Source organism: Nonomuraea sp. NPDC048826, assembly GCF_043198225.1.
Taxonomy (GTDB): domain Bacteria; phylum Actinomycetota; class Actinomycetes; order Streptosporangiales; family Streptosporangiaceae; genus Nonomuraea.
The window spans coordinates 1-56,398 of sequence record NZ_JBICUQ010000014.1; the positions used below are offsets into that span (position 1 = coordinate 1).

The following is a 56,398-nucleotide window of genomic DNA, read 5'->3' on the forward strand; positions in this document are numbered from 1 at the left end:
GATTCCCAACCAAAAAGGAATCCGTCAAAAATGACGGGGTTTGTGCATCATGCACTGGCTTTTAACACACTGTTGAGTTCTCAAGAAACGGACGCATACACCGTACCGAAGAAGTTCTTTCCTCGGCGCCGGTGGCGCAATCTCGCTCTACGCCATCCTATCAGACGCCCTGATTTCCGGTCAAATCCGTTAACCAGTTCTTCTGATCAGATTTTGGCAGCCCTCGGAACTTACCGTGTCATCTTGCGCCTGTCGAATCAACCGATTATTCGGTGATCAGCTCGGGCGCCCGAGACGACCCGATCCTGAGCGCGTCACAGCGTTCCGATCGAGTGGCTTGTTCTTCAAGGGGCTTGCCCCGGGGCCCGTCCGCCTGCTCGGCGTCCGGCTCACTCCCGGGCGAGTTATGAGATTAGGTCGCGATCCGCCAGACGTCAAATCACGCGCCCGTCCCGCCGTGGCGCGCCCTCCCGAAGACTCCCGAGCCGACCCGGCAGGCCACAGAGGGCCACAGACGGCCACGCCGTCTCCGACCCGCACGCCACCGAAGTGTCGTACGCCTCATTTCTGCATCCTGAAGTCCCGGAATTCGGCGAGGACGTCGAACCCGGCCAGACCGACCCGGCCCAGACCTTCTGGGTCGACTCCGGGCACCTTGCGCTGGGACACCTGCCGGCCGTCCACATGGAAGGTGTAGGTCGAGCCCTTCCTGGTCACCTTGAGCGTGTGGAAGTCATCGGGGTCGAAGCCGAACGGCCATGCGATGCGCTCCGCGCTGAACGCACCCTTCTCCATCACCAGGACGGTGAGCTTGCCCTCTGCGGTGAGCGGTTCGACGTAGTAACCGATGTCGTTGCCCGGCTCCGTGTTGGAGAACAGCAAGCCGTACTTCGGGGTCTTGTCCCGGCGGCCGTACTCGAGCAAGCGCGTGCGGACCGAGAGCGTGAAGCTGGTGCCCATCGGCCGCTTCGTCCACATCAGGAACCCCCAGCCAGGGCCTGCGGATCCTTCGGGGTATTGGATCAGCTTGGCGCTGCGTGGACCGGTGATGTCCCACTCGGACACGTCACCCTTCGTATCCCAGCGTCCAGACACCGCAGGGCGTCGTGTGGGGGTTGGCTTGGTGGCCGGCGAAGGGGCCGGGCTCGTGCTCGGAGTGGCCTTCCGGGCGGAGGCCGGCGTGGTCGTGCCGGTTGGCGTGCCGGTTGGCGTGGCAGATGGGGTGGCAGACGTTGGAGTGGCAGGAGCCGGCGTGGCAGGAACCGACGTGGCAGAAGCCGGCGTGGCTGAGGCCGACTGGCCGAGCGTGGTGGTGACCGCCGGGTCTGCGACTGCGAGCGGGCTGGTCGAGGGCGCGGGCCACAGGATGTAGGCCACACCCACCGTCACCGCCACCCCCGCTGCCGCCACCGCCGCAGGCCGTCCCCACGTGGAGGCACGGCGGGCAGCCCGGTCTCGTCCGGGCGACGCCGGTGTGGTGTCACGGCGAGCCTCAGCAGGTCCGTTGTCCCTGCGTAAGTCGCCGCCGGGCACGCCGTCCCGGGGAGGAGTCACGGGTAAGGCGGCTGGGGAGCCGTCCATCAGCGCGTTCCAGGCCGTCTGGGCGTCAGGGCGCAGCGCGGGATCCTTCTGAAGACACGCCGTCAGCACGTCACGCAGCGGCTCGCCGAGGGCCCGGAGGTCAGGCTCGCTGTTGAGCACCCGATGCATGACCGCGGGGATGGAGTCGAGGCCGAACGCGGGCGAACCGGTGGCGGCATAGACCATCGTCCCGGCCCACGAGAACAGATCCGAGGCGGACCCGATCCGCTCGCCCCGAATCTGCTCGGGCGACATGTAGCCGGGCGAGCCCACCACACTGCTGGCGGTGACGGAGGAGGCGTCCAGCGCCCTGGCGATGCCGAAGTCGATCACCCTGGGCCCGTCGGCGGCCAGTAACACGTTGGAAGGCTTGAAGTCGCGGTGGACGATGCCCGCCCGGTGGATGGAGATCAGAGCGGTCATGGTCCCCACCGCGAGACGTACCAGATCGTCGCCGGTCAAGGGGCCGCGCGTGCGTACGGCCTGCTGGAGGGAGACGCCCTCGACCAGTTCGGAGACGATGTACGGCACGGCGCCTGCGAATCCGACGTCGAGCACGCGTGCCGTGCAGAATTGGGCCACCCGGCGGGTCAGCTCGACCTCACGCTGGAAGCGCTGTACGGCGGCGGTGTCGCCGGCGAAGCGGGCGTGCAGGACCTTGGCCGCGATCGCGGTGCCGTCGGGCGCCCGTCCGGCGAAGACGGCGCCCTGCCCGCCCTCACCGAGGAAACCGAGAAGCACGTAGGGGCCCAGCGCTGTCGGATCCCCAGGGCGCAGTGGCTGCATGAAGGGGATCTTAGGGTTATTCAGCCGCGAACCAGCGCCCAAATCCCTGACGGAACCGACATTTCCAGCAGATCACGCAGACCTGCTGTGCTAGCCGATGACGGCGCGGACCTGCTCCGGCGAGGTGAACAGCTCGGCCGACATCCCCGCCGCCCGCGCGCCCAGCACGTTCGCCTCGTTGTCGTCGAAGAACAGCGCGTCCTGCGGCGCCACCCCGAGCCGCTCCGCGCAGATCCGGTACGCGCGCGGGTCCGGTTTGGCGACCCCGATCCGGCACGAGTACGTCAGCGCGTCAAACCGTCGCAGCCAGTCACCGTGGTGGCGCTCCCACACCGGCACCAGGTCCTCGATGATGTTCGACAGCAGCCCCAGCTTGATCCCGCGATCGGCGAGTTCGTGCACCACCGCCACCATCGCCGGGTCCACCAGCGACCAGCTCTCCAGATCGGCCGCCACCAGCGCCTGCACGTCGTCGAACGTCACGCCCAGGCGCGCGGCGACCGCCGCCCAGTAGTCGGGGGTTTCCTGCCCGGCGTCATAGGCGGGCCTGCACGCCCAGTAGGCATCCCAGAAGGACTCTCCCGCCACCCCGGCCAGGTCGACAAGCTGCTGTTTCGCCTCGTCTGTCTGCGTACGAGCGATCACACCGTACAGATCGAAAATGATCACCTTGGGCATGTCCCGAGCCTATGGCCTCAGGTGACCGGTCCACCCACGACCAACGGACAGGAGGGTGCGTACGAGTGGAAACTCGTACGCACCCGCCGGGCCGAACGGCCACCCCCAGAAAGCAGGTCAGCCGACCTCGACGCCGCCGATCGACTTCTTGCCGCGCCGCAGCACCAGGAACCGGCCGTGCAGCAGGTCGTCGGCGGCCGGGACGTACGCCTCGTCAGTGATCTTGACGTTGTTGAGGTAGGCGCCGCCCTCCTTGACCGCGCGGCGGGCCGCCGACTTGGACTCGACCAGCCCGCTGTCGGCCATCAGGTCGACCAGCGGCGCGCCGAGCGCGGGGACGGACGCCTTGGGCACCTCGGCGAGCGCCGCCGCCAGGGTGGCGGCCGGCAGTTCCTCCAGCGAGCCCTGGCCGAACAGCGCCTTGGACGCCGCGACCGCCGCCGCCAGCTCGTCGCGGCCGTGCACGAGCGTGGTCAGGTCCTCGGCGAGCGCCCGCTGCGCCTCGCGGGCGAAGGGCCGGTCGGCGACGGCCTTCTCCAGCTCCCCGATCTCCTCCCTGGAGCGGAAGGTGAACACCTTGAGGAAGCGGATCACGTCGCGGTCGTCGGCGTTGAGCCAGTACTGGTAGAACGCGTAGGGCGTGGTCAGCGCCGGGTCGAGCCAGACGGCGCCGCCCGCGGTCTTGCCGAACTTGGTGCCGTCGGCCTTGGTGATCAGCTTGCCGGTGAGCGCGTGCACGTGCGCGCCCTCGACCCGCCTGATCAGGTCGACGCCCGCGGTGATGTTGCCCCACTGGTCGCTGCCGCCGAGCTGGAGCGTGCAGCCGTGCCGCCGGTAGAGCTCCAGGTAGTCGTTGGCCTGCAGGATCTGGTAGCTGAACTCGGTGTAGCTGAGCCCTTCGCCGCCGAGCCTGGCCGAGACCGACTCGCGGGCGAGCATCCGGTTGACCGGGAAGTGCTTGCCGATGTCACGCAGGAAGTCGATGGCCGACAGCTGGGCGGTCCAGTCGAGGTTGCTGACGAGCGTGGCCGCGTTCGGGCCCGGGTCGAAGGACAGGAACTTCTCCACCTGGACCCGGATGCGCGCCACCCACTCGGCCACCACCTCGCTGGTGTTGAGCGCCCGCTCGGTGCTGCGGCCGCTGGGGTCGCCGATGAGGCCGGTGGCGCCGCCGACGAGGCCGATCGGCTTGTGGCCCGCGCGCTGGAAACGGGTCAGGATCAGCAGCGTGGCCAGGTTTCCGACGTGCAGCGACGGTGCGGTCGGGTCGAAGCCCGCATAGACCGTGGTCGGACCCTTCGACAGTGCTTCGCGCAGGGCGGTGATGTCGGTGGTCTGCGCGGTCACGTCGCGCCATTCGAGCTCATCGAGGATGTCGGTCACGATGCTGGCTTTCGTGGTAGAGGGTGAGTGGATACAGCGTGCCTGATCGCGACCGGACGCCGCCACTTGGATAGCCTCGGCATCATGTGGAAGGTCCGTCGCGAGCTGGCAGTTTTCAAGATCTTAGGGGCTCTGGCCTGCGCCGGGCTCGGTGTGTACTGGTTCGTCACCGGTGATGTGCGCGGAGTGATCCTCGCGGTGCCGGCGACGGTGCTGGTGGGCGCGATGGGGCTGCGCGACGTGCTGGCCCCGGTGCGGCTGTCGATGGACGAGGACGGCATCACGGTGGTGCACGGGTTCGCGGGCAAGCGCCGGGTGCCGTGGGACGCCATCTGGGACGTCAAGGTGGACGTGCGCAGGCGGTGGGGGTTGCGCAGCGAGATGCTGGAGATCGACACCGGCGACCATCTGCACATCTTCAGCGCTCACGAGCTGGGCGCCTCTCCCACGGAGGTGGCCGCGGCGCTGCGCCGGCGCGGCACGTGAGCGCGGTACGGGGAGACGGTCGGGTCGCCGTCGATCCAGAACCGCCAGGGGGTGTCCTTGGCCGTCGAGATCCCGGTGCGCGGCCCCGATCTGATCGCGGCCGGCTCGGGCGGGCGGCCTTCCAGCACGACCGCCGATCCTGGGGGCATGCCCGACAGCTCGGCGGCGGGGCTGACGAGGCTGGCGACGGCGGGGATCGAGCCGGGCGGCCCCTCCCAGACGGCGTCGGCGCCGTTGTGCTCGCGCAGCAGCCCGAGCGCCACGGCCAGCCTGGCCGGCCCGCGGCCGAGGTCGCGGTCGGCGACCGGCCGGGGGCCGCCGTCGCCGGCGGGCGCTCCCCTGCCTGATCGCCGCGACCGGGCCAGGCCGACGCCGCCGACGACCTCGCCGGCCCGCAGCAGCACCGCCGAGCCCTGGCCCTCGGGCAGGCAGACGAGGTTGGCGCAGAAGTGCATGCCGTAGGTGAAGTACACGTACAGATGTCCGGGCGGGCCGAACATGACGGCGTTGCGTGCCGTCTTGCCGCGGTAGGTGTGGGCCGCGGGGTCCTCCCCCGGCCCTCCGTACGCCTCGACCTCGGTGAGCCGGACGGCCACCCCGTCGTGCACGATCAGGCGCCCGAGCAGGTCGGGCGCCACCTCGTGGGACGGCCGGTCGAAGAAGGCTCGCGGCAGCGGGGCCGTGCTCAGCACCCCGCTCAGGATCCGGCCGCCCAGGCCGCCTGGGCGTCGACCGCCTCGCGCAGCGCCACCAGCTGGTCGCGCACCCGGTCGGGGGCGGTGCCGCCGTGGGCCTTGCGGGCGGCGAGCGCTCCCGGCACGTTGAGCACGTCGCGGACGTCGGGCGTCAGATGCGGCGAGACCTTGGCCAGCTCGTCGTCGGAGAGGTCGCCGAGGTCCTTGTCGTTGACCTGGCACCACACGACCAGGTGGCCGACCGCCTCGTGCGCGTCGCGGAACGGCACGCCGCGCCGGACCAGCAGCTCGGCCAGGTCGGTGGCGAGGGCGAACCCGTCGGGGGCCGACGACTCCAGCCGGGCGGTGTTGACCCGCATGGTCGAGACGAGGCCGGCCATCGCGGGCAGGACCAGCAGCAGGGTGTCGACGGAGTCGAACACCGGCTCCTTGTCCTCCTGCAGGTCGCGGTTGTAGGTGAGCGGCAGGCCCTTGAGCGTGGTCAGCAGCGCCATCAGGTTGCCGATCAGGCGGCCGGACTTGCCGCGGGCCAGCTCGGCCACGTCGGGATTCTTCTTCTGCGGCATGATCGACGAGCCGGTGGAGTAGGCGTCGTCCATCTCGATCCAGCGGAACTCCTGCGAGGCCCACAGGACGATCTCCTCGCCCAGCCGCGACAGGTGGGTGCCGATCAGGGCCGCGGCGAACAGGAACTCGGCCGCGAAGTCGCGGTCGGCGACCGCGTCCATGGAGTTGGGCGCCGCCGAGTCGAACCCGAGCTCCTGCGCGACCGCCTGCGGGTCGAGCGGCAGCGACGAGCCGGCCAGCGCGCCGGAGCCGAGCGGCGAGACGGCCGCCCGCTTGTCCCAGTCGGTGAGCCGGTCGATGTCGCGGGCGAACGCGTGCACGTGCGCCAGCAGCTGGTGGCCGAACGACACCGGCTGCGCGTGCTGCAGGTGGGTCATGCCGGGCGCGGCCGTCTCGGCGTGCTGCTCGGCCTGCTCCATCAGCGCCGTCTCCAGCTCGACCAGCCGCGAGACGATGGTGCGGGCGTGGTCGCGCAGGTAGAGGCGCAGGTCGGTGGCGATCTGGTCGTTGCGGCTGCGGCCGGCGCGGAGCTTGCCGCCGAGCGAGCCGAGCCGCTCCAGCAGGCCGCGCTCCAGCGCGGTGTGCACGTCCTCGTCGGCGACGGTGGGCCGGAACTCGCCCTCCTTGCAGGCCCGCTCCAGGTCGTCGAGCGCGCCGATCATGCGCTGCAGCTCCTCGCCGCTCAGCAGCCCCGCTCTGTGCAGCACGCGGGCGTGCGCCCTGGACGCCGCCAGGTCGTACGGCACCAGCCGCCAGTCGAAGTGCACGCTCACCGACAGCCGGGTCAGCGCGTCGGACGGGCCCCCCTCGAAACGCCCGCCCCACAGCCGCATCGGCTTGCCATCACTCACCGTCTTCTCCTCAACCTTCACCGCACGTCCTCCGCGACCATAGTGCACTTCACCCCTGCTTCGCGTCGCGGGCCGCCGCGATCTTCGAAGGCAGGCTGAACAGCTGGACGAAACCTTTGGCCAGCGACTGGTCGAAGGTGTCGCCGGTGTCGTAGGTGGCCAGCGAGAAGTCGTACAGGGACTGCTCGGAACGCCGGCCGGTGACGGTCGCCCGCCCGCCGTGCAAGGTCATCCGGATGTCGCCGCTGACGTAGCGCTGCGTGTCGGCGATCAGCGCGTCGAGCCCGCGCTTGAGCGGCGAGTACCACAGCCCGTCGTAGACCAGCTCGCTCCACCGCTGGTCGACGCCGCGCTTGAAGCGGGCCAGGTCGCGCTCGACGGTGACGCTCTCCAGCTCTCGGTGGGCGGTGATGAGCGTGATCGCGGCCGGCGCCTCGTACACCTCGCGCGACTTGATGCCGACCAGCCGGTCCTCGACCATGTCGATGCGGCCGACGCCGTGCGCGCCGGCGCGCCGGTTCAGCTCGTCGACGACCTGGTACGGGGTGAGCGGGCGGCCGTCGAGCTTGACCGGGACGCCCTGTTCGAAGGTGATGACCACCTCGTCGGGCTCGCGCGGCGCGGACGGGTCGGCGGTGTAGGCGTAGACGTCCTCGCTGGGGGCGTTCCAGATGTCTTCCAGGAAGCCGGTCTCGATGGCGCGGCCCCACAGGTTCTGGTCGATGGAGAACGGGTTCTTCTTGGTGGTCTCGATCGGCAGGCCCTTGCTCTCGGCGTACTCGATCGCCTTGTCGCGGGTCCAGGCGAAGTCGCGGGCCGGGGCGACGACCTGGAGTTCGGGGGCCAGCGCGGCCAGCCCGGCCTCGAAGCGGACCTGATCGTTGCCCTTGCCGGTGCAGCCGTGGGACACGATCGTGCCGCCGTACCGCTGGGCCGCGGTGACCAGGTGCTTGACGATGAGCGGCCGCGAGAGCGACGACAGCAGCGGGTATCGGTCCATGTAGAGGGCGTTGGCCTGGAGGGCGGGCACGCAGAAGTCGGCCGCGAACTCCTCCTTGGCGTCGACGACCACGGATTCGACGGCGCCGCAGTCCATGGCGCGCTTCTGGATGACGTCCATGTCCTCACCGCCCTGGCCGAGGTCCACCGCGACGGCGATGACCTCGGCGTTCATCTTCTCGGCGAGGAACGGGATGGCCACCGACGTGTCGAGGCCGCCCGAGAATGCGAGGACCACTCTCTCCGTCATTGTTCCATCTCCATAAATAGGGATATTTCGGTCTATGCGCGCCGGTCGGCCGCCTTCAGCAGCGCCTGTGCGAGCACCTGTCCGCCCTGCGGATCGCGGCTGATGACCAGGATCGTGTCGTCGCCCGCGACCGTGCCGAGAATCGACTCCCAGTCGGCGTGGTCGATGGCGGAGGCGAGGAACTGGGCGGCGCCCGGCGGGGTCCTGACGATGACCAGGTTGGCCGACGCCTCGGCGCTGACCAGCAGCTCCTCGGCGATGCGGTGCAGCCGCGCGGCCGGCGACTCGCCGGTGCCCAGGCGGGCACGCGGGATCCGCCCGCCGCCCTCGCCGGGCAGCGCGTACACCAGCGAGCCGTCCTCGGCGCGCAGCTTGAGCGCACCCAGCTCGTCGAGGTCGCGCGAGAGCGTGGCCTGCGTGACCTCGACGCCGCTCTCGGCCAGCAGCTTGGCCAGCTCCGGCTGGGAACGCACCGGCTGGCGCTGGAGCAGGTCGGTGATCTTCGCCTGCCGGGCCGCCTTGGTCATCGGGATCGTCATGGTCTGGTCACCAGCCAGTGCAGCAGCGCCTTCTGGGCGTGCAGCCGGTTCTCCGCCTGGTCCCACACGGCGCTGTGCGGGCCCTCCAGGACATCGGCGGTGATCTCGTTGCCCCGGTAGGCCGGCAGGCAGTGGAGCACGACCGCGTCGCCGTCGGCGTGCGCCAGCAGTTCGGCGTTCACCTGGTAGGGCATGAGGTCGCGGACCCGGTCCTCCTTGCCGTCCTGGCCCATCGACACCCAGGTGTCGGCGGCCACGACGTGCGCCCCCTGAACGGCCGCGACCGGGTCGGAGACCGCCACCACCGAGCCGCCGGTGGTGGCGGCGATGGCCGCGGCCCGGCTCAGCACCACGGCGTCGGGCTGGTAGCCCGCCGGGGCGCCGATCCGCACGTGCATGCCGGCCGTGGCCCCGCCCAGCAGGTAGGAGTTGGCCATGTTGTTGGCGCCGTCGCCCACGTACGCGAGCGTCAGACCGGCGGTTCGGCCCAGCCGCTCGCGGACCGTCTGCAGGTCGGCGAGGATCTGGCAGGGGTGGAACTCGTCGGTGAGCGCGTTGACCACCGGCACCGCGGAGTTGGCGGCCATGGTCTCGATCAGCTCCTGGCCGGTGGTGCGCCACACGATGGCGGCCACCTGCCGGTCGAGCACGCGGGCGATGTCCTCGATCGGCTCGCCGCGGCCCATGAGCGTGGAGACCCCGTCGACGATCAGCGGCAGGCCGCCCAGCTCGCCGATGCCGGCGTGGAAGGAGACCCGGGTCCTGGCCGACGGCTTGTCGAACAGCACCGCCACGGTCTTTGGCCCCTCGAACGGGCGGTGACCGAAGCGGTCCTTCTTCATCTCCGCCGCCAGGACGAGGACCTCTTCCTGCTCGTCCGGCGACAGGTCGTCGTCCTTCAGGAAGTGCCGGACTCGCGCCGGGTCCGCGTGGTGCCTCGTCGTCACTTGCCCGCCTCCTCAAGAATCCCCGGGAACGCGGCGGTGAAGGCGTCGACCTGCGCCGCCGTCACGACCAGCGGCGGGGCGATCCGCAGCGCGTCCGGCTGGACGGCGTTGATCAGGAACCCCGCGTCCTGGGCCGCTTTCTGCACCTGCCCAGAAATGGGCTCTTCGAGCACGGCCGCCAGCCACAGGCCGCGCCCGCGCACCCCCTTCAGCAGCGGGTGCGAGATCGCTTCCAGGCCGCCGCGCAGCCGCTCGGCGACCTTCCGGACGTGGCCGAGGTCCACGTTGTCGAGCACGGCGAGCGCCGCGGCGCAGGACACCGGGTTGCCGCCGAAGGTCGAGCCGTGGTCGCCCTTCTCGAACAGCGTGCCGGCCTCGCCGAAGCCGACGCAGGCGCCGATCGGCAGCCCGCCGCCGAGCCCCTTGGCCAGGGTGAGGATGTCGGGGGTGACGCCGTCGGCCTGGTGGGCGAACCAGTGGCCGGTGCGGCCGATCGCCGACTGGATCTCGTCGGCCACCAGCAGCGCGCCGGTGGCGTCGCAGATCTCGCGGGCCGCCGCCAGGTAGCCGTCGGGCGGCGGCACCACGCCGGCCTCGCCCTGCGTCGGCTCCAGGAACACCGCCGCGCAGTCGCCGGTCACGGCCGCCTTCAGCGCGTCCGCGTCACCGTACGGAACGAACCGGACATCCATCGGGAACGGGCCGAACTGGTCGCGGATGGACTTCTTGCCGCTCAGCGAGAGCGCGCCGATCGTACGGCCGTGGAAGCCGTTCTCGGCCGCCACGAAGTAGGACCTGCCGGTGCGCTTGCCGTACTTGACCGAGAGCTTGTAGGCGGCCTCGTTGGCCTCGGTGCCGGAGTTGGCGAAGAAGACCCGGGCAGGCTCGCCCAGCAGGCCGATCAGCCGCTCGGCCAGCAGCACCTCGGGCTCGTGCAGGTAGAGGTTGCTGGTGTGGGCGATCGTCGCCACCTGCTTGGAGACCGCCTCGACCAGCGCCGGGTGGGCGTGGCCGAGTGAGACGACCGCGATGCCGGCGATGAAGTCGACGTACTCGTTGCCCTCGACGTCCCACACGCGGGCGCCCTCGCCCCTGGCCAGCGCGAGCGGCGGGACGCCGTAGTTGGGCATCAAGACCTGCTCGAAGCGCTCGTACAGGCTACTCATGAGGGCACCACCATGGTTCCGATTCCTTCGTTGGTGAAGATCTCCTGCAGCAGCGCGTGGGGCACCCGGCCGTCGAGCACGTGGGCCTGCGGCACACCGTTGCGCACGGCGGTCAGGCAGGCCTCCATCTTGGGCACCATGCCGCTGGACAGCGTGGGCAGCAGCCGCTCCAGCGCGGCGGCGTCCAGCTCGTCGATGACGTCGGTGTCGTCGGGCCAGTTGGCGTACAGGCCCTCGACGTCGGTGAGGACGACGAGCTTGTGCGCCTTGAGCGCCACGGCCAGCGCGGCGGCCGCGGTGTCGGCATTTACATTGTAGATTTCGCCGTCGTCGCCGCGGGCGACGCTGGACACCACCGGGACGCGCCCGTCGGCCAGCAGCGCCTCCACCGCGCCCGGCTCGACCTTGACGATCTCGCCGACCTGGCCGATGTCGACCGCCTCGCCGTCGACGACGGCGCTCTTGCGCTCGGCGGTGAACAGGTGGGCGTCCTCGCCGGACATGCCGACCGCGAACGGGCCGTGCCGGTTGATCAGGCCGATGATGTCGCGGCCGACCTGGCCGACCAGGACCATCCGGACGACCTGCATGGCCTCCGGCGTGGTCACCCGCAGCCCGGCGGTGAACGTCGACTCGATGCCCAGCTTGTCGAGGTGGGCGTTGATCTGCGGACCGCCGCCGTGCACCACGACCGGCCGCAGCCCGGCGTACCGCAGGAAGACGACGTCCTCGGCGAACGCCTCCTTGAGCGCCTCGTCGGTCATCGCGTTGCCGCCGTACTTGATGACGACGGTCGCGCCGTGGAAGCGCTCCAGCCACGGCAGCGCCTCGATCAGCCCGGCGGCCTTCTCCTGTGCGCTCCTCATGTGGAGTACGCCGAGTTCTCGTGGACGTAGTCGGCCGTCAGGTCCGTGGTGTGGACGGTGGCGGTGTGCGGGCCGGCCGACAGGTCGACGGTGATGGTGACGTCGCGCGGACGCATGTCGACCTTGTCGCGGTCGTCGCCGACGGCGCCGGCGCGGCAGATCCAGATGCCGTTGATCGCGACGTTGAGCCGGTCGGGCTCGAACTCGGCGTCGGTGGTGCCGACCGCTGACAGCACCCGGCCCCAGTTGGGGTCCTCGCCGTGGATGGCGCACTTGAGCAGGTTGGAACGGGCGACCGCACGGCCGACCGTGACCGCGTCGTCCTCCGAGGCGGCGCCGACCACCTCGATGGCGATGGCCTTGCTGGCGCCCTCGGCGTCGACGAGGAGCTGCCTGGCCAGGTCGGCGCAGACCTCCGTCACCTTCTGCCCGAACTCGGCCAGATCGGGCTTGACCCCGGCGGCGCCGCTGGACAGCAGCAGCACGGTGTCGTTGGTGGACATGCAGCCGTCGGCGTCGAGCCGGTCGAAGGTCGTGGCCGTCGCCGCGCGCAGCGCCGCGTCGAGCTCCTCGGCGGTCAGCTCGGCGTCGGTGGTGATCACGCAGAGCATGGTGGCCAGGGCGGGGGCCAGCATGCCGGCCCCTTTGGCCATCCCGCCGACCATGTAGCCGGCGCCGCGCTTGAACGAGATCTTGGACACCGTGTCGGTGGTGCGGATGGCGTCGGCCGCGTTGAGTCCGCCGTCGCGGGACAGCTTGGCGGCGGCCTGCTCCACGCCGGCCAGCAGCGGGTCCATCGGCAGCCGCTCGCCGATCAGCCCGGTCGAGCAGACCGCGATCTCGCCCGCGGAGTCGGCCAGCAGCTCGGCCACCTTCTCGGCGGTGGCGTGCGTGTCCTGGAAGCCCTCGGGGCCGGTGCAGGCGTTGGCGCCGCCGGAGTTGAGCACGACCGCCCGCACCCGCCCGCCGCTCAGGACCTGCTGCGACCAGAGCACCGGCGCCGCCTTCACCCTGTTGGCGGTGAAGACGCCGGCGGCGGCGCGGTTGGGTCCGTCGTTGACGACGAGGGCCAGGTCGCGGGCGCCGCCGGATTTGATGCCGGCGGCCACGCCCGCGGCCCGGAAGCCAAGGGGTGCGGTCACGCTCATGGAGCAACTCCGTTCGTGGGGAGACCGAGCTCTTCGGGCAGGCCGAGGGCGAGGTTGGCGCTCTGGATCGCGCCCCCGGCGGTGCCCTTGGTGAGGTTGTCGATGGCGATGACGGCCAGCACCCGGCCGGCGCGCTCGTCGAGCGCCACCTGCAGGGCGGCGGTGTTGGCGCCGTAGGTCATCGCGGTGGCGGGCCAGACGCCCTCCGGCAGCAGCGTCACGAAAGGCTCGGCGCGCAGGGCTTCCGCGTACGCCTCGCGCAGCGCGGCGCGGGTGAGGCCGGGCGCGGCGGGGGCGCTGCAGGTGGCCAGGATGCCGCGGCTCATCGGGGCCAGCGTGGGGGTGAAGGACACCCGTACCGGCACGCCCGCCGCGGCGCTCAGCCCCTGCTCCATCTCCGGCGTGTGGCGGTGCGCGCCGCCGACGCCGTAGGCGCTGACCGAGCCGATGACCTCGCTGCCGAGCAGGTTGGGCTTGAGTGACTTGCCGGCGCCGCTGGTGCCGCTGGCGGCGACCACCACGACGTCCGGCTCGGCCAGGCCCGCGGCGAACGCGGGCGTCAGCGCGAGCAGCACCGAGGTCGGGTAGCAGCCGGGCACCGCGATGCGGCGGGTGCTCTTGAGCAGCTCGCGCTGGCCGGGCAGCTCCGGCAGGCCGTAGGGCCAGGTGCCGGCGTGCTCGCCGCCGTAGAACTCCGCCCAGGCGGCCGCGTCGGCGAGCCGGTGGTCGGCGCCGCAGTCGACGACCAGCGTGTCGTCGCCGAGCTGGGCGGCGATGGCCGCCGAGTGGCCGTGCGGGAGTGCGAGGAAGACGACGTCGTGGCCGGCGAGCGTCTCGGGCGTGGTGTCCTGGATGACGCGGCCGGCCAGCGAGGGCAGGTGAGGCTGGTGGGCGCCGAGCGCGCTGCCGGCGCTGGAGGCGGCGGTGAGCGTGCCGATCTCCAGCTCGGGGTGACCGAGCAACAGGCGGAGCAACTCGCCGCCCGCGTAGCCGCTGGCTCCGGCGACCGCTGCTCTCATGCCGACCTCCTGCATAATCATGCACCCTACCTCATGGTCTTACTCGTAGAGATGATGCACTGCAGAGGATGAATATGCAACCTGCTCACCGTATATCGAGAGGATGACGGAACGCGCACGGCGTCGGATAACCGCCGGTGAATGCGGTCTGGCGCGACGTACCTACCGGTCGGTACTGTGATGTATCCGACAGCCGTCCAGTGGGAGTCTGCGTAATGACCCTTTCGCACGCCCAGGTGGAAGCCCAGCTCACCGGACCCGGTCAGCTCTTCGAGATGGAAGAGATCGGCGATACCGGCATCCGGACGTGGAAGCACGCGCCCACCCACTTCCGCCAACTGCTGGAGAACAGCCGATGGCACGGCGACAAGGTCTTCCTCGTCTACGAGGACGAATACCTCACGTTCGAGGAGCACTACCGGCGCGCCGCCACCCTCGCCACCCGGCTGGCCGACGACTACGGCGTGCGCAAGGGCGACCGGGTCGCCGTCGCCATGCGCAACTACCCCGAATGGTCCATCGCCTTCTCCGCCGCGCTCGCTGCCGGGGCCATCGCGGTGCCGCTGAACGCCTGGTGGACCGAGCCGGAGCTGGCCTACGGCGTGCACGACTCCGGCGCGAAGGTCATCATCGCCGACGACGAGCGGGCCCCCAGGCTGGCCGGCACGGGCGTGCCGATGATCGTCGCCAGGGGCGCGGCCCCGGAGGGCGCGCGGACGCTCGACGAGGTGCTCGGCGAGATCCGGGCCGACGTGACCCTGCCCGAGGTGGAGGTCTCCCCCGACGACCCGGCCACCATCTTCTACACCTCCGGCACCACCGGGCAGCCGAAGGGCGCGCTCGGCAGCCACCGCAACCTCGGCCAGGCGCCCATGACCGTCGCCTACGGGCTCTACCGCGCGAGCGCGCTGTCCGGAAGGGACCCCGGTGAGGCCGCGGCCGTGCGCCGGGTGACGCTGCTGACCGTGCCGCTGTTCCACGTCACCGGCTGCTTCTCGGCGCTGACCACGACCCTGTTCAGCGGCGGCGGCCTGGTGCTCATGTACAAGTGGGACCCGGGCCAGGCGCTGCGGCTGATCGAACGGGAGAAGGTCAGCGCCATGATCGGCGTGCCGACCAACGCCTGGCAGCTCATGTCCCACCCCGACTTCGCCAAGCACGACCTGTCGTCGCTCAACACCCTCGGCTACGGGGGCGCGCCCGCCCCGCCCAAGCTGCTGGAGCGCATCACCGAGAACCTCCCCGCCCGCGCCGCCTCCAACGGCTACGGCATGACCGAGACGACCGCGCTGGCCGTCGGCAACGGCGGCGCCGACTACCAGGCGCACCCCGACAGCATCGGCCGCCCCTCCCCCGTGGTCGACCTGCGCGTGGTCGACCCGATGAACGAGGAACTGCCCCCGGGCGAGGTCGGTGAGCTCTGCGTGCGCGGCCCCAACGTGATCCTGGGCTACTGGAACAAGCCGCAGGCCACCGCCGAGACGTTCGTCGGCGGCTGGCTGCACACCGGCGACCTGGCCAAGATCGACGAGGACGGGTTCGTCTACATCGTCGACCGGGCCAAGGACATGCTGATCAGAGGCGGCGAGAACGTCTACTGCGCCGAGGTGGAGGCCGCGCTCTTCGAGCACCCGGCGGTGGACGACGTCGCGGTGATCGGCGTCCCGCACGACGAGCTGGGCGAGGAGGTCGGCGCGGTGGTCCGCCTCGCGCCCGGCGCCTCGGCCACCGGCCAGGAGCTGCGGGCGTTCCTGGACGGGCGGATCGCCGCGTTCAAGGTGCCGGTGCACTTCTGGTTCCGCGAGGAGGAGCTGCCGCGCAACCCCGGTGGCAAGATCCTCAAGACCCGCCTGCGCCGGGAGGTCCTCGGCGGCTGACGACGCGCCCAGCGGCCCGCCTCGACCGGCGGGCCGCTTTTTCATGCTCATATGCCCAACTCAGAGTGGTTGTTCCGGCTCGCCTTACCTACCGGGTAATCGCGTGGCCTATGTGCTCGCTGGCACCGTTGCGGGTGTCGGAAACGAACGCCTAAGGAGACGCGGAATGACCACCATCACCAGCACGACCACTGACCGGGCCAAGTTCCTGCGACTCGTGCTCGCCGTGGACGCCGCCGTCACCGGGGTCAACGGCCTGGCCTACCTCGCCGCCGCCGGCCTCCTGAGTGAGCTGCTCGGGCCGGGCGCGGGCCCGCTGCGCGGCATCGGGATCTTCCTGATCGGGTACGCGATCGCCGTCGGGCTCCTCGCGGGCCGCCGCCAGGTCAGCGCGGCGGGCACCCGGGCCGTCGCCGGGCTGAACATCGTCTGGGCCCTGGCCAGCGTGATCGCCGTCGTGACGGGCCTCCTGGCGTTCACCACGATCGGCGCGGTGTGGGCGATCCTGCAGGCCCTCGTGGTCGCCGGGTTCGCCGCCCTGCAGATCTCGGGCCTCCGCAAGCTCTGACCGAGCCCCACACCCCTGAAAGGCTGATTTATCATGACGAACCTCGTCGAGCGCTACGTGGCCGCCTGGAACGAGACCGACCCCGCCGCCCGCGCCAAGGCCGTGGCCGAGGTGTGGACCGAGGACGCGACGTACGTCGACCCGCTCGCGGAGGTCACCGGCCACGACGGCATCGCCGCCGTCATCGAGGGCGCCCAGGGCATGTTCCCCGGCCTGGTCTTCACCCCCGGCGAGCTGCACGACGCCCACCACGGCATCGCCCGCTTCACCTGGCACCTGGGCCCCGAGGGCGGGGCGCCGGTGGTGATCGGGTTCGACGTGGTCGAGCTGGCCGAGGACGGGCGCATCCGCAAGGTCCTCGGTTTTCTGGACCAGGTGCCGGCCGCCTGACCTGCCCCTTTCCGAAGCCCCCGGCCCCGGCCGGGGGCTTCTCGCGTGCCCGGCAAACCGTTTGCGGCGGTCCCCGGGCCGGCGCGACAATCGGACCTCGTGCCCGTACCGAAGAAGTCCTTTCTCGCCCAGGTCCTCCCGGACATCACCCCGTTGCGTGACTCCCGCGACTTCCGGCTGCTGATGGCGTCCGGTGTCGTCACCATGTTCGGCACCTTCATCACCATGGTGGCGCTGCCGTTCCAGATGTGGCAGCTGACCGGCTCCTACATCGCGGTCGGCATGATGAGCCTGGCCGAGTTCGTGCCCATGGTGGTGTGCGGGCTGTGGGGCGGGGCCATCGCCGACTCGCTCGACCGGCGCAAGATCATCCTGCGGAGCGAGGTGGGGCTGGCGCTCACGTCGGGCGCGCTCATGGTCAACGCGCTGCTGCCGCAGCCCCAGGTGTGGGTGCTGTACGTGGTGGGCGTGCTCAGCGTGGGCATCGCCTGCCTGCAGCGGCCCAGCATGGAGTCGCTGATCCCGCAGGTCGTCCGGCACGACCAGCTGGGCGCCGCCGCCGTGCTGACCAGCCTGCGATGGAACTTCGGCGCGATCGTCGCACCCGCCCTGGGCGGCTGGCTGGTGGCCGTGCTCGGCCCGGCGACCGCGTACGGCCTGGACGCCGCCAGCTTCCTGATCTCGCTGGCGCTGCTGTGGCGGATCGGCTCGCGCCCGCCCGCCGAGGACGCCGCACCCGCCTCGATCCGATCCCTGATCGACGGCGTCCGCTACGCCACCGGGCGCAAGGACCTCATGGGCACCTACCTCGTGGACATCGCCGCGATGGTGTTCGCCATGTCCACCGCCCTCTACCCGGCGCTGGCCGAACAGTACGGCGCCGAGTCCGCGACCGGCCTGCTGTACTCGGCGGGCGCGGTCGGCTCACTGCTGGCCTCGCTCACCGGCCGCTGGACGGCCCGGGTGCACCGGCAGGGCATGGGCGTCATCGTCGCGGCGGCGGTGTGGGGCGCGGCGGTGGCTCTGGCCGCGGCGGTCCCGGCCTTCTGGGCGCTGTTCGCCTGCCTGGCGCTGGCGGGCGCCGCCGACATGATCAGCGGCATCTTCCGCTCGACGATCTGGAACCAGACCATCCCGCACGAGATGCGCGGCCGGCTGGCCGGGATCGAGCTGCTCTCGTACTCGACCGGCCCGATGCTGGGCAACACCCGCGCCTCGCTGATGAGCCAGCTCGGCGGGACCAGGTTCGCCCTCGGCGCCGGCGGCCTGCTCTGCGTCGCCGCGGTGACCGCGCTCGCCGCCGCCCTGCCGTCGTTCCGCCGCTACGACCCCCGTACGGACGAGCACGCGCTGGCCGAGCGGGCCCGCCGCGCCGAGCAGGCGCCCGCCTGACCCCGGGTCACCCCTGCTCGCGCCAGCCCTCGTAGCGCTCGGCCAGCTCGTCCACCTTGGCCAGGCTCTCCTCGGCGACCCCTTCCAGGACGACGAGCCACTGCGCGTCCTCGGCGTCGTCCTCCCCCGCCAGCGCCTCCCGCACCACCTGCGGCACGCCCAGCGCGGGGAACCACTCCCCGAGGGTCTCGGCGACCTCCTCGGCGTCCTCGCGCTCATGGAAGACGAGTAGCTGCCTCATGCACGGCATTCTGACAGCACCTCGGCCGTGGCATCGCCCCGGCGGGGCCCGGGCATCAGGACGGCCCAGGGCCGGCAGGGGATCCGTGCCGGCCCTGGTCGTGTCGGGTCAGGCGGTGCGGAGCTGGGCGCCCACGCGGTCGGCGGCCAGCGCCACCGCGGCGTCGCGGGCGGCGCCGATCTCCTCCGCCGTCAGCGTGCGGTCGGGGGCGCGGAAGCGCAGCGTGTACGCCAGCGACTTGTTGCCCTCGCCCACCTGGGCGCCGGTGTAGACGTCGAACAGCCGGACCGACTCCAGCAGCTCGCCCGCGCCGTCGCGGAGCGCCGCCTCGACGTCCGCCACAGGCGTGAAGTCGGGCACCACGAGCGCCACGTCCTGGGTCGCGACCGGGTAGGCGGAGATGGCCGGCGCCTGGGCGGGCCCGGGCAGGGCCGTCTCCAGCCGGGTCAGCTCCAGCTCCAGCGCGGCCGTGCGCGGCGGCAGCCCGTAGGCCTCGATGACGCGCGGGTGAAGCTCGCCCGCGTGGCCGACGAGCAGGTCGCCGAGATAGAGCGCGGCGCACCGGCCGGGATGCCACGGCTCGTGCTGGTCGGCCACGATCGACAGCTCAAGGCCGGCCTCGGCGGCGATGGTCCGACCGGCCTGCACCGCGTCGGCCCAGGAGGCCTGGCGGCCCGCACCCCACCAGCCCGAGCGCTCGAACTCGCCGGCGAGCACCACCGCGACCCGCCACGGCTGGTCGGGCAGCGCCGCCTCGATCGAGGCCAGCTCCTCGGCGGTGGGCCGCCGCTCGACGCCGAGCACCGGGGCGGTCTCGGGGGCGCCTTCGCGCGGACGGTAGACGGCCCCCGTCTCGAACAGGGCCACGTCGGCGAAGCCGCGCCCGGCGTTGCGTACCAGGGTCTTGAGCAGCCCCGGCAGCAGCGTGGTGCGCATCAGCGGCTCGTCCTCGCCGAGCGGGTTGGCCAGCCGCACCGCGCGGCGGCGGGCGTCGTCGGCGGGCAACTGCAGCCGGTCGAAGTCGTCGGCGCTGATGAACGGGTAGGCCAGCACCTCGGCGTAACCCGCCTCGGCCAGCGCCCGGCCGACCCTCCTGCGCAACCGCTGGCCCTCGGTGAGCCCGGCCCCGGCGGGCGCGCTGGGCAGCACGGACGGCAGCCGCTCGTAGCCCTCCAGCCGGATGACCTCCTCGGCGAGGTCGTTGGGGTCGGTGAGGTCGGGCCGCCACGACGGCGGGGTGACCGTGATCATGTCGTCGCCCTTGACGGCCAGCTTCGCCGCCAGCTCACCGCCGGTGACCACGCCGGTCGGGTCGACGCCGCCTTCGCGCACCGCGGGGTCGTCGCCGTCGACGACGGTGCAGCCGATCTGCTCCAGCCGGCGCACGACGGTCTCTTTCGCGTACGGCATGCCGGCGATGTCGCCGGGATGACTGGCGGGGATCGACACGCGGGCGGGCCGGACGTCGACCTGGGCGTGGGTGACCCCGGGCAGGACGGTGGCGCCGCCCAGCTCGGCCAGCATGGTGACGGCCCGCCACGAGGCGGCGAGCGGCAGCTCGCGGTCGACGCCGCGCTCGAACCGCTTGGACGCCTCGGAGACGAGGTTGTGGCGGCGCGACTCGCGGGAGATGCCGGTGGCCGAGAAGTGGGCCGCCTCGATGACGATCTCGGTGGAGCCGTCGGAGATCTCGGTCTCCAGGCCGCCCATGGTGCCGGCCATGGAGATCGGCCCTGACTGGTCGGTGATGAGGATGTCGTCGGGGTCGAGGTCGCGCACGACGTGGTCGAGCGTCTCGAGCCGCTCGCCGGGGAACGCCCGCCGCACCACGATCTCACCGGTGAGCTTGGCCGTGTCGAAGGCGTGCAGCGGCTGGCCGAGCTCCAGCATGAGGTAGTTGGTGATGTCGACGGCGAGCGACACCGGCCGCATGCCGGCCCGGATGAGCCGGGTGCGCATCCACAGCGGGCTCTTGGCCTCCGGGTCGAACCCGGTGACCTGGCGCAGCACGAACCGGTCGCACGCGGTCGGGTCCTCGATGTAGGCCGGCCACGCCCGGGTGGTCTCCTGCGGCAGCTCGACGTCGGCCGGGTCGCGGAAGTCCACCTCGAACGCGATCGCGACCTCGCGGGCCACGCCGCGGATCGACAGCGCGTAGCCGATGTCGGGGGTGATCTCCAGCTCGATCACGTCGTCGCGCAGGCCGAGCAGCTCGACCACGTCGGTGCCGATCGGGGTGCCGGCCGGCAGCACCATGATGCCGTCGTGGTCGTCGCCCAGGCCCAGCTCGCGCTCGGAGCAGATCATGCCCTCGGACATGCGGCCGTAGGTCTTGCGGGCGCCGACCTCGAACCCGCCGGGCAGCACGCCGCCCGGCAGCACCACCGGGACGCGGTCGCCGACGGCGAAGTTGGTGGCGCCGCAGACGATCTCGCGCGGCGTCGGCTCGCCCACCTCGACCTTGCAGTGGCGGATCGGCTTCTTGAAGCCGGTCAGTTCCTCGATCTCCAGCACCTCGCCGACCACGACGTTCTTGACGTCGTGGCCATGGGAGGCGATGGACTCCAGCTTGAGCCCGGCGGCCGTGAGCTTGTCGGCCACCTCTTGGGCGGTGACCGCCGGGAGATCGACATACTCCCGCAGCCAGGAAAGCGGGACCCTCATCAGATCTCCATTCCGAAGGGGAGCGTGAAGCGCACGTCTCCCTCGATCATGTCGCGCATGTCCTCGGCGTTGTGGCGGAACATCAGCGTCCGCTCGATGCCCATCCCGAAGGCGAACCCGGAGTAGACCGACGGGTCGATGCCGCAGGCGACGAGCACCCGCGGGTTGACCATGCCGCAGCCGCCCCACTCGATCCAGCCCTCGCTCTTGCAGGTGCGGCAGGGCGGGTTGCCGGGCACCGCCGAGGCGCCGCGGCAGACGAAGCACTTGAGGTCCATCTCCGCGGACGGCTCGGTGAACGGGAAGTAGTTGGGCCGGAACCGGGTCGTGATGCCCTCGCCGAACATGACCTCGGCGAACCGGTCGAGCGTGCCCTTGAGGTGGGCCATGGTCAGGCCCTTGTCGACGGCCAGGCCCTCGGTCTGGTGGAAGACCGGGGTGTGGGTGGCGTCGAGCTCGTCGGTGCGGAAGGTCTTGCCGGGCGCGATCGCGTAGCACGGCACGCCGCGGTCGAGCAGGGCGCGGATCTGCAGCGGCGAGGTCTGCGTGCGCAGCACCATGCCCGAGTCGGTGGAGCCGACGAAGAACGTGTCGTGCTCGGACCTGGCGGGGTGGTCCTTGGCGATGTTGAGCGCCTCGAAGTTGAACCACTCGCCTTCGAGCTCGGGGCCCTCGGCCACCTCGTAGCCCATCGCGACGAAGGTGTCGGCGATGCGCTCCTGCAGCGTGGTCAGCGGGTGGCGGGCGCCGCGCGGGCGGCGGTCCCACGGCAGGGTGACGTCGACGGTCTCCTCGACGAGCACCCGGGCGTCGCGCTCGGCCTCGAGCTCGGCCTGGCGGGTGGCGAGCGCTTCGCCGACGGCTCTGCGGGCGGCGCCGATCCGCTTGCCGGCCTCGGCGCGGGCGGCCGGCGGCAGGGCGCCGATCTCGCGGTTGGCCAGGGCGAGCGGCGAGCGGTCGCCGGAATGTGCGAGCCTGGCCTGCTTGAGTGCGTCGAGGCTGCCGGCCGCCTTGATCGCCGCGATGGCGTCGGCCTCCATCCGGGACACCTCGTCGGCGTGCAGCGGGGTGACCTCGACCGGGTCGTAGTCAGACAAGAGTGAGCTCCGTATCCAGGGCTTGAGCGGGAAAAGTCTAGTGGCCGCCCACCGGTCCCGGCGTCACGCGAAGTCGGGCGTGCCGGTGGGCACGGTAAATCGGAACTCCGCCCCGCCCTCAGGCGCCTGCTGCACGGTGATGGTGCCGCCGTGGGCCTCCACCAGCCCCTTGACGATGAACAGGCCGAGACCGGTGCCGCCGCGCTTGCGGCTGTTTCCGCGCCAGAACTGCCTGAAGACGCGCGGGGCGACCTCGGGCCTGACGCCCTCGCCCTGATCGCGCACCGACACGGCCACTCCCCATCCCACGGACTCGATACCGATTGTCACGGTGCCTCGGCCGTGACGCACCGCGTTTTCCACCAGGTTAGCCAGGATCTGGTCAACCTTGTCCTGGTCGAGCCACATCTCGGGGAGGTCGTCGCCGACGGCGAGGCGGAAGCGGTCTTCGGGCTCGCCGGCCGCGACCCGCCCGGCGATGACGCGGCGCGCCCTGGCGGGGATGTCGACGACCTGGCGGCGCAGCTCCAGCCGGCCGGACTCGATGCGGGAGACGTCGAGCAGCTCGGTGATGAGCCGGGTGACGCGGTCGGCGTCGTTGTTGACGGTCTCGAGCATGACGAGCTTCTGCTCTTCGGTGAAGCGGCTCCACTTGGCCAGCAGCGTCGCGGTGAACCCCTTGACGCTGGTCAGCGGCGAGCGCAGCTCGTGGGCGACCGTGGAGACCAGGTCGGCGCGGCTGCGCTCCAGCCGGGCCCGGGCGCCGCCGTCGCGCAGGGTGATCGCGACCCGCTCGACGTCGCCGCACCGCTCGGGCTCGCGCACGAACCGCGCGGCCACGTACACCTCCTGGCGGCCGGGCAGGTGGAGCGGACGCTCCGGCACGCGGCTGCGGGTGCGCAGGCCGCCCTCGGGATCGAGCGCCTTCCACCAGTCGCGGCCGTCGTTGTCGCGGAACGGGAACACCTCGTTCATGTCGCGGCCGACGGCGCGCTCCGGCTTGACGCCGGTGAGCCGGGCGGCGGCGCGGTTGACCGCGAGCACGCGGCCGAACCGGTCGGCGACGACGAGGCCGTCGGGAAGATCGTCGATCGCTATCGTGCACGCGGCGGCAACCAGCCGCCCGTCGGTGTCTGCGCCGTGCACGACCTCGCCTCCTCCGCCTCCATGGCCGACAATAGCGGGTTTCCCGCCGCCTAGGGCACTCGCTGAGCCCTGGCGGAGGAGTAAAGGCACACCGCCGCGGCGGTGGCCAGATTGAGGCTCTCCGCCTGTCCGTAGATGGGCACGCGCACCACGTCGTCGGCCAGGTCGAGCACCTCTTGGGGAAGGCCCCACGCCTCGTTGCCGAAGATCCACGCGGTGGGCCCGGACAGGTCGACGTCGTCGAGCGTGTGGCTTCCCGCCCCGTCGGCCGCGAGGACGCGCAGGCCCTGCTCCTTCAGCCGGCTCACGGTCTGGGCGACCGGAGCGCCGATGGCCACGGGTACGTGGAACAGGCTACCCGCGCTGGCGCGCACGCACTTGCCGTTGTACGGATCCACGCTCGCGTCGGTGAAGATGACCGCGTCGGCGCCGGCGGCGTCGGCCGCCCGCATCACGGTGCCGGCGTTGCCCGGGTCGCGCACGTGCGCGAGAACGGCCACCAGGCGGGCGGAGCCGGGGAGCGCGTCGGCGAGCGGCACGTGCACCGGCCGGCAGACGGCGACCAGGCCCTGCGGGGTGACGGTCTGCGAGAGCTCGGCCATGACCTCGCCGCTGGCCCGGTGGACCGGGAGGCCCTGGGCGGCGGCCTCGTCGACCAGCTCGGGGTGGCGGGTCTCGGCCTCGGCGGTGGTGAACAGCTCCAGCGTGACCCCGTCCAGCTTGAGCGCCTCGCGCACCGCCTGCGGCCCCTCGGCCAGGAACTTGCGGTCCTGGTCGCGGAAGGCGCGTTTGGCGAGCCGGCGAGCCGCCTTGACCCGCGGCGACCGGACGTTGGTCAGCTCGGCTCCCGCCATCTCACTCCTGTGGGTGTGCATGGAAAAGGGCCCACCGCTCGGGTGAGCCCTTCTCTCAAAACTCGGGTCAGCCCGCGGCCGGCGCGTTCACGTTCGCCGGCAGCGCCTTCTTGGCGGCCTCGACGAGCGTGGCGAAGGTCTGGCTGTCGTTCACCGCGAGATCGGCCAGGATCTTGCGGTCCACCTCGATGTTGGCCAGGCGAAGTCCCTGGATGAGGCGGTTGTAGGTCATGCCGTTCTGACGAGCCGCGGCGTTGATCCGCTGGATCCACAGACGACGGAAGGCGCCCTTGCGGTCCTTGCGGTCCCGGTAGGCGTACGTCATCGAGTGGAGCATCTGCTCCTTGGCCTTGCGGTAGAGCCGTGACCGCTGGCCACGGTAACCGCTCGCCCGCTCGAGAACGACCTTGCGCTTCTTCTTGGCGTTGAGCGCCCGCTTCACGCGTGCCATGTTTCTTCTCCCCGGGGGTTCGCGCTACTTGGCGAGCAGCTTCTTGATCTTCTTGGTGTCGGCGTCGGAAAGGACGACCTCGTTCTTGAGACGGCGCGTCAGCTTAGACGACTTCCACTCGTTGTAGTGAGCGCGGTTGGCGCGGCGGCGCTTCACCTTGCCGGTGCCGGTGAGCCGGAACCGCTTCTTCGCACCGCTGTGCGTCTTCATCTTCGGCATGTCGCCGTCTCTCCTCATTCGGTCGTGCCGGTGGCCGGGCCGGTGGCGAGCCGACCCGGTCTTCGGCGTCTTCGTCTTGCGCTGGCTGCTCGGGGGTGTGCGGCAAGGCTAGCCCGAGCCGCGGGTCACACCTCCTGCGCGGAGGGCTCCTCACTGCCACGCTGTGCCTTGGCGGCGGCCTTCTCGGCCTTGGCCTCGGCCTTCTTCTTGTGCGGACCGATCACCATGATCATGTTACGGCCGTCCTGCTTGGGCTGGGACTCCACGAAGCCGAGCTCCTGGACGTCCTCCGCGAGCCGCTGCAGAAGCCTGAACCCCAGCTCGGGCCGGGACTGCTCACGGCCCCTGAACATGATCGTGACTTTGACCTTGTCGCCGGCCTTGAGGAACCGGACCACGTGACCCTTCTTGGTCTCGTAGTCGTGCGGGTCGATCTTCGGCCGGAGCTTGATCTCCTTGATGATCGTGTGCGCCTGATTCTTGCGCGCCTCGCGCGCCTTCATCGCGGACTCGTACTTGAACTTGCCGTAGTCCATGAGCTTGCACACGGGCGGTCGAGCCGTCGCCGCGACCTCGACGAGGTCAAGGTCGGCTTCCTGGGCGAGCTTGAGTGCGTCGTGGATGGACACGATGCCCACCTGCTCGCCGTTCGGGCCCACGAGGCGCACCTCGGGAACTCGGATACGCTCGTTGATGCGGGGCTCAGTGCTGATGGGGCCTCCTAGGTTTGCGATCCCTACGTGCTCGTCGTGCCGGGAGCTCCCGCGAAAACGCGAAAAGCCCCGCACGTCGCGCATGCGGGGCCACTGAGCTCTTCGGCGTCGTGGCCTTCAAGCTCCCCGGAGTAGTCCGGCGTGATCCTTGACCCGGCCGCCTTTCGGCCGCTCGGGTGGGAGGGAGACCTCCGCTTGCGCGTCCAGCAATGTCATGCCGGACCGATCAGAGAGCTACATTACCACAACCACGCAGCGACCTCGAATCTTCCCGAACGCGGGACCCACTCACCGCCGCCACCGCGATGGTGGTCAACCCGTTAGCGTGACCCGTCTGAGGATCTCCGCCTCGCCGGCCGCGCGCATCGCCGCCACCGGGACGTCGGACCGGCCGGTCATCAGCTCCACCTGGCGCACCGCCTGGTGGAGCAGCATCGCGAAGCCGCCCACCACGATGCCGCCCGCGGACTCGACGGCCGCGGCGGCCCGGGTCGGCCAGGGCGAGTAGACCACGTCGAACAGCGCCGGGACACCGGCCAGCCGGTCGGCGTGGGCGTCGCCGGCGACGCCCGGCAGGGTGGAGACCACCAGGTCCACCTGGGTGGCCGTGGTCAGCTTGTCGAACGTCTGCACCGCGAGCGCCACCCCGAGCCGCTCGGCCGCGCCCACCGTCTCACCCGCCCGCGCCGGGTCGCGGACCACCAGCGTGGCCTCGTACAGACCGAGATCGCGCAGCGCGGCCAGCGCGGAGCAGGCGGTGGCGCCGCCGCCCAGCACGGTCGCCGAACGCGGCGCGGGCACGCCGGCCTCGGTCAGCGCCCGCACGATGCCGTAGACGTCGGTGTTGTCGCCGTGGGCGGCGCCGCCGGCGAACACCACCGTGTTCGCCCCGCCGACCTCCACCGCGAGCTCGGACACGCTGTCGAGCAGGGGCATGACGGCCCGCTTGAGCGGCATGGTCAGCGACAGCCCGGCCCACGAGCCGGCCTCCTCCGGACCCGCGCCGCGGACCGGGCGCAGCTCGCGCAGCAAACCCGGCAGCGCCGCCTCGTCACACTCGAACGCGTCGTAGCTCCAGCCGGACAGCCCCATCTCGCGGTAGGCGGCCCGGTGCAGGTGCGGCGAGAGCGAGTGGGCGATCGGCGAGCCCATCACGGCAGCTCGCATGCACCCCCCTTTCGGTCCGCCATCATACGGGTCAGCCGCCCGCGGAGTTGCGCTCCAGCTCGGCGAGGAGCGCCTGACGCTCCGCCTCGGTGGTGGCGAACTTGGTGACGTTGCTCTTGGGGTCGGTGGCGACGAAGAACAGCCATGGCCCCTTGGCCGGGCTGAGCGCCGCCTCGATGGCGTGGTCACCGGGGTTGGCGATCGGTCCGGGCGGCAGGCCGAGGTTCTTGTAGGTGTTGTACGGAGACTTGATCTCCAGCTCGGCGCTGGTCGCCCTGGTCCGGTAGCGGCGCCAGGCGTACATGACCGTGCTGTCCATCGACAGCGTCATCTCCGGCTCGTGGTTGAGCCGGTTGTAGATGACCCTCGCGATCTTCGGCATGTCCTCGTGACGGCCCGCCTCGGCCTGGATGATGCTCGCGATGGTGATCATCTCGTGAGGCGTGTAGCCCATCTTCTTGGCGCTGGCCTCCAGGTCGACCCGCTCGGCCGTCTGGTTGAACCGCTCGACCATCTGCGTGAGCATCTCGGCCGGGGTGGCGTTCGGCCGGAAGTCGTACGTGGCGGGGAAGGCGTAGCCCTCCAGCTTGCCCTTGGCGTAGCGGGGCAGGCCGAGGTCCTCGGCGCTCTTGGCCGCGTTCTCGAACTCCTTCTGCGGCTTGCCGGTCTTCTCCGCGAGATGCTTGAAGGTGTCGGAGAGCCGCAGCCCCTCCTTGATCGTCGCCTTGGCCACGACCAGGTTCTTCGGGTCGAGCAGCTTGACCGCCTCGGCGGCGGCCATCTGCTTGCGCATCTTGTACGTGCCGGGCTGGAGTGACGCGCTCTTGCCCGCGCTGTCGATGGCGTTGGTGAAGGCCCTGGCGCTGGCGACGACGCCCTGCCGCTGCAGCTCCTCCGCCACCTCGCCGGCGCTCTGGCCGTCCTTGATCTCGATGACGACCTCGCCCGTGCCCTGACCGGTGTAGTCGTCGGGCACCAGCGCGTCGCTGACCCATCGGTAGCCGTAGTAGCCGCCACCGCCGATGATGCCGGCCAGGATGATGAACGCGAGCAGCGGGGCCAGGAAGCCACCCCGGTTGCGGCGGCGGCGCCTCCTGCGGCCCTTCCGGCCGTTCGCGCCCCGGCCGCGCCGCCGGCCCCGGCCGTCGTCGTCCTCGGCGCCGAGGAGGAAGTCCATGTCGTCGAGATCGTTCATAGGTGAGCTGGCCAATCTCCCGGCATTGCTGGCCCTGCGCCGATTGGGAGCGCCTGGCGGCGGGGGGTCACCGAGCGGATGAGGGGGATGCGCCGGTCAGACGGTGACGACCGGCCGGGGTCACTGTGGGTAGCCATGTTAGAGGATGGAAAGAGCGTGTGTGTCCCGGCTCGGGAGCGGCGCCAGAACGGTCCGGCGTTCTCCTGAGCTGCGGTGAGCGGCCCGGTGAGCATCAGTTCATCCCGAGTTTCTCGTTCAGCTCTATCCGGTATCTCACGAACTCGCTCTCTTTGTAGGTGAATTTGGTGATTCTATGCACCTGAGGCTGGCCACCAAACCTGCCTCCCCGGCTCGCCGCCGTCCGCCCGCTGTCTGGCGTGCGGGCTCGCAGGTCACGCAGCGTGACGGATTCACGCCGGTACGGGACTTCCGTTCCGGTGTGAACGTGCCCGCCCACTTTAGCGATCTTCACCGGCACCATTGTCTTTCCCGGTGATACGTACGCGCCCCCTCCAGCGGATGCCCGTTTCTCCCCAAGACCCGCCCATCCCGCCTCTGCCCGAGCCTGCCGGCTCCTTCACCGCCGTACGAGGCTGCTGAGGGAAACCGGGGCCTTCTTCCCGCCGTACGAGCGTGCTCTGGGGGATGCCGGCCGGGGAGGCGGACGCGAGGTCATCCGCACGCCCGCGATCCCCACCGGCCCGCCGACGTCGCTCCCTGCCTTCTGTGCCTGGCGACATCGGCGAGGTGCCCGTGCGCGAGGTCTTGGCCTGGCTGACTACGAGGACTTGTCCGGCATGCCTTGGCCAGGCGGTCTGCGGGAGCTGTCCCCCGTGGCCTGGCGTGTCGTACCGCAGAGGTTGCCCGCCGGGGCCGGCGACCGAGATCACGTGCGGCGAGGCACTGCCGCATCCCACCTGAGCCGCCCGCCGCCCGGAGCCCGACGGCGGCGACTCGCGGTCCACGCCCGGCACCGGCGGGACGCCGTGGAGGGCCGGAGCCTCGGAGTGGTGGGCGCGCTCACCGCTGCCCGCCTGACGGACGGCCTGCCACTGCCCAGCCGAGGCCCGACCCTTGTGTCGGCGGCCAGACCGAGATCCGGCGACGGGAAGGTGATGAGGTGCGGTAAGCAGGCATGGCCTCAGTCCCGCGACGGGCGAGTGATCCGATGCGGTGAGCGCACGCAGCCCCGGCCGGGCGAAGGGCGAGCGGTGAGACGTCGCGAGCGAACGCCGCCACGGCCCGGCGACGGTCGAGTGATGTGCAGCCAGCCCACGCAGACACAGCCCGGCGAAGGGCTGCGGGTGGGACGCGGTGAGCGAACGCGGCCACAGCCCGGCGGCGGGAGGGTGATGAGGTGCGGCGAGCACACGCAGCCCCGGCCCGGAGAAGGGCGGACGGCCGGATGCCGTAAGCGAGTATGGCCAAGGCCCGGTGAAGGGCTGGGGGTGTGACGCGGCGAGCGCGTGCGGCCACGGCCCGGCGACGGGGTGGGGGTGAGGTGCGGTTGGTAGGGGTGGCCGGTGGCCGGTCATGAGGTGGGGGCGTCGGGCGGGGTGACCGGGTGGCCGGGTGCCCTTTCGGTGGCGCGTTCGGAGTCGAGGGCGTCCTGGAGCAGCACCACGGCCGCCGCCTGGTCGATGACGCCGCGCTGCTTCTTGGCCCGTACGCCGCTGGCGCGCAGCCCGTGCTGGGCGGCGACCGTGGTCAGCCGCTCGTCGAAGAGCCGGACCGGCGTCGGGGCCAGCCGCGCCGCGAGCAGCACGGCGAACTCGCGGGCCAGCGTCGCCGCGGGGCCCTGACGCCCGGACAGCGACTTGGGCAGCCCCACGACCACCTCGATCGCCTCGTACTCGTCGGCGATCGCGGCGATGCGGTCGAGGTCGCCCTTGCCGCGCTGGACGGTCTCCACCGGCGTGGCGAGCATCCCCGATGGGTCGCTGCGCGCCACGCCGATGCGAACCGACCCGACGTCGACGCCGAGCCGTGTGCCGAACCTCATGTCAGCCGAGTTGCTCCGTGATGGTCTGCTCGACGAGCCGCAGGGCGTCGCCGATCGCCTCGGGACGGCTGCCGCCGCCCTGCGCGACGTCGTCCTTGCCGCCACCGCCGCCGCCCAGGGCCTTGGCCGCGACGCCGACCAGCCGTCCGGCCTTCAGCCCGCGCTCGCGTCCCGTTTCGTTCACCGCCGCGACCACCACGGGCCGGTCGGCGGGGACGCCCGCGACGACGATCACCGCCGGCCTGTCGGCCGGGAACCTGCCCCGCACGTCCAGCGCGAGCTTACGCAGATCGTCGGCGACGGTGCCATCAGGCGCGCGGTGTGTCACGACGGAGACACCGCCCAGGTCGGCCGCCTTGGCGGCGAGCTCGCCCGCCACCGCCAGCACCTGGGCCGAGCGGAGCTTCTCCAGCTCCTTCTCCGCCGTGCGGAGGCGGGTGACGATGCCCTCGATGCGCTCGGGCAGCTCCTCGCGGCGCGCCTTGAGCTGCTCGGTGAGCTGCGAGACCAGCACGCTCTCGCGCGCCAGGTAGCGGAACGCGTCGATGCCGACCAGGGCCTCGACCCGGCGCACGCCCGCGCCGATGGACTGCTCGCCCAGCACCTTGACCAGGCCGAGCTGGCCGGAGCTGTGGACGTGGGTGCCGCCGCAGAGCTCGCGGGAGTAGTCGCCGATCTCGACCACCCGGACCTCGTCGCCGTACTTCTCGCCGAACAGCGCCAGCGCGCCCATCGCCCTGGCCTCGGTCTGCGAGGTGTAGAAGGCGTTGACCTTGAGGTCGTTGACCAGGATCGCGTTGACCTCGTCCTCCACGTCGCGCAGCACGCTCGGCGGGACCGCGCCGGTGGCGGTGAAGTCGAAGCGGAAGCGGCCGGGCGAGTTCTCGGATCCGGCCTGGGCCGCCGACTCGCCGAGCGCGTTCTTGAAGCCGCGGTGGACCATGTGGGTGGCGCTGTGGCTGCGCGAGATCGCGCGCCGCCGCTCCAGGTCGATCTCCGCGTGCGCGTCGTCGCCCGCCTTGAGCTCGCCGCTGCGGATCTTGCCGCGGTGCACGACGAGGCCGGCGAGGGGCGACTGCACGTCGAGGATCTCGACCTCGGCGCCGGAGGTGCGGATGACGCCCTGGTCGGCGAGCTGGCCGCCGCCCTCGGCGTAGAACGGGGTGCGGCCGAGCACGACCTCGACGGTCGTGCCGGCGCCCGCCGCGGGGACGGACACGCCGTCGACGATGACGCCGACGACGGTGGTGTCGGTCACGGTCTCGTCGTAGCCGAGGAACTCGACCTTGCCCGCCTTCTCCAGGAGCTGGCCGAAGACGGAGATGTCGGCGTTGCCGATCTTCTTCGCCGCCGCGTCGGCCTTGGCGCGCTCGCGCTGCTCCTTCATGAGGCGGCGGAAGCCCTCCTCGTCGACCTGGAGCCCCTGCTCGGCCGCCATCTCGAGCGTGAGGTCGATCGGGAAGCCGTAGGTGTCGTGGAGCTGGAAGGCCTGCTCGCCGGAGAGCGTGGTGTCCTTCTTGCGCTTGGTCTCCTCGACGGCCACGTCGAAGATCGCGGTGCCGGTGCGGAGGGTGCCGAGGAACGACGCCTCCTCGGCGTCGATGACCGCGTGGATCTGCGGCGCGTCGGTCTTGAGCTCGGAATACTGCTCGCCCATGACGTTGATCGCCACGTCGGTGAGGACGTGCATGAGCCGCTGGTCGCCGGAGCCGAGCAGGCGCAGGTTGCGGACCGTACGGCGCAGCAGACGGCGCAGGACGTAGCCGCGGCCCTCGTTGCCGGGCATGACGCCGTCGGCCACCAGCATGGTGCCGGCCCGCACGTGGTCGGCGATGACCCGCAGGCTCACGTCGGTGCGCGGATCGCGGCCGTAGGCGGTGCCGGTGAGCTCGGCGGCCTTGTCGAGGATCTTGTAGGTGGTGTCGATCTCGTAGATGTTGTCGACGCCCTGCAGGATCGCGGCCATGCGCTCCAGGCCCATGCCGGTGTCGATGTTCTTGCTGGGCAGCTCGCCGAGGACGTCGAAGTCGACCTTGGAGCGGACCTCGCCGAGCTGGTACTGCATGAACACGAGGTTCCAGACCTCGAGGTAGCGGTCCTCGTCGGCGACCGGGCCGCCCTCGCGGCCGTACTCGGGGCCGCGGTCGTAGTAGATCTCCGAGCAGGGGCCGCCGGGACCCGGCACGCCCATGTGCCAGTAGTTGTCCTCCAGGCCGCGCCGCTGGATGCGGTCGGCGGGCAGGCCGACCTTGTTGTGCCAGATGTCGAACGCCTCGTCGTCGTCCTGGTAGACCGTCGCCCAGAGCCGGTCCTCGGGGAAGCCGAAGCCGCCCTCGGACTCGGGCTTGGTGAGCAGCTCCCAGGCGTACGGGATCACATCGGCCTTGAAGTAGTCGCCGATGGAGAAGTTGCCGAGCATCTGGAAGAACGTCGCGTGGCGGGTCGTCTTGCCGACCTCGTCGATGTCGGGGGTGCGCACGCACTTCTGGGCGGTGGCGAGCCGTGACGCCGGAGGCTTGCGCTGCCCCAGGAAGTACGGCTTGAACGGCACCATACCCGCGTTGACCAGGAGAAGCGTCGGGTCCTCAGCGATCAGGCTGGCCGAGGGCACTACTTTGTGCCCACGCTCCTCGAAGAAGCGCAGGAAGCGGCGCGCGATCTCTGCCGACTCCATGGTGGCCATCCTTTGCGTTAGTCGTTGTGGTCAGGGTTGTCGAGGCCGAAACGGGCCCGCAACTCGATTTCGCGGCCGGCGGCCTCGCCGAGCGCGTCAGAGGTAAAGTCTCTCACCTGTTCGACCATGCCTGCCGCATTGTGCACGGTCCTGCGCGCGACGTGGTTGGGGTGGAGCGCCTGCAGCTTGCGCATCACCCACAGGGACAGGAACGCGCCGAGCGAGACGTAGAACAGCCGCCTGATCATCGCCGCCGCCCCGTCCGGCGCGGCTTGCGGGCCTCGATGGCCCGGCGCACGCCGTAGCTGAGCGACGAGACCTTGATCAGCGGGCCGGTGAAGACGGTCTGGGTGACGGCGCTGAGCCGGGCGGCGTGGCCGCTCACCTGCTTGACGTCCCTGGCGATGGCTTCGACGGCGACGAGCTGCCGGTTGGTCTCGTTGACGGTGAGGCTCATGTCGTCGAGCAGCGGCGTCAGGCGTGCGTTCAGCTCGGAGACCGCCTTGGTCGTCTCGGTGAGCAGCCTGGCGAGTTTGACGAGCACCATGACGAGAACGCAGACCAGGACCACCCAGCCCGTGGCTGCGATGAGCCCGGCGACCTCTCCAGCGGTAAGCATCCGCGCATCTCCCTCGTACGCTGGGCCGGAATCCCAAGACCCTATCGCGTCCGGCGGACAGGGGCGGTGAGGACGGCGGCTGTGATCATGCGGCGAGCCGCTCCTGGGGTACGGGTCACGCTACCGGTGACGAGGCGGCGCGGGCCGCCGGGAGGCCGGATCGTCACGGGACGCGGGCGTAGGCGCGGGCCGGGTTGGCGCCCGAGGCGGTGCGGGGCGGAACGGCGGTGAAGAAGGCGCCGGTGGGCGGCAGGGTGTCCAGGCCGGTGAGGGATTCGGCGACGGGGATGCCCGCCTCCAGAAGGATCTTCCTCGGCGCGCCGAGGGTGGGGGCGTCGGTGGCGACCAGGGCGGCGCCCTGCGCCGCGAGCCGGTGGGCCGCGGCCTCGGTCAGGCCCTCGGCGTCCTGGGTCTGCAGGAGGACGGCGTGGCCGCGGACGGTGAACGGGGCCAGGGCGCCGACGTCGATCGCCGTCCAGCCGGCCCCCGAGACGCGCACGACGACGGCGGGAAGCTCGACCGTGCGGTCCAGGACTCCGGGGGGTGCGGGGATCTCCAGGCGGGTGGCGGAGGTGTCGAGCGGCAGGACGCGGCCGCGGGCGGCCGGGTCGGCGGCGGCGCGGTCGCTGGGCCCGCCCCGGGTGCCCTTGTGCGGCTCGGCGAAGACGCGCACGTTGGCGAGCTCGACCGTGTCGGTCATCAGCAGCCCGAGCGAGGCCACGAAGAGGGCGGCGATCTCGTCCTCGGTGACGTCCGGCGCGGGCACGTCGACCCGGAAGTCGTGGACGGTCAGGTCTCCCCCGTTGCCGAAGGTGATGGAGGCGTCGAAGGCGGCGCGGTGGTCGGTCATGGCGAGGACCTCGGAGGGCGGAGGCGGCGGGCGGCGGGCGGGGAGGTCACGACGAGGAGCCGCGGAGGAAGTCGCGGATCCTGGCCCAACGGTCGGCGACCGGGGCCTCGGCGCCGTGGCGGGTCGGCTCGTAGTAGCGCCGGTCGCGGATCTGCTCGGGCGCGTAGTCCTGGCGGACGAGGCCGTGGTCGAAGTCGTGCGGGTACTTGTAGTCCTCGCCGTGGCCGAGCTTGGCCGCGCCGGGGTAGTGGGCGTCGCGCAGGTGGCCGGGCACCTGGCCGATGAGGCCGCGCCGGACGTCGCCGACGGCGGCCCCGATGGCCTTCACCACGGCGTTGGACTTGGGCGCGAGCGCGCAGTGGATGACCGCGTGCGCGAGGTTGATCTGGCCTTCCGGCAGGCCGATGAGCTGCACCGCCTGGGCGACGGCGACCGCGGTCTGCAGGCAGGTGGGGTCGGCCATGCCGACGTCCTCGGAGGCGAAGATGACGATGCGGCGGGCGATGAAGCGCGGGTCCTCGCCCGCCTCGATCATGCGGGCCAGGTAGTGGAGCGCGGCGTCGGCGTCGGAGCCGCGCATCGACTTGATGAACGCGCTGATCACGTCGTAGTGCTGGTCGCCCTGCCGGTCGTAGCGGACGGCCGCCTTGTCGACGGCCTTCGCGACCACCTCGACCGTGATGTCGTCGGACAGCAGGGCGGCGGCTTCGAGATAGGTCAGCGACCTGCGCGCGTCGCCGCCGGCGAGCCTGACCAGCTGGTCGAGCGCCTCAGGGGCGAGGGTGGCGCGCCCGCCGAGCCCGCGCTCGTCGGAGACGGCCCGCTCCAGCACCGCGCGGACGTCGTCCTCGTCGAGCGACTCCAGCGTGAGCAGCAGCGAGCGTGACAGCAGCGGCGAGATGACGGAGAAGAACGGGTTTTCCGTGGTGGCGCCGATGAAGGTGACCCAGCGGTTCTCCACGGCGGGCAGCAACGCGTCCTGCTGGGCCTTGTTGAAGCGGTGCACCTCGTCGACGAAGAGCACGGTCTGACGGCCGGACATGCCCAGCTCGCGGCGGGCGGCCTCGATGGCGGCGCGGACGTCCTTGACGCCGGCCGAGACGGCGGAGATCTCCACGAAGCGGCGCTTGGTCACGTTGGACACGACGTAGGCCAGGGTGGTCTTGCCGGTGCCGGGAGGGCCCCACAGGAACAGCGACATCGGCGCCTCGCTCTCGACCAGCCGCCGCAGGGGCGTGCCGGGGCCGAGCAAGTGGCGCTGGCCGATCACCTCGTCGAGTGTGCGCGGGCGCATGCGCACGGCCAGGGGCTGCGGCGTCGCCTCCTCGGCCGCCGAATCGAACAAGCTCTCCACATCCGCGAGATTACAGCTCCCACACCGCTCTCGCGCCCGAGTCCCCCGACCGGAAGACGTAGTAGCCGGCCACCGCGGCCAGCGCCACGGCCAGGCCGGACAGCGCCAGCGTGCCGGCCTTGCCGAAGCGATCGCCCCGTGCGGCGTGGACCAGGACGAGCGACACCAGCCCGAGGCCGGCGACCGACAGCAGCAGGGGGACGGCGTACGTCTCGTGGTCGCCGATCCGCCGTCCGAGCTCGCCCTCGGCGGTGGCGAAGCGGGCGGCCTTCAGGCTCTGCCCGCTCTGCCAGGCGGCGAAGACGGCGGCGGGGGCGGCGAGTGAGAGCAGCACCACGGCCCACCCGGTTGCGGCCCGCCAGCGGGGCACGAGGGCGTAAGCTACGGCGACCGCCACGAGCAACGGCGTCAGCACGACAGCGAAGTGCACCACCAGGGGATGTGCGGGGAGGCCGAGAACCTCATCGAACATGGGGGCTCCTTAGTTCTCTTTTCAACTACGGGTCCCGCACCGATATGGTTCCCGCCCATCCAGCCCCAGAGGTGGGATTCCGCCACTTACGTCCAGCACATTCAAGGGCCGGTAGCATTCGCGGAGTTATTTGGTCATGTGTAAGCAAAGATGGAGGACATACCGGTGAGCGGCGACGACGACGACCGCCAGAGCGACCTGGCACGTCAGCACAAGGAGCGGCAGCAGCAGCGCGCCGCCGAGCAGTCGTCCAAGGCGAAGCGCAACACCCTCATCGGCGCGGGTGTGGCCGTCGCTGTGGTGGCCGGTGGCATCTTCGCAGTGACGACGCTGGTCAACGACAACGCATCGGGCACACCGGCGGCCGCGCAGGCCTCGGCGTCGGCCACCCCCACGGAGGAGCCGGTCACGGCCCTGCCGACGCCGACCCAGACGGGCCCGGTGACGTGCGAGTACAAGCGTGACACGTCCGGCGTGCCGATGAAGTACGTGGGCATGCCGCCGAAGAAGCCGAACATGAAGCTGTCGAAGATGACGGTCACCACCAACCACGGTGACATCGTCATCGAGGTCGACCCCAAGCTCACGCCGTGCTCGGTGAACTCGATGGCGTTCCTGGCCAAGAAGGGCTTCTACGACAACACCAAGTGCCACCGCCTGGTGACGCCCGAGGTGTCGGGGCTCTTCCTGCTGCAGTGCGGCGACCCGAAGGCCAAGGCCGACGGCAAGAACCCGACCGACGGCCAGGGCACGGCCGGCTACGTGTACCGCGACGAGGCCGTGGGCGTGGTCCCGTACGCCAGGGGCGTGGTGTTCCTGACCCAGCCGCTGGACGCGGCGGGGCAGAACAGCAGCCAGTTCGCCATCTCGCTGTCGGACGAGAACGCCCAGATCGACTCGGTGTACTCGGTGCTCGGCATGGTGACCTCCGGCCTGGAGATCATCGAGAAGGTGGCCGAGGACGGCGTGCTCGTCCACGAGGACGACATCACCGGCGACGGCGGCGCCACCGCCCCCAAGACGCCGATCATCATCAAGAAGGTCAAGCTCTCGTAAGACGGGACGATACGGAAACGGCAGGCGCCTTGACGAGCGCCTGCCGTTTCACATGTCAGGCCTCGGCCTTGGGCCGGGCGTCGACGCCCGCCTCCTTGCGCTGCCCGGCCGTGATGGGCGTGGGCGCGCCGGTGAGCGGGTCGAAGCCGGAGGCCGTCTTCGGGAACGCGATCACGTCGCGGATCGAGTCGCCGGACGACAGCAGCATGCAGATGCGGTCCCAGCCGTAGGCGATGCCGCCATGCGGGGGCGGGCCGTACTTGAACGCCTCCAGCAGGAAGCCGAACTTGCTCTCGGCCTCCTCCTTGGAGATGCCGAGCACGTCGAAGACGCGCTGCTGCATCTCGGCGCGGTGGATACGGATCGAGCCGCCGCCGATCTCCATGCCGTTGCAGACCATGTCGTAGGCGTAGGCGAGCGCCTCGCCCGGATGGTCCTGGAAGTTGTCGGCCCACTCCGGCTTCGGGCCGGTGAAGGGGTGGTGGACCGCGGTCCAGCCGCCCTCGCCGTCCTCCTCGAACATGGGCGCGTCGACGACCCACAGGAACGACCACTGCGACTCGTCGATGAGCCCGCAGCGCCGGCCGATCTCCAGGCGGGCGGCGCCCAGCAGGTCGCGGGCGGCGTTGCGGGCGCCGGCGGCGAAGAACACCGCGTCGCCGGGGGCGGCGCCCACCTTGTCGGCCAGGCCGGAGATCTCCTGCTCGGAGAGGTTCTTGGCGACCGGGCCGCCGAGCGTGCCGTCTTCCTGGACCAGGACGTAGGCCAGGCCCTTGGCGCCGCGGCTGCGCGCCCACTCCTGCCAGCCGTCGAGCTCCTTGCGCGTCTGGGAGCCGCCGCCCGGCATGACGACCGCGCCCACGTGGTCGGCCTGGAAGACGCGGAAGGAGGTGCCGGAGAAGTAGTCGGTCATGTCGACGAGCTCCTGGCCGAAGCGCAGGTCGGGCTTGTCGGAGCCGTAGCGGGCCATCGCGTCGGCGTAGGTCATGCGGGGCAGCGGCATGGGGATGTCGTAGCCGAGGATCTCCCGCCACAACCGGGCGACGAGCTTCTCGCCGACCTCGATGACGTCCTCCTGGTCGACGAAGGACATCTCGATGTCGATCTGGGTGAACTCCGGCTGCCGGTCGGCGCGCAGGTCCTCGTCGCGGTAGCACTTGGCGAGCTGGTAGTAGCGCTCCAGACCGGCCACCTGGAGCAGCTGCTTGAACAGCTGCGGCGACTGGGGCAGGGCGTACCAGTTGCCCGGCTGGAGCCGGACGGGCACCAGGAAGTCGCGGGCGCCCTCGGGCGTGGAGCGGGTCAGCGTCGGCGTCTCGACGTAGACGAAGCCGAGCTCGTTCATCACCTCGTTGGCGAGGTAGGTCGCCTTGGAGCGCACCCGCATCGCCTCGGCCACCTGCTGGCGGCGGATGTCGAGGTAGCGGTACTTCAGCCGGGCCTCCTCGGAGACGCCCACGCCGCCCTCGATGGGGAACGGCAGCGGCGCCGACTCGCTGAGCACCTCGACCGTGTCGGCCACGACCTCGACCGCGCCGGTGGGCAGGTCGGGGTTCTCGTTGCCCTCGGGGCGCACGCGGACCTGCCCGACCACCTTCACGCAGTATTCGGCGCGCAGGTCGTGGGCGTGGTCCTCCTCGCGGAAAACCACCTGCGCCGAGCCGGAGGCGTCGCGCAGGTCGATGAAGACCACGCCGCCGTGGTCACGGCGGCGGGCCACCCATCCTGCGAGCGTCACCTGCTGCCCGGCGTGCTCCTCGCGGAGCGACCCGGCCGTATGCGTGCGGATCACTGCACTTTCCCCTTCAAGACGTCCACGACCTGGGCCAGCGGCACCTCGGTCTGCTCAGCGGTGGTCAGGTCCTTCACTTGCACGGCTTGCGCCGCGAGGTCACGCCCGCCCAGGATCAGCGCGTAGCGGGCCCCCGAGCGGTCGGCGCCCTTCATCGCTCCCTTGAGCCCCTTGCCGCCGAAGGCCATGTCGGCGCGCACGCCGGCCTCGCGCAGCTCGGCCACGAGCAGGAACATCCGGCGGCGGGCGTCGTCACCCAGCGCGACACCGTACACCTGGACGCCGTCGGGCGCGGCATCGCCGAGCAGACCCTCGGACTCCATGGCCAGGATCGTGCGGTCGACGCCGAGCGCCCAGCCGACGCTGGGCAGCGGCGGGCCGCCGAGCATCTCGCTGAGCCCGTCGTAGCGGCCGCCGCCGCCGATCGCCGACTGCGAGCCGAGCCCGCCGTGGACGAACTCGAACGTGGTGCGCGTGTAGTAGTCGAGCCCGCGCACCAGCCGCGGGTCGTCCTCGTACGGGACGCCTGCGGCCTTCAGCAGGCCGCGGACCTCCTCGTGGTAGGCATTGCAGGCGGCGCAGAGGTGGTCGACCACCAGGGGCGCGCCGCCGAGCTGGGCCTGGACCTCGGGGCGCTTGTCGTCGAGCACGCGCAGCGGGTTGATCTCGATGCGGGCCCGCGTCTCCTCGTCCAGGTCGAGCCCGCGCAGGAACTCCTGCAGCGCGGCGCGGTAGGCGGGGCGGCAGGCCTTGTCGCCGAGCGAGTTGAGCAGCAGCGTGTACGCGCGCAGGCCGAGCGCGGCGAAGCCCCGGGCGGCGAGCACGATCAGCTCGGCGTCGAGCGCCGGGTCCTCGGCGCCCAGCGCCTCCGCGCCCACCTGCCAGAAGTGGCGGTAGCGGCCCTTCTGGGCGCGCTCGTAGCGGAACTGGCTCCCCGAGTACCACAGTTTCACCGGCAGCTGGCCGTTGTGCAGACCGTGCTGGAGCACGGCGCGCACCACCGACGCCGTGCCCTCCGGGCGCAGCGTCAGCGAGCGGCCCTTCTTGTCGGGGAAGGTGTACATCTCCTTGGAGACGATGTCGGTCGACTCGCCCACTCCCCTGGCGAACAGCTGGGTGTCTTCGAAGACCGGCGTCTCGACGTAGCCGTAACCCGCGCGCCTGGCCGGGGCGACGAGCGCCTCACGGACGGCGAGCACCTGCTCGGAGCGGGGCGGCAGCCAGTCGAAGGTGCCTTTCGGTGCTTGGAAGGTCATCAGATTCCTCTTGTGGGACCGGCGTGCGGCGCGGCCTCCTTGAGATAAGGATTGGTGGCGCGCTCGCGGCCGATCGTGGTCTGTGGTCCATGGCCCGGCAGGACGACCGTATCGTCAGACAGCGGCAGGCACTTGGCAGCAAGGCTGCGCAGGATCGTCGGATAGTCTCCGCCCGGCAGGTCGGTGCGGCCGATGGAGCCGGCGAACAACAGGTCTCCGGAGAACATCACGCCGCGGCCCGCGTCTCCCCTGAAGCTCACCGACCCCCTGGTATGGCCGGGCGTGTGGTCGACGACCAGCTCCATGCCCGCCAGCTCCAGCGTGGCGCCGTCGGTCAGCTCGCGCACGTCGTCGGGCTCGCTGAGCGTGAGGTCGCCGAAGAGCGAGGAGCTCGTGGCCGACCAGCCCGCCGCCGGGTCGCTGAGCAGATGGCGGTCCTCGGGGTGGATCCAGGCAGGAACGTTTCGCGCGCCGCACACGGGGGCGACCGACCAGACGTGGTCGAGGTGGCCGTGGGTCAGCAGGACCGCGACCGGCTTGAGCCGGTGCTCACGCAACAGCTCGTCGACCCCCTCGACAGCATCCTGACCAGGGTCTATGATCACGCACTCCTCGCCTTCCGCGGGCGCGATGACGTAACAATTGGTCTGGAAGGCCCCTGCGGGGAAGCCGGCGATGAGCATCTGCCTCAGCTGATCTCGTCAAAAAAGCCAATGGGAATGTAACCGAAGGGTACCGGTGCGGGTCGCCGGGCTGCGAATCATCGGTCATTGGCCGATACGATTCGCCCACCTCAGTTGATTGACTACGGGAGGCAAAGCGGTGTCCACGGGCAGGGACCGGCAGAAGCAGCTGGCACGCGAGCACTACGAGCGCCAACAGCAGCGGCGGGTCGAACGCGAGCAGCGCAACAAGCGCATGGCGATCATCGGGTCCACCGTGGGCGTCGTCGTCGTGGTCGGCGGCATCGTGGCCGCGGTCGCCCTGCTGGGCGGCGGCGACGAGCCGACCGAGGCGGCCGCCTCGCCGACGCCCGAGGCCAGCGCCTCCACCGCGGCGGCCCCGCAGCCGAAGCCGTACGACCCGAAGACGGGCACCTGCGGCTACGTCCCCGACACCGGCGAGGGCAAGGTCAAGGACGTCGGCACGCCTCCGGCGGAGGTGAAGGTGAAGCCCGCCAAGAAGACGATGACGATGAAGACCGGTCTGGGCGACATCGTGGTCGAGCTCGACAACGCCAAGGCGCCGTGCACGGTCAACTCGCTGCAGTTCCTGGCGAAGAAGGGCTACTACGACGGCAGCAAGTGCCACCGGCTCGGCAACGACCAGTTCCCGATGCTGCAGTGCGGCGACCCGACCGCCGCGGCCGACGGCAAGAGCCCTCAGGACGGCATGGGCGGCCCCGGCTACGTGATGGTGGAGGAGAACCTCGAAGGCGCCTCCTACAAGCGGGGCGTGATGGCGATGGCCAAGACGGCCCGGCCGGGCAGCACGGGCAGCCAGTTCTTCCTGGTGTACGGCGATATCCAGCTCGACCCGCTTTACACGCCGGTGGGTACGATCACGAAGGGGCTCGACATCCTGGACAAGGTGAACAAGGCGGGTGCCATCGCCGGTTCGGGCGACGGCACCGGAGCGCCGAAGGAAACCGTCGAAATCAAAGACGTGACAATCAGTGGCAAGAGCTGACGTAATACAAACTAGGGACAAACAGTCCCGAAGGGTCTGATGGAAAGTGCGGGAGGACACGGTGAGCACCGACCCGTGGGGCCGGGTAGACGACGACGGCACCGTCTACGTGCGAACGGCTGAGGGAGAGCGGGCCGTCGGGTCCTGGCAGGCCGGTGAACCCGAAGAGGCGCTGGCCTACTTCCATCGCAAGTACGACGAGCTGGCGGGTCAGGTACAACTGCTTGAGCAGCGCGTGCGCGGCACCGACCTGGCCCCGGCTCAGGCCGAGGCGAGCATCGCCAAGCTGCGCGAGGCCGTGGCCGACGCGCACGCCATCGGTGACCTCGGCGCGCTCACGGCCCGTCTCGACGGGCTGACCGCGCTCGTCGCGCAGCGCCGCGAGGAGCTGAAGGCGGCCCGCGAGGCCGCCCGCGCCGAGGCCAAGGCCGTCAAGGAGCGGATCGTCGCCGAGGCCGAGCGCATCGCCGAGGAGACCACCCACTGGAAGTCCGGCGGCGAGCGGCTGCGCCAGCTCGTCGAGGAGTGGAAGGCCGCCGACCGGATCGACAGGGTGACGGAGGCGCAGCTGTGGAAGCGGCTGTCGACCGCACGCACCGCCTTCGCCAAGCGCCGCAAGGCATACTTCGCCACGCTCGACGAGCAGCGCGAGGGCGTGCGGGCCGCCAAGGAGGCCATCGTCGCCGAGGCCGAGGCGATCGCCGACTCCAGCGACTGGGGGCCGACCGCGGCCGCCTACCGCGACCTGATGCAGCGCTGGAAGAGCGCCGGTCGGGCGTCCAGAGAGGTCGAGGACGAGCTGTGGGGGCGTTTCAAGGCCGCCCAGGACCAGTTCTTCCAGGCCCGCTCCGCGGTGTTCGCCGAGCGCGACGCCTCGCTCGCCGCCAACGCGCAGGTGAAGGAGGAGCTGCTGATCGAGGCCGAGAAGCTGCTCCCCGTCACCGACGTGCGCACCGCCCGGGGCCAGCTCCGCCACATCCTGGAGCGCTGGGAGGCGGCGGGCCCGGTGCCCCGCGAGCATCGGGACCGTCTGGAGGGCGGGCTGCGCAAGGTGGACGAGGCCGTCCGCAAGGCCGAGGACGCCGAGTGGAAGCGGTCCAACCCCGAGGCCAGGGCCCGCGCCCAGAGCACCGTCGACCAGCTCCGCACCTCCATCGAGCAGTTGGAGAAGCGCCTGGCGAAGGCGGAGACGGCCGGCCGCGCCAAGGACGTCAAGGAGGCGGAGGAGGCGATCACCGCCCGCCGCGCCTGGCTGGAGGAGGCCGAGCGCACGCTCGCCGAGTTCAGCTGACCTCCCCCGCCCCGCGCGAGCACCGCCCACCGCCCGCGCGGGGCACCGCCACGACCGGAAGCCCCTCCCCCACCACGGCTGGAAGTGGCCCAGCCCTCGCGGGACACACCTGCGGGTCACGCCGCAGCCCGGTAACGCGCCTGCCCGCACGGGGACAGCCCTGTGAATCACCCCCGCGCTCGGAACCGCCCGCGCGGGACAGCGCGCTCGGAAGTGGTCTCGATCATGGCGGGGTCCGTTGGCTATCGTGGCGGCCATGGATCCCCTGAGCGATGCCCGCGCCCTGGTCGCCGAGCTGTTCCCGCAGGCGTGGTGTGCCCTGCTCGGCGGCAGTGTGACGGCCGGGCGCCGGACCCCCACCTCCGACCTCGACATCGTGGTCGTCGTCGAAGGGCTCGCGGAGCCGTACCGGGAGTCCCTGCGCTGGCACGACTGGCCGGTCGACCTGCTGGCGCACAGCCGGACCAGCCTGGACGTGTGGCTGGAGCGCGACTTCGGCGGGCGGCAGCCCGTGCTGGCCAGGCTCTGCGCCGAGGGGGTCGTGCTGACCGACCGGAGCGCGGGAGAGCTGGAACGGCTCAGGGACGAGCTGAGAGGACGCCTCGCGGCCGGCCCCGGCGCCGTCCGGAAGCCCGCGCTCGACCGGGCCCGTTACGTGCTCTCCGACCTGCTGGACGACCTGACCGGGGCGACCGACCCGGGTGAGCTGGCGTTCACCGGGTGGAGCGTCATCCAGGAGACCGCCCTGCTGGCGCTGTCGCTGGACGAGCGGTGGCAGGGCAGCGGGAAGTGGCTGCTGCGCGAGCTGCGCGCGTACGACCCGGAGCTGGCCGCGGCGCTGCTGAAGGCGCGGGAGACGCCGGACGAGCTGGCCGAGGTGGCCGGGCGGGTGCTGGAGCGCGCCGGAGGACGCCTGTGGGAGGGCTACCGGGTGACCGGCGACGTCTTCCACCGCCCGCTGCGGCACGTCACCCCGGACGGCCTGTCGGAGGCGACGGTGCAGAGCGCGGGCATGCGGCGCCTGGCCGCCGTCAGCGACGCCACCACCGGGTCGCGGCGGCTGTGGATGGGCCAGACGCACGTGCCGCCCTCGACCCACTCCGCCGACCACCACCACGGCGAGTCGGAGACGGCGATCTACGTGGTGAGCGGGACCCCGGTGTTCGTCTTCCTCGACGGCGACCGGGAGCGGCGGATCGAGACCGGGCCGGGCGACTACGTGTTCGTGCCGCCGTTCGTCCCGCACCGCGAGGAGAACCCCGACCCCGACACGGAGGCGGTCGTGGTCATCGCCCGCAGCACGCAGGAGGCCATCGTGGTCGACCTGCCGGACCTGCGGATGCGCTGACCGCCTCGGTCAGCTGCCGGCGCCGCTGACCCGGTAGACGTCGTAGACGCCCTGGATGCCCCGCACCGCCCTCAGGACGTGGCCCAGGTGCTTCGGATCGCCCATCTCGAAGGTGAACTTGCTGACGGCCACCCGGTCGCGGGAGGTCGTCACGGACGCGCTGAGGATGTTGACGTGCTGGTCGGAGAGCGTACGGGTGACGTCGGACAGCAGCCTGGGCCGGTCGAGCGCCTCCACCTGGATGGCCACCAGGAACACGCTGTCGTCGCCCGGCGACCAGCTGACCTCCACCAGCCGGTCGGGCTGCGACCTGAGCTGCTGGATGTTGGTGCAGTCGGAGCGGTGGACCGAGACGCCGTGACCGCGGGTGACGAAGCCGACGATCTCGTCGCCCGGCACGGGGGTGCAGCACTTGGAGAGCCGGACCCACACGTCGGCGTCGCCCGCCACCACCACGCCGGCGCCGCCACCGCCTCTGGGACGGCCGCGCAGCCGGGTCGGCAGCGAGGTCTCGGCGATGTCCTCCTCGGCGCTCTCCACGCCGCCGATGGACGCCACGAGCTTCTGCACGACCGTCTGGGCGGCCGTGTGGCCCTCGCCGACGGCCGCGTAGAGGGCGGACACGTCGGGATAGCGCAGGTCGCGGGCGAGGGCCAGGAGCGCCTCGCCGGACATCAGCCGCTGCAGCGGCAGGCCCTGCTTGCGCATCGCCCGGCCGATGGCCTCCTTGCCCGCCTCGATCGCGGTCTCGCGGCGCTCCTTGGAGAACCACTGGCGGATCTTGTTGCGGGCGCGGCCGGACTTGACGAACTTCAGCCAGTCGCGCGACGGGCCGGCGTCGGGCGACTTGGAGGTGAAGATCTCGACCGTGTCGCCGTTGCCCAGCCTCGACTCCAGCGGCACCAGCCGGCCGTTGACCCGGGCGCCGATGCAGCGGTGGCCCACCTCGGTGTGCACCGCGTAGGCGAAGTCGACGGGGGTGCCGCCCTCGGGCAGGGCGATGACCTGGCCCTTCGGGGTGAAGACGTAGACCTCGGACACCGACAGGTCGAACCGGAGCGACTCCAGGAACTCGCCCGGGTCGGAGGTCTCCTTCTGCCAGTCGAGGAGCTGGCGCAGCCACGCCATGTCGCTGCCCGGTTTGACCTTGCCGACGGGCCCCGGGCCGCCGACCTCCTCCTTGTACTTCCAGTGCGCGGCCACGCCGTATTCGGCCCTGTGGTGCATGGCGTGGGTGCGGATCTGCAGCTCCACCGGCTTGCCCTCGGGACCGATCACCGTGGTGTGCAGCGATTGGTACATGTTGAACTTGGGCATCGCGATGTAGTCCTTGAACCGGCCGGGCACCGGGTTCCAGCGCGCGTGGATCGTTCCGAGCGCCGCATAACAGTCGCGTACGGTGTCGACGAGGACCCGGATGCCCACCAGGTCGTAGATGTCGTCGAAGGCCACGTCACGGGCGATCATCTTCTGGTAGACCGAGTAGTAGTGCTTCGGCCTGCCCTTGACCACGGCTCGGATCCTGGCCTCGCGCAGGTCGCCGGAGACCTTCTCGATGACCTCCTGCAGGAACAGGTCGCGCCGCGGCGCCCGCTCCGAGACCATGCGCGCGATCTCGTCGTAGCGCTTGGGGTAGAGCATGGCGAAGGCCAGGTCTTCGAGCTCCCACTTGATCGTGTTCATGCCCAGGCGGTGGGCCAGCGGGGCGAAGATCTCCAGCGTCTCGCGGGACTTCTGGTGGCGCTTGTGCTCCGGGAGGTAGCGCATGGTGCGCATGTTGTGGAGCCGGTCGGCCAGCTTGATGATCAGCACCCGGATGTCGCGGGACATGGCCACGACCATCTTGCGCACGGTCTCGGCCTGCGCCGCGTCACCGAACTTGACCTTGTCGAGCTTGGTGACGCCGTCGACCAGGGAGGCGATCGTGTCGCCGAAGTCGCCGCGCAGCTCGTCGAGGCCGTAGGCGGTGTCTTCGACCGTGTCGTGCAGCAGGGCCGCGCAGAGCGTCTCGTCGTCGGTGCCGAGCTCGGCGAGGATGGTCGCCACCGCCAGCGGGTGGGTGATGTACGGGTCACCGCTCTTGCGCTTCTGGTCGCGGTGGTGGTGAGCCGCCATGTCGTAGGCGCGCTCGATCAGGCGCAGGTCGGCTTTGGGGTGGGTGGCTCGGACGGTGCGGAAGAGCGGCTCCAGCACCGGATTCATGGCCCCACCCCCAAACCGCCGTCGGCGCGCCGCAGGCGCGGCCGGGGCGGCCTCACCTTGGGCGGCGGCACCACCCGCGTCCGTTACGTCGGGCACGACCACATCACGGGGCACTCAGACTCCTCACGTTCGAGTCCAGATCCCCAGTGTATCCAGGCGACGCACCTGGACCGCCTCGGGTCCTCCTCAGACGATCACGAGGGAGCGGATCTCCACTCCCCGCAGGCGCTCGCGCCCCTTCAGGAAGGCGAGCTCCATCAGCACGGACACGCCCACCACCTCGGCCCCCGCCCTGCGCACCAGCTCCACCGACGCCGCCGCCGTGCCACCCGTGGCCAGCACGTCGTCGACGATGAGCACCCGGTCACCAGGCGAGAACGCGTCGTCGTGCACCTCGATGGTCGCCGAACCGTACTCCAGATCGTAGGACTCTTCCAGCACGGCGGCAGGCAGTTTGCCCTTCTTACGCACGGGCACGAAGCCCGCTCCCTCCTGGTACGCCACCGGCGCGGCCAGGATGAACCCGCGTGCCTCGATCCCCACGATCTTGTCGGCCTCGAACCCCTCGGCCAGCCCGTCGACCACGGCGCGGAACGCGGTGTGGTCGGCGAGCAGCGGGGTGATGTCCTTGAACATCACGCCCGGCTTGGGATAGTCGGGCACGTCCCGGATGTGCTCCAGGATCGTGGTGGAGAGGTCGCTCATGCCGTGCTCCTCGGGAGAGGTCGACGCTGGAAGGGTCGGCGAGCCGCGGTCCGCGCCCGCCGGGCTTCATGATGGCGCATTCCGGGCGGCCCCACACGCCCGCCTCCGACGTGGCCGTCAGGGCGCGCCCAAGGCTGCGCCCCCACCCAGGCTCGGGCGGGGGCGCGAGGGGCCAGGGGGGCGGCTCAGCCCTTGGCCGCGGCCGCGCGCTTGGCGCCGCCCTTGCCACTGCCCTTGCCGCCGCCGGTGGAGGCGAGCCTCCTGGCGATGGCTTGGTACTTCGGCTCGCGCTCCTTGAGCGTCACCAGCATCGGGGTGGCCACGCAGATCGAGGAGTAGGTGCCGACGATCATGCCGACGAACAGGGCCAGCGCGAGGTCCTTCAGCGTGCCCGCGCCCAGCACGGTGGTGCCGATGAACAGGATCGCCGCCACCGGCAGGATCGCGACCAGCGACGTGTTGAGCGAGCGGATCAGCGTGTGGTTGAGCGCGTCGTTGGCGGCCATCGAGTAGGTCTGCTTCGACGTGGTGCCGAGCTTGGCCGTGACTTCCTTGATCATGTCGAACACCACGACCGCGTCGTAGAGCGAGTAACCCAGGATGGTCAGGAAGCCCAGCAGCGTCGCCGGCGTGACCTCGAACCCGGACCAGGCGTAGACGCCGGCCGTGATGATGAGGTCGTGCAGCAGCGCGACGATCGCGGCCAGCGCCATCTTCGGCTCGAACGCCATCGACAGGTACAAGATGATCGCCACCATGAAGGCGACCAGGCCCCACAGCGCCTTGGTGGAGACCTCACCACCCCACGACGCGCCGATCGACTGCACGTTGACCTGGTCGAGGGGGGTGCCGAACTCCTTGGAGATCACGTCCTGCATCTGCAGGCTCTGGCGCTCGGCGAGCGTCTCGGTGGTGACGCGGTAGCGCTCGCCGGCCGTCTGCACGATCGGCTGGTGGATGCCCTGCTCCAGGAACGTCTCGCGCACTTCCTGCACGCTGACGGTCGTCTTCGGCTGGAAGGAGAAGACCGAGCCGCCCTTGAACTCGACGCCCAGGTTGAGCCCGTTGATGAGCAGGCCGGCGAGGGAGACCGCCAGCAGCGCGGCAGACAGGCTGTACCACAGCCGCCACTTGCCGACGAAGTCGACGTCGATCTCGCCCCGGTAGAGGCGACGCCCCAGTCCCATCTCAGGCCTCCTGCGGGGTGGTCTTGCGGCCGGTCTCGACGGCGCTCATGCGCTCGGCGTCCAGGCCGGACAGCGGGTGTCCCTTGGCGAAGAACTTCAGCCTCGCCAGCAGCGCGATGAACGGCTTGGTGAACATGAACACCACCACGACGTCGATCAGCGTGGTGAGGCCCATCGCGAACGCGAAGCCCGCGACCCCGCCCACCGCGAGCAGGTAGAGCACGATCGCGGCGATGAACATGACGGCGTCGGCGATCAGGATCGTGCGCCGGGCGCGTACCCAGGCCACCTCGACGGCGGCGCGAAGGGTGCGCCGGCCTTCCTTCATCTCGTCGCGTATGCGTTCGAAGTAGACGATGAACGAGTCGGCGGTGATGCCGATCGAGACCACCAGGCCGATGATGTGGGGCAGGGAGAGCCGGAAACCGGCGTTCTGGCCCAGCACGACCACCGCGGTGTAGGTGAGGATCGAGGCGACCACGAGGCTCAGCACGGCCACGATGCCCAGGCCGCGGTAGTAGAGCAGGCAGTAGACGACCACGAGGGCCAGGCCGATGATGCCGGAGACGAGGCCGCCTTGGAGCTGGTCCTGACCGAGGGTCGAGGAGACCGTGTCGATGGAGCTGCGCTCGAACTTCAGCGGGAGCGCGCCGTACTTGAGCTGCTCGGCGAGCTCGGTGGCGCTCTGCTGGTTGAAGCCGCCGGTGATCTCGGCGCGACCGCCGGGGATCGGGCTGATGATGTTGGGGGCGGTGATCACGACGCCGTCGAGGACCACCGCGACCTTGTTGCGGGGCTCCTGCGAGTTGTAGGCGGTGGAGGTGAGCTTGCTCCACTCGCTGGCGCCGGCGCTCTTGAAGTCGAGCTGGACCACCCATTCGGTGCTGCCCTGCTGGACGCCCGCGGTGGCGGTGTCGATGTCGGTGCCGACGACCTTGGCCACGTCGAGGACGTACTTGAAGCTGCCGTCGGACTCACACGCGGCGTACTGCTTGGCGGGGTCGTCCTGGACGCCCTGGCCGCGGTTCTTCGGGTCGGTGCAGTCGAGCGCGGTGTACTGCTTGAGCACCGCCGGGTCGATGCCGCCGGTGTTGATCTGCGCGGTCGGGTCTTGAGCGTTGGGGTCTTGTGAGGGCTCGGCGGTCGCGGACGGCGAGGGTGTCGCCTTCTTGTCCTTGCTGCCCCGGTCGCCCTGCCTGGGTGTCTGGGAGGGCGAGGGCGACGGGTCGGTCAGCGCCGACGACAGCCCCTTGCCGGTGGGCGACACGGACGGCGAGACCGACGACTGCGGCCGGGCCGACTGGCTGGGCGACACCGACGGCGCCGACGACGGGGCCGTCGACGCCGTCGGGGAGGCGTCCGGGCTGGGCGCCTCGGTGGCCAGTTGCTCCTGCGCGATGGGGGTCATCTCCATCGCGAGGACCTGCCGGAAGCGGAGCTCGGCAGTGGTGGCGACCAGCTCGATGGCCTCGCTCTGCCCGACGCCGGGGATCGAGATGATGATGTTGTCGCCGGACTTGGCGACCTCGGCGTCGGAGATGCCGGTGCCGTTGACCCTGTCGCGGATGATGTTGACCGCGCGGTCGAGGATCTCCTCAGGAGGGGAGGCACCGTTCTGGGTAACTGGTGACAGGGTCACCGTCGTACCGCCGGCGAGGTCGAGTCCGAGCTTCGGCGTGAACGCCTGCTGCAAGAACATCGTCCCGCCCAGGGCGAGGATGAGCGCCAGGAGCAGCAGGAGCGTGCGCCCCGGCTTGCTGTGGCTGCTGGTCGGTCGGGCCACTGGTCGTCAGTTCTTTCGGATTGGGGGTTTGAGGTCAGGACTGCTTGCGGGAGTCCTGGCCGCCGTTGCGATCCGCGGTGGTGTCGTCCTCGTCCGCCGTCTCGTCGACGACAGGCTCATCGACGACGGGGTCGCCGGGCGTCACGACACGGCCGATGGCGGCCTTCACCCAGCGCGTCTCGATGTTGGGCGCGATCTCGAGGATAACGTCCTCATTGTCGACGGCGACCACCGTGCCGAAAAGACCTGTCGTCGTCATGACTCGGGTGCCGGGCGTCAACGAGTTCTGCATCTGGATCGCCTCCTGCTGGCGCTTGCGCTGCGGGCGAATCAGCAGGAAGTAGAACACCACCACCAGAAGGATCAGCGGCGCGATGCTCATGAGTTGGTCCATCAGGGGCGACCTTCCATCTTCGTACAGAGAGTTGACACCGGCGTGCCGCCGGAAATTCCGCGGTTGCGGGCCGCGCCGCTCAGCGCATCAGCCTACACAGCCAGCCAAGCCACGGAGTGTAGGCGCTTGTTGCGAAACGCGGCAACGAAGCAGCGTTTCGGCGCGCGGGGAAGTTCCCGATTCGCACTGGTTGCAACCGATCTGTGATCAGGTGGAATATCCGGCACCGAACGCGTCGGGCGGGGGAGTCATCCCGAGATGCGTCCATGCGGCGGCCGTGGCGACCCGGCCGCGCGGGGTGCGCGCGATCAGGCCCTGCCGCACCAGGAACGGCTCGGCCACCACCTCGACGGTCTCGGGCTCCTCCCCCACGGACACGGCCAGGGTGGACAGGCCGACGGGGCCGCCGCCGAACTTGCGCAGCAGCGCGCCGAGCACCGCCCGGTCGAGCCGGTCGAGCCCTTCGCCGTCGACCTCGTACAGCTCGAGCGCCTTGGCGGCCACCTCGCGGTCGACGACGCCGTCCGCGCGCACGTCGGCGAAGTCGCGCACGCGGCGCAGCAGCCGGTTGGCGATGCGCGGGGTGCCGCGCGAGCGCCTGGCGATCTCGTTGGCGGCGTCGTCGGGCAGCTCGACCGCGAGCAGCGCGGCCGAGCGGCGCAGCACCTGCTCCAGCTCACCGGTCTCGTAGAAGTCCATGTGGGCGGTGAAGCCGAACCGGTCGCGCAGCGGGGCCGGCAGCAGGCCCGCCCGGGTGGTGGCGCCGACGAGCGTGAACGGGGCGATGTCGAGCGGGATGGCGGTGGCGCCGGGGCCCTTGCCGACGACGATGTCGACCCGGAAGTCCTCCATCGCCATGTAGAGCATCTCCTCGGCGGGGCGGGCCATCCGGTGGATCTCGTCGATGAACAGCACCTCGCCCTCGGCCAGCGTCGACAGGATGGCCGCCAGGTCGCCGGCCCGTTCCAGCGCGGGGCCCGAGGTGATGCGCAGCGGCGCGGCCAGCTCGGCCGCGATGATCATCGCGAGCGTGGTCTTGCCCAGCCCGGGCGAGCCGCTCATCAGCACGTGGTCGGGCGGACGCTGCCGCCGGAGCGCGCTCTCCAGCACCAGGGACAGCTGCTCGCGCACCCGCGCCTGGCCGATGAACTCCGCCAGCCGCTTGGGCCGCAGCGCCGCCTCGATCTGCCGCTCCTCGCCGTCGGCGTCGGGTGAGACGAGCTCTCGTTCGAAGCTCATCGGCGGGTCACCTCCGCGCGCACCGCGGTGGGGCGGGTCATCGGACGCTCAGCGCGCGGAGCGCGGACTTCAGGAGGGCGGCGATCTGGGGGGCGCGGCCGGCGGCGAGGTCGGCCTCCGCCTGGGGCTCGACGGCGGCGACGGCCTCGTCGGCGTCCTTACCCGAGTAGCCCAGCCCGACGAGGCCCGAGTGGACCTGCTCCCGCCAGACGGTGTCGGGGCGCGGCCCGTTGAGCGCGGCGTCGACCGCCTCGGGAGAGGCGCCCAGGCGGTCCTTCAGCTCCAGGACGATCCGCTGGGCGCCCTTCTGGCCGATGCCCGGCACCTGGGTGAGCGCCTTGAGGTCGGCCGAGGCCACGGCCACGCGCAGCGCCTGCGGGGAGTGGACGGCGAGCATGGCCAGGGCGAGCTTGGGCCCGACGCCGCTGGCCGTCTGGAGCATCTCGAAGACGGTGCGCTCGTCGTCGGTCGCGAACCCGTACAGCGTGAGGGACTCCTCGCGCACCACGAGCGAGGTGGACAGGCGCGCTTCCTGCCCCGACTTGAGCGTGGCGAGGGTGCCGGGCGTGCAGTGGACCAGGATGCCGACGCCGCCGACCTCGACGACGGCCGCGTCGGGGGCGATGGCGGTCACCCGGCCGGTCACGGAGGCGATCACAGCCGGGAGTCCTTCCGTCCGGCCCGGGCGACGGCGGCGGCCAGGCGGTGCTGGGCGCCGCCGCGCCACACGTGGCAGATGGCCAGCGCGAGCGCGTCGGCGGCGTCGGCGGGCTTGGGCATCTCGCTCAGCCGCAGCAGCCGGGTGACCATGGCGCCGACCTGCTTCTTGTCGGCGGTGCCGCTGCCGGTGATGGCTGCCTTGACCTCGGACGGCGTGTGCAGGGCGACCGGCAGGCCGCGGCGCGCGGCGCACAGCACGGCGATGCCCGCGGCCTGGGCGGTGCCCATGACGGTGCGGACGTTGTGCTGGCTGAAGACCCGCTCGACCGCGACGGCGTCGGGCCGCACGTCGTCGAGCCACTGCTCGATGCCGGCCTCGATGCCGACGAGCCGGTTGCCCAGCTCGTCGTCGGCGGAGGTGCGCACCACCCCGACGGCCACCAGGCTGAGCGGCGCGCCCGGACGCCCCTCGACGGCCCCCAGGCCGCACCGGGTCAGCCCCGGATCGACGCCCATCACCCGCACCGGCATGCCTCCCCGCGCCCGCCGAACACTAGTTCGGCACGAGACTCTACCCCGCCCGGCCTGCTCGCGCACCGGGAAACGCCTGTCAGAAGTAGTCGAGCATGTACGGACGGGCGTGGAAGGCGGCGTCGAGCACCTCGTCGTGGCGCTCGTCGCCGGTCATGAGCCCGCCGCGCCGCAGCGTGGCGGTGGGGACGCCCGCGTACAGGGCCGAGAACCCGTTCGCGCTCAGCGCCGGCGCGTCGGCCTCTCCCTGCTGGGACCCGGTGTCTAGACGGGTGGCCGCGCCGGAGCCGCCGTCGAACTCCAGGCGCCACACGCCCGCGTTGCCGGCCCGCAGCGGGTCCTCCACCCGCACGACGGCGGCGCCGCGCACGGCGGCGGAGTAGCCCCGGCGGGTCACCGCCGCGTCCAGGTCGATCACCCGGAACATCCACCGCACCTGGTCGGCGGTCTCCTTCGACCGCTCGCGCAGCAGCCACAGCACCGGGTCGTCGGGCGTGACCACGGCCTTGACCCGCTTGGCGATCGACGAGGACGTGCCGACCAGGGACCACAGCGCCCTGGCGGTCTCGACCGAGCCGGCGACGAGGGTGTCGACCTCGATGTCCGGACCGTCCCATCGGTAGATGACGAACCCGTCGTCGGCCAGGTAGAGGAAGTCGTCCTCGTCCTCCAGCCAGAGCCGCCAGATGTCCTCGCCGTAGGAGATCGGGCCGCTGGCCCGCGCCGCGCCGTGCACCCGGTGCAGCAGGGCGATGACCTCGGCGGCGTCGTCGGGGCCCATCCGGCGCAGCTTGACGTCCTTGGTCTGCCGGATCGTGCGCAGCGCCTCGGCGGGCAGGCTCATCAGGTGCTGGGCGCCGGCGTGCTCGTAGCCGAGCGACCGGTAGATGGGGGTGGTGGCGGGATAGAGCGCGGACACGGCGTCGCCGAGCTCGGCGGCCCGCTCGATCGTGGCCCGCATGATGAGGCGGCCGACGCCGCGCCCTCGGTCTTCCGGGCTGACGGTCACGCCGGCGATGCCGGACATGGGCTGCGGCTTGCCGTGCCACCACTGGGTGAACGGCCGCAGCCGGGTCGCGGCCGCGAGCCGGCCGCCGTCGAAGGCGCCGAGGTAGCGGCCCGCGGCCAGCGTGGGGTTCACCATCTTGCGGAAGGTCGCCACGTCGGAGGCCGAGATGGGGCCGAAGGCGCGCTTGCGTAGGTCGAGGACGGCATCGAGGTCGTCGGCCGTCAGGTCACGGATGTCCACAACCGTCCAACCTACGCAGTGCGGACGGGCTCCCGCGACCCGGTATCGCGGCCGACGGTGAGGGCGAGCCGGTCCAGGTACAGCAGCTGCGCGGCCACGGCCGCGGTCAGCATGAGCGCGAGGACGACCAGCGGGGTGGCGATCCCCGCGTCGACGGCGCCGCCGGAGAACCGGCCCGCGGCCATGAACTGGGCGAGCGGCGCGGTGGCCAGGTCGGGCTGCTGGGTGACCAGGAGGGGCCAGAGCAGGTCCTGGGCGTTCACGAGCGTGACGGCGACGACCAGGATGCCGGCCATCGGCAGCGACGGCCTGACGACGCCTGAGAGCAGGTCACCGGTGTTCCGTTCGGCCAGGCCCTTGCACAGGAGGGTGAGGACGAGCAGCGCGGGCACGCTGACGAGCAGCGGCGGCACGAGCGCGGCGAGGGTGTCGATGAGGCCGAGGCCGCGCACGGTGTTCCAGTTGGCGATGCTCAGCGGGCCGGGGCCGGCGAACAGCCAGGGGGCGAACGGCAGCAGCAGCCACTCGCTCCGCCGTCCCAGCGGGCGCAGGCCGCCGATGCCGAGCGCGCCGAGGTAGGCGACGCCGACGGAGACGAGGGCGCCGGCGAAGGCGGGCAGCCAGGTGTTGAGGTGCACGTTCGGGCCCGCGACGACCTCGCCGGGCGTGAACAGGCCCGACAGCCACGGCAGGGCGCCCACGAAGGCGACGACGGCGACCACGGCCAGCGCCGCCAGCCCCACGGCCACACCCACCCCGGAGGCCTTCCGGGGAACATCGGTGGAAGCGTACGGGGAGGCGGGTTCCTGGCCGTACGGGGGAGCGGATTTCTGCCCGTACGGGGAAGCGGGGGTGGGCGCCGGGCCGTACGGGTTGCCGGAAGTGGCACCGTACGGGTTGCCGGACGCGGGTCCCGGGCCGTACGAGGTGCCGGGAGTCGATCCGGGGCCGTACGGGGAGACAGCGGGGCCGGGCTCGGTGGAGCGGGCTTGGAAGTACGGGCTCGGTTCCGGATGGCCGGGCCCTTCGGCGGGCGGATCGCCCTTGTCCGGTGCGGCGGGGTGTCCCCCGGCGCCGGGGGTGACGGTGAGGCGCATGCGGGTGGCGACGGCCAGGATCGTGGCGGCGACGCCGAGCACGCCGAGGATCACGCCCGTCACGGTGGCGAGCGTGGCTCCCATGCCCAGCCGGGCCACCCGCCAGGTGAAGGTGTACTGCAGGAGGGCGAGCGTCTGGGTGGAGTCCATCGGCCCGCCGCCGGTGAGCACGAGCCCGAGCGTGAACAGCTGCAGCCCGGCCGCCACGGTCGCGAGGGCGACGATCCCCGCGACCGCGAGCATGGCCGGGGTGACGGTGCCGCCGCGCAGGGCGGGCAGGAACGCCATGACGGCCAGCGCGCAGACCACACCGAACGTGGCGGTGGCGACGACGAGCCGGAGCGTTCCCGGCGCCGTCGCCGGGTCGCCCAGCGAGCGTGCCATGGCCGCGAGCCCGTCGGCGTCCTGCCGGAGGCCGCGCAGCCAGGAGACGGCCACCGCGGTCGGCGAGAAGGCCACGGGGAAGAGCGAGAGCAGGATCCGCCCGGCCCGCCTGACCCAGGTGCCGCCCCGGTCGAGGGCGAGGGCCAGCAGCGGCGCGACCACGAGGGCCACCAGCAGCGGCATGAGCGTCACCGACAGGGTGAAGCCGAGCGCGGGCCAGAACGTGTCGTCGGTGAACAGGCGGCCGTAGTTGTCCAGCCCGGCGGACTCGCTCGGTCCGACGAGCCCGCCCGACCGCAGACTGAAGCCGATCGTCAGGACCGTGGGCAGGAGCAGCGTGATCAGCATGCCGAGCACGGCCGGCATGAGGAGCAGCCAGCCCAGTGCCGGGGCCGCGGAGTCAGAGGTGCGGGAGGTCACGACGCCCGACCCTACGCCGACTCCGAGCCGCCGTGCCACGCTCATGGCCATGCGAGCCAGGCGCGGTGAACCCGCCATCGGGAATCGGTGAGGCCGCCGCGCACGGCTCCCAGGACGCCTCTGACGGCGTGACGGGTGGCCGCCGACCTCGGGCAGGGGACGACGGCCCGCCCCAGCCCAGCGGCGCGCTCAGCGCCCGGGGTCAGGCG

Annotated in this window: 54 protein-coding genes (1 of these 54 cut by a window edge); 10 read left to right on the top strand and 44 right to left on the bottom strand. The window is 71.3% G+C overall.

The window, feature by feature from the left end; translation table 11 throughout:
• The coding region (locus ACGFI7_RS38940; RefSeq protein WP_393413862.1) for a hypothetical protein at positions 1–276 on the top strand (276 nt) is incomplete at its 5' end.
• A gap of 285 nt (positions 277–561) precedes the next feature.
• On the opposite strand, the gene ACGFI7_RS38945 is transcribed toward ACGFI7_RS38940, so the two are convergent.
• The 3 genes from ACGFI7_RS38945 to tyrS all read right to left on the bottom strand — a co-directional run bounded on the left by ACGFI7_RS38945 (position 562) and on the right by tyrS (position 4,428).
• A complete protein-coding gene (locus ACGFI7_RS38945; RefSeq protein WP_393413865.1) occupies positions 562–2,367 on the bottom strand; it encodes a protein kinase in 1,806 nt (601 codons plus the stop codon).
• A 90-nt stretch (positions 2,368–2,457) separates the two neighbouring features.
• Positions 2,458–3,045 (bottom strand): HAD family hydrolase, encoded by a 588-nt coding sequence (locus tag ACGFI7_RS38950; RefSeq protein ID WP_393413868.1) that lies wholly within the window; start codon positions 3,043–3,045, stop codon positions 2,458–2,460.
• Positions 3,046–3,162: 117 nt separating this feature from the next.
• On the bottom strand, positions 3,163–4,428 hold the full coding sequence (tyrS, locus tag ACGFI7_RS38955; protein WP_393413871.1) for a tyrosine--tRNA ligase: 1,266 nt from the start codon (positions 4,426–4,428) through the stop codon (positions 3,163–3,165).
• An 84-nt stretch (positions 4,429–4,512) separates the two neighbouring features.
• Between tyrS and ACGFI7_RS38960 the strand changes: the two genes are divergently transcribed.
• Positions 4,513–4,914 (top strand): PH domain-containing protein, encoded by a 402-nt coding sequence (locus ACGFI7_RS38960; RefSeq protein WP_393413874.1) that lies wholly within the window; start codon positions 4,513–4,515, stop codon positions 4,912–4,914.
• On the opposite strand, the gene ACGFI7_RS38965 is transcribed toward ACGFI7_RS38960, so the two are convergent.
• From ACGFI7_RS38965 to argC, 9 genes are all read right to left on the bottom strand, one after another.
• Positions 4,854–5,606, bottom strand: a complete 753-nt coding sequence (locus ACGFI7_RS38965) for a DNA-3-methyladenine glycosylase (RefSeq protein WP_393413877.1) — start codon at positions 5,604–5,606, stop codon at positions 4,854–4,856. The genes ACGFI7_RS38960 and ACGFI7_RS38965 overlap by 61 nt on opposite strands.
• Positions 5,607–5,611: 5 nt before the next feature.
• Complete coding sequence (gene argH, locus ACGFI7_RS38970) at positions 5,612–7,009, bottom strand: argininosuccinate lyase (RefSeq protein ID WP_393414240.1); 1,398 nt, start codon at positions 7,007–7,009, stop codon at positions 5,612–5,614.
• 67 nt (positions 7,010–7,076) lie between these two features.
• Positions 7,077–8,276: an argininosuccinate synthase gene (locus ACGFI7_RS38975; protein WP_393413880.1), complete on the bottom strand. Its 1,200-nt coding sequence runs from the start codon at positions 8,274–8,276 to the stop codon at positions 7,077–7,079.
• A 32-nt stretch (positions 8,277–8,308) separates the two neighbouring features.
• Complete coding sequence (locus ACGFI7_RS38980) at positions 8,309–8,815, bottom strand: arginine repressor (protein ID WP_393413883.1); 507 nt, start codon at positions 8,813–8,815, stop codon at positions 8,309–8,311.
• The gene (gene argF / locus ACGFI7_RS38985; RefSeq protein ID WP_393413885.1) at positions 8,812–9,762 is read right to left on the bottom strand and encodes an ornithine carbamoyltransferase; all 951 of its coding nucleotides are present in this window, start codon (positions 9,760–9,762) and stop codon (positions 8,812–8,814) included. The genes ACGFI7_RS38980 and argF overlap by 4 nt, the downstream gene beginning before the upstream one ends.
• A complete protein-coding gene (locus tag ACGFI7_RS38990) occupies positions 9,759–10,928 on the bottom strand; it encodes an acetylornithine transaminase (protein WP_393413888.1) in 1,170 nt (389 codons plus the stop codon). Before ACGFI7_RS38990 ends, argF begins: the two co-directional genes overlap by 4 nt.
• Positions 10,925–11,794 carry an acetylglutamate kinase gene (argB, locus tag ACGFI7_RS38995; protein ID WP_393413891.1) on the bottom strand — a complete coding sequence of 290 codons (870 nt, stop codon included), beginning with the start codon at positions 11,792–11,794 and terminating at the stop codon, positions 10,925–10,927. Before argB ends, ACGFI7_RS38990 begins: the two co-directional genes overlap by 4 nt.
• A complete protein-coding gene (gene argJ / locus ACGFI7_RS39000) occupies positions 11,791–12,942 on the bottom strand; it encodes a bifunctional glutamate N-acetyltransferase/amino-acid acetyltransferase ArgJ (protein WP_393413894.1) in 1,152 nt (383 codons plus the stop codon). The genes argB and argJ overlap by 4 nt, the downstream gene beginning before the upstream one ends.
• On the bottom strand, positions 12,939–13,976 hold the full coding sequence (argC, locus tag ACGFI7_RS39005; RefSeq protein WP_393414243.1) for an N-acetyl-gamma-glutamyl-phosphate reductase: 1,038 nt from the start codon (positions 13,974–13,976) through the stop codon (positions 12,939–12,941). Before argC ends, argJ begins: the two co-directional genes overlap by 4 nt.
• Before the next feature lie 200 nt (positions 13,977–14,176).
• Between argC and ACGFI7_RS39010 the strand changes: the two genes are divergently transcribed.
• The 4 genes from ACGFI7_RS39010 to ACGFI7_RS39025 all read left to right on the top strand — a co-directional run bounded on the left by ACGFI7_RS39010 (position 14,177) and on the right by ACGFI7_RS39025 (position 18,188).
• Positions 14,177–15,838: a class I adenylate-forming enzyme family protein gene (locus ACGFI7_RS39010; protein WP_393413897.1), complete on the top strand. Its 1,662-nt coding sequence runs from the start codon at positions 14,177–14,179 to the stop codon at positions 15,836–15,838.
• 166 nt (positions 15,839–16,004) lie between these two features.
• Positions 16,005–16,406, top strand: a complete 402-nt coding sequence (locus ACGFI7_RS39015) for a hypothetical protein (RefSeq protein WP_393413900.1) — start codon at positions 16,005–16,007, stop codon at positions 16,404–16,406.
• 33 nt (positions 16,407–16,439) lie between these two features.
• A complete protein-coding gene (locus tag ACGFI7_RS39020) occupies positions 16,440–16,796 on the top strand; it encodes a nuclear transport factor 2 family protein (protein WP_393413902.1) in 357 nt (118 codons plus the stop codon).
• A 99-nt stretch (positions 16,797–16,895) separates the two neighbouring features.
• On the top strand, positions 16,896–18,188 hold the full coding sequence (locus tag ACGFI7_RS39025; protein ID WP_393413905.1) for an MFS transporter: 1,293 nt from the start codon (positions 16,896–16,898) through the stop codon (positions 18,186–18,188).
• 7 nt (positions 18,189–18,195) lie between these two features.
• Here ACGFI7_RS39025 and ACGFI7_RS39030 read toward each other — a convergent pair whose 3' ends face one another.
• From ACGFI7_RS39030 to ACGFI7_RS39115, 18 genes are all read right to left on the bottom strand, one after another.
• The gene (locus ACGFI7_RS39030; RefSeq protein WP_393413908.1) at positions 18,196–18,429 is read right to left on the bottom strand and encodes a hypothetical protein; all 234 of its coding nucleotides are present in this window, start codon (positions 18,427–18,429) and stop codon (positions 18,196–18,198) included.
• A gap of 108 nt (positions 18,430–18,537) precedes the next feature.
• Positions 18,538–21,093, bottom strand: a complete 2,556-nt coding sequence (locus ACGFI7_RS39035; protein WP_393413911.1) for a phenylalanine--tRNA ligase subunit beta — start codon at positions 21,091–21,093, stop codon at positions 18,538–18,540.
• The gene (pheS, locus tag ACGFI7_RS39040; RefSeq protein ID WP_393414246.1) at positions 21,093–22,133 is read right to left on the bottom strand and encodes a phenylalanine--tRNA ligase subunit alpha; all 1,041 of its coding nucleotides are present in this window, start codon (positions 22,131–22,133) and stop codon (positions 21,093–21,095) included. The genes ACGFI7_RS39035 and pheS overlap by 1 nt, the downstream gene beginning before the upstream one ends.
• Positions 22,134–22,253: 120 nt before the next feature.
• Positions 22,254–23,336 (bottom strand): ATP-binding protein, encoded by a 1,083-nt coding sequence (locus ACGFI7_RS39045; protein ID WP_393413914.1) that lies wholly within the window; start codon positions 23,334–23,336, stop codon positions 22,254–22,256.
• A 50-nt stretch (positions 23,337–23,386) separates the two neighbouring features.
• A complete protein-coding gene (locus tag ACGFI7_RS39050; RefSeq protein WP_393413917.1) occupies positions 23,387–24,190 on the bottom strand; it encodes a TrmH family RNA methyltransferase in 804 nt (267 codons plus the stop codon).
• 67 nt (positions 24,191–24,257) lie between these two features.
• Positions 24,258–24,641, bottom strand: a complete 384-nt coding sequence (rplT, locus tag ACGFI7_RS39055) for a 50S ribosomal protein L20 (RefSeq protein ID WP_393413920.1) — start codon at positions 24,639–24,641, stop codon at positions 24,258–24,260.
• Between the two features lie 24 nt (positions 24,642–24,665).
• Complete coding sequence (gene rpmI, locus ACGFI7_RS39060) at positions 24,666–24,860, bottom strand: 50S ribosomal protein L35 (RefSeq protein ID WP_393413923.1); 195 nt, start codon at positions 24,858–24,860, stop codon at positions 24,666–24,668.
• A 125-nt stretch (positions 24,861–24,985) separates the two neighbouring features.
• Positions 24,986–25,573 carry a translation initiation factor IF-3 gene (infC, locus tag ACGFI7_RS39065; protein ID WP_393414249.1) on the bottom strand — a complete coding sequence of 196 codons (588 nt, stop codon included), beginning with the start codon at positions 25,571–25,573 and terminating at the stop codon, positions 24,986–24,988.
• Between the two features lie 312 nt (positions 25,574–25,885).
• Positions 25,886–26,740, bottom strand: coding sequence for a shikimate dehydrogenase (locus ACGFI7_RS39070; RefSeq protein ID WP_393413926.1), 855 nt, complete (start codon positions 26,738–26,740; stop codon positions 25,886–25,888).
• 31 nt (positions 26,741–26,771) lie between these two features.
• Positions 26,772–27,935 (bottom strand): endolytic transglycosylase MltG, encoded by a 1,164-nt coding sequence (gene mltG, locus ACGFI7_RS39075; protein WP_393413929.1) that lies wholly within the window; start codon positions 27,933–27,935, stop codon positions 26,772–26,774.
• 232 nt (positions 27,936–28,167) lie between these two features.
• Complete coding sequence (locus tag ACGFI7_RS39080; protein WP_393413932.1) at positions 28,168–28,407, bottom strand: hypothetical protein; 240 nt, start codon at positions 28,405–28,407, stop codon at positions 28,168–28,170.
• A gap of 1,059 nt (positions 28,408–29,466) precedes the next feature.
• Positions 29,467–29,937, bottom strand: coding sequence for a Holliday junction resolvase RuvX (gene ruvX, locus ACGFI7_RS39085; RefSeq protein WP_393413934.1), 471 nt, complete (start codon positions 29,935–29,937; stop codon positions 29,467–29,469).
• Between the two features lies 1 nt (position 29,938).
• Positions 29,939–32,611, bottom strand: a complete 2,673-nt coding sequence (gene alaS, locus ACGFI7_RS39090) for an alanine--tRNA ligase (RefSeq protein ID WP_393413937.1) — start codon at positions 32,609–32,611, stop codon at positions 29,939–29,941.
• Between the two features lie 17 nt (positions 32,612–32,628).
• Positions 32,629–32,859, bottom strand: a complete 231-nt coding sequence (locus ACGFI7_RS39095) for a hypothetical protein (protein ID WP_393413940.1) — start codon at positions 32,857–32,859, stop codon at positions 32,629–32,631.
• Entirely contained in the window at positions 32,856–33,230 is a 375-nt protein-coding gene (locus ACGFI7_RS39100) for a DUF948 domain-containing protein (protein ID WP_393413943.1), read from the bottom strand. Before ACGFI7_RS39100 ends, ACGFI7_RS39095 begins: the two co-directional genes overlap by 4 nt.
• 163 nt (positions 33,231–33,393) lie before the next feature.
• Complete coding sequence (locus ACGFI7_RS39105) at positions 33,394–34,080, bottom strand: hypothetical protein (RefSeq protein WP_393413946.1); 687 nt, start codon at positions 34,078–34,080, stop codon at positions 33,394–33,396.
• 46 nt (positions 34,081–34,126) lie between these two features.
• Positions 34,127–35,374, bottom strand: coding sequence for a replication-associated recombination protein A (locus tag ACGFI7_RS39110; RefSeq protein ID WP_393414252.1), 1,248 nt, complete (start codon positions 35,372–35,374; stop codon positions 34,127–34,129).
• 70 nt (positions 35,375–35,444) lie between these two features.
• Positions 35,445–35,906 carry a DUF2231 domain-containing protein gene (locus tag ACGFI7_RS39115; RefSeq protein WP_393413948.1) on the bottom strand — a complete coding sequence of 154 codons (462 nt, stop codon included), beginning with the start codon at positions 35,904–35,906 and terminating at the stop codon, positions 35,445–35,447.
• A 165-nt stretch (positions 35,907–36,071) separates the two neighbouring features.
• On the opposite strand from ACGFI7_RS39115, the gene ACGFI7_RS39120 reads away from it, so the two are divergent.
• On the top strand, positions 36,072–36,962 hold the full coding sequence (locus tag ACGFI7_RS39120) for a peptidylprolyl isomerase (RefSeq protein ID WP_393413951.1): 891 nt from the start codon (positions 36,072–36,074) through the stop codon (positions 36,960–36,962).
• A gap of 55 nt (positions 36,963–37,017) precedes the next feature.
• On the opposite strand, the gene aspS is transcribed toward ACGFI7_RS39120, so the two are convergent.
• The 3 genes from aspS to ACGFI7_RS39135 are packed head-to-tail and all read right to left on the bottom strand — an operon-like array spanning position 37,018 to position 40,693.
• Positions 37,018–38,754, bottom strand: a complete 1,737-nt coding sequence (aspS, locus tag ACGFI7_RS39125) for an aspartate--tRNA ligase (protein WP_393413954.1) — start codon at positions 38,752–38,754, stop codon at positions 37,018–37,020.
• Entirely contained in the window at positions 38,751–40,010 is a 1,260-nt protein-coding gene (gene hisS / locus ACGFI7_RS39130) for a histidine--tRNA ligase (RefSeq protein WP_393413957.1), read from the bottom strand. The genes aspS and hisS overlap by 4 nt, the downstream gene beginning before the upstream one ends.
• Positions 40,010–40,693, bottom strand: coding sequence for an MBL fold metallo-hydrolase (locus tag ACGFI7_RS39135; protein WP_393413960.1), 684 nt, complete (start codon positions 40,691–40,693; stop codon positions 40,010–40,012). Before ACGFI7_RS39135 ends, hisS begins: the two co-directional genes overlap by 1 nt.
• A 139-nt stretch (positions 40,694–40,832) precedes the next feature.
• Between ACGFI7_RS39135 and ACGFI7_RS39140 the strand changes: the two genes are divergently transcribed.
• From ACGFI7_RS39140 to ACGFI7_RS39150, 3 genes are all read left to right on the top strand, one after another.
• On the top strand, positions 40,833–41,699 hold the full coding sequence (locus ACGFI7_RS39140) for a peptidylprolyl isomerase (protein ID WP_393413963.1): 867 nt from the start codon (positions 40,833–40,835) through the stop codon (positions 41,697–41,699).
• A 61-nt stretch (positions 41,700–41,760) separates the two neighbouring features.
• Positions 41,761–42,990 carry a DUF349 domain-containing protein gene (locus ACGFI7_RS39145; RefSeq protein WP_393413966.1) on the top strand — a complete coding sequence of 410 codons (1,230 nt, stop codon included), beginning with the start codon at positions 41,761–41,763 and terminating at the stop codon, positions 42,988–42,990.
• A gap of 256 nt (positions 42,991–43,246) precedes the next feature.
• Complete coding sequence (locus ACGFI7_RS39150) at positions 43,247–44,338, top strand: cupin domain-containing protein (RefSeq protein ID WP_393413969.1); 1,092 nt, start codon at positions 43,247–43,249, stop codon at positions 44,336–44,338.
• A 9-nt stretch (positions 44,339–44,347) separates the two neighbouring features.
• Here the strand turns inward: ACGFI7_RS39150 and ACGFI7_RS39155 are convergent, their stop codons facing one another.
• The 11 genes from ACGFI7_RS39155 to ACGFI7_RS39205 form a co-directional block, all read right to left on the bottom strand.
• Entirely contained in the window at positions 44,348–46,540 is a 2,193-nt protein-coding gene (locus tag ACGFI7_RS39155) for a RelA/SpoT family protein (RefSeq protein ID WP_393413972.1), read from the bottom strand.
• 186 nt (positions 46,541–46,726) lie between these two features.
• On the bottom strand, positions 46,727–47,245 hold the full coding sequence (locus ACGFI7_RS39160; protein WP_393413975.1) for an adenine phosphoribosyltransferase: 519 nt from the start codon (positions 47,243–47,245) through the stop codon (positions 46,727–46,729).
• A 185-nt stretch (positions 47,246–47,430) separates the two neighbouring features.
• Entirely contained in the window at positions 47,431–48,432 is a 1,002-nt protein-coding gene (gene secF / locus ACGFI7_RS39165) for a protein translocase subunit SecF (protein ID WP_393413978.1), read from the bottom strand.
• Position 48,433: 1 nt separating this feature from the next.
• Positions 48,434–50,215, bottom strand: coding sequence for a protein translocase subunit SecD (gene secD, locus ACGFI7_RS39170; RefSeq protein WP_393413981.1), 1,782 nt, complete (start codon positions 50,213–50,215; stop codon positions 48,434–48,436).
• Positions 50,216–50,249: 34 nt separating this feature from the next.
• The gene (gene yajC / locus ACGFI7_RS39175; protein ID WP_393413984.1) at positions 50,250–50,597 is read right to left on the bottom strand and encodes a preprotein translocase subunit YajC; all 348 of its coding nucleotides are present in this window, start codon (positions 50,595–50,597) and stop codon (positions 50,250–50,252) included.
• Positions 50,598–50,816: 219 nt separating this feature from the next.
• Entirely contained in the window at positions 50,817–51,848 is a 1,032-nt protein-coding gene (ruvB, locus tag ACGFI7_RS39180) for a Holliday junction branch migration DNA helicase RuvB (RefSeq protein WP_393413987.1), read from the bottom strand.
• A gap of 37 nt (positions 51,849–51,885) precedes the next feature.
• A complete protein-coding gene (gene ruvA / locus ACGFI7_RS39185) occupies positions 51,886–52,506 on the bottom strand; it encodes a Holliday junction branch migration protein RuvA (protein WP_393413990.1) in 621 nt (206 codons plus the stop codon).
• On the bottom strand, positions 52,503–53,033 hold the full coding sequence (gene ruvC / locus ACGFI7_RS39190; protein ID WP_393414255.1) for a crossover junction endodeoxyribonuclease RuvC: 531 nt from the start codon (positions 53,031–53,033) through the stop codon (positions 52,503–52,505). Before ruvC ends, ruvA begins: the two co-directional genes overlap by 4 nt.
• An 85-nt stretch (positions 53,034–53,118) precedes the next feature.
• Complete coding sequence (gene eis / locus ACGFI7_RS39195; RefSeq protein ID WP_393413993.1) at positions 53,119–54,288, bottom strand: enhanced intracellular survival protein Eis; 1,170 nt, start codon at positions 54,286–54,288, stop codon at positions 53,119–53,121.
• 11 nt (positions 54,289–54,299) lie between these two features.
• Positions 54,300–56,189, bottom strand: a complete 1,890-nt coding sequence (locus ACGFI7_RS39200) for a hypothetical protein (RefSeq protein WP_393413996.1) — start codon at positions 56,187–56,189, stop codon at positions 54,300–54,302.
• Between the two features lie 202 nt (positions 56,190–56,391).
• Positions 56,392–56,398: the final stretch of a YebC/PmpR family DNA-binding transcriptional regulator gene (locus ACGFI7_RS39205; RefSeq protein WP_393413999.1), read on the bottom strand. 749 nt of this gene lie beyond the right edge of the window; only the last 7 of its 756 coding nucleotides appear in the window; the start codon falls outside the window, past its right edge; its stop codon occupies positions 56,392–56,394.

What these genes read in the sequence shown, in the direction of transcription:
- ACGFI7_RS38945 (WP_393413865.1), bottom strand. Translation starts at nt 2,367, where the DNA reads ATGCAGCCACTGCGCCCTGGGGATCCGACAGCGCTGGGCCCCTACGTG.
- ACGFI7_RS38950 (WP_393413868.1), bottom strand. Translation starts at nt 3,045, where the DNA reads ATGCCCAAGGTGATCATTTTCGATCTGTACGGTGTGATCGCTCGTACG.
- ACGFI7_RS38960 (WP_393413874.1), top strand. Translation starts at nt 4,513, where the DNA reads ATGTGGAAGGTCCGTCGCGAGCTGGCAGTTTTCAAGATCTTAGGGGCT.
- argH (WP_393414240.1), bottom strand. Translation starts at nt 7,009, where the DNA reads ATGCGGCTGTGGGGCGGGCGTTTCGAGGGGGGCCCGTCCGACGCGCTG.
- ACGFI7_RS38975 (WP_393413880.1), bottom strand. Translation starts at nt 8,276, where the DNA reads ATGACGGAGAGAGTGGTCCTCGCATTCTCGGGCGGCCTCGACACGTCG.
- ACGFI7_RS38980 (WP_393413883.1), bottom strand. Translation starts at nt 8,815, where the DNA reads ATGACGATCCCGATGACCAAGGCGGCCCGGCAGGCGAAGATCACCGAC.
- ACGFI7_RS38990 (WP_393413888.1), bottom strand. Translation starts at nt 10,928, where the DNA reads ATGAGTAGCCTGTACGAGCGCTTCGAGCAGGTCTTGATGCCCAACTAC.
- argB (WP_393413891.1), bottom strand. Translation starts at nt 11,794, where the DNA reads ATGAGGAGCGCACAGGAGAAGGCCGCCGGGCTGATCGAGGCGCTGCCG.
- argJ (WP_393413894.1), bottom strand. Translation starts at nt 12,942, where the DNA reads ATGAGCGTGACCGCACCCCTTGGCTTCCGGGCCGCGGGCGTGGCCGCC.
- argC (WP_393414243.1), bottom strand. Translation starts at nt 13,976, where the DNA reads ATGCAGGAGGTCGGCATGAGAGCAGCGGTCGCCGGAGCCAGCGGCTAC.
- ACGFI7_RS39010 (WP_393413897.1), top strand. Translation starts at nt 14,177, where the DNA reads ATGACCCTTTCGCACGCCCAGGTGGAAGCCCAGCTCACCGGACCCGGT.
- ACGFI7_RS39015 (WP_393413900.1), top strand. Translation starts at nt 16,005, where the DNA reads ATGACCACCATCACCAGCACGACCACTGACCGGGCCAAGTTCCTGCGA.
- ACGFI7_RS39020 (WP_393413902.1), top strand. Translation starts at nt 16,440, where the DNA reads ATGACGAACCTCGTCGAGCGCTACGTGGCCGCCTGGAACGAGACCGAC.
- ACGFI7_RS39030 (WP_393413908.1), bottom strand. Translation starts at nt 18,429, where the DNA reads ATGAGGCAGCTACTCGTCTTCCATGAGCGCGAGGACGCCGAGGAGGTC.
- ACGFI7_RS39035 (WP_393413911.1), bottom strand. Translation starts at nt 21,093, where the DNA reads ATGAGGGTCCCGCTTTCCTGGCTGCGGGAGTATGTCGATCTCCCGGCG.
- pheS (WP_393414246.1), bottom strand. Translation starts at nt 22,133, where the DNA reads ATGGAGGCCGACGCCATCGCGGCGATCAAGGCGGCCGGCAGCCTCGAC.
- ACGFI7_RS39050 (WP_393413917.1), bottom strand. Translation starts at nt 24,190, where the DNA reads ATGGCGGGAGCCGAGCTGACCAACGTCCGGTCGCCGCGGGTCAAGGCG.
- rplT (WP_393413920.1), bottom strand. Translation starts at nt 24,641, where the DNA reads ATGGCACGCGTGAAGCGGGCGCTCAACGCCAAGAAGAAGCGCAAGGTC.
- rpmI (WP_393413923.1), bottom strand. Translation starts at nt 24,860, where the DNA reads ATGCCGAAGATGAAGACGCACAGCGGTGCGAAGAAGCGGTTCCGGCTC.
- ACGFI7_RS39070 (WP_393413926.1), bottom strand. Translation starts at nt 26,740, where the DNA reads ATGCGAGCTGCCGTGATGGGCTCGCCGATCGCCCACTCGCTCTCGCCG.
- mltG (WP_393413929.1), bottom strand. Translation starts at nt 27,935, where the DNA reads ATGAACGATCTCGACGACATGGACTTCCTCCTCGGCGCCGAGGACGAC.
- ruvX (WP_393413934.1), bottom strand. Translation starts at nt 29,937, where the DNA reads ATGAGGTTCGGCACACGGCTCGGCGTCGACGTCGGGTCGGTTCGCATC.
- alaS (WP_393413937.1), bottom strand. Translation starts at nt 32,611, where the DNA reads ATGGAGTCGGCAGAGATCGCGCGCCGCTTCCTGCGCTTCTTCGAGGAG.
- ACGFI7_RS39095 (WP_393413940.1), bottom strand. Translation starts at nt 32,859, where the DNA reads ATGATCAGGCGGCTGTTCTACGTCTCGCTCGGCGCGTTCCTGTCCCTG.
- ACGFI7_RS39100 (WP_393413943.1), bottom strand. Translation starts at nt 33,230, where the DNA reads ATGCTTACCGCTGGAGAGGTCGCCGGGCTCATCGCAGCCACGGGCTGG.
- ACGFI7_RS39105 (WP_393413946.1), bottom strand. Translation starts at nt 34,080, where the DNA reads ATGACCGACCACCGCGCCGCCTTCGACGCCTCCATCACCTTCGGCAAC.
- ACGFI7_RS39110 (WP_393414252.1), bottom strand. Translation starts at nt 35,374, where the DNA reads ATGCGCCCGCGCACACTCGACGAGGTGATCGGCCAGCGCCACTTGCTC.
- ACGFI7_RS39115 (WP_393413948.1), bottom strand. Translation starts at nt 35,906, where the DNA reads ATGTTCGATGAGGTTCTCGGCCTCCCCGCACATCCCCTGGTGGTGCAC.
- hisS (WP_393413957.1), bottom strand. Translation starts at nt 40,010, where the DNA reads ATGACCTTCCAAGCACCGAAAGGCACCTTCGACTGGCTGCCGCCCCGC.
- ACGFI7_RS39135 (WP_393413960.1), bottom strand. Translation starts at nt 40,693, where the DNA reads ATGCTCATCGCCGGCTTCCCCGCAGGGGCCTTCCAGACCAATTGTTAC.
- ACGFI7_RS39150 (WP_393413969.1), top strand. Translation starts at nt 43,247, where the DNA reads ATGGATCCCCTGAGCGATGCCCGCGCCCTGGTCGCCGAGCTGTTCCCG.
- ACGFI7_RS39155 (WP_393413972.1), bottom strand. Translation starts at nt 46,540, where the DNA reads ATGAATCCGGTGCTGGAGCCGCTCTTCCGCACCGTCCGAGCCACCCAC.
- ACGFI7_RS39160 (WP_393413975.1), bottom strand. Translation starts at nt 47,245, where the DNA reads ATGAGCGACCTCTCCACCACGATCCTGGAGCACATCCGGGACGTGCCC.
- secF (WP_393413978.1), bottom strand. Translation starts at nt 48,432, where the DNA reads ATGGGACTGGGGCGTCGCCTCTACCGGGGCGAGATCGACGTCGACTTC.
- yajC (WP_393413984.1), bottom strand. Translation starts at nt 50,597, where the DNA reads ATGAGCATCGCGCCGCTGATCCTTCTGGTGGTGGTGTTCTACTTCCTG.
- ruvB (WP_393413987.1), bottom strand. Translation starts at nt 51,848, where the DNA reads ATGAGCTTCGAACGAGAGCTCGTCTCACCCGACGCCGACGGCGAGGAG.